The 48458-nt window shown below is 67.3% G+C and carries 46 protein-coding genes and 2 pseudogenes; 18 read left to right on the forward strand and 30 right to left on the reverse strand.

Features of this window, described 5'->3' with window-relative positions; all coding sequences use genetic code 11:
- The first annotated feature begins 402 nt into the window (after nucleotides 1–402).
- Nucleotides 403–1239 carry an SGNH/GDSL hydrolase family protein gene (locus tag ACWDUA_RS19740; RefSeq protein WP_449752706.1) on the forward strand — a complete coding sequence of 279 codons (837 nt, stop codon included), beginning with the start codon at nucleotides 403–405 and terminating at the stop codon, nucleotides 1237–1239.
- 12 nt (nucleotides 1240–1251) lie between these two features.
- On the opposite strand, the gene ACWDUA_RS19745 is transcribed toward ACWDUA_RS19740, so the two are convergent.
- From ACWDUA_RS19745 to ACWDUA_RS19785, 9 genes and pseudogenes are all read right to left on the reverse strand, one after another.
- The gene (locus ACWDUA_RS19745; RefSeq protein ID WP_449752707.1) at nucleotides 1252–1569 is read right to left on the reverse strand and encodes an EthD family reductase; all 318 of its coding nucleotides are present in this window, start codon (nucleotides 1567–1569) and stop codon (nucleotides 1252–1254) included.
- A complete protein-coding gene (paaK, locus tag ACWDUA_RS19750) occupies nucleotides 1566–2900 on the reverse strand; it encodes a phenylacetate--CoA ligase PaaK (RefSeq protein ID WP_449752708.1) in 1335 nt (444 codons plus the stop codon). The genes ACWDUA_RS19745 and paaK overlap by 4 nt, the downstream gene beginning before the upstream one ends.
- Before the next feature lie 22 nt (nucleotides 2901–2922).
- Nucleotides 2923–4092, reverse strand: coding sequence for a 1,2-phenylacetyl-CoA epoxidase subunit PaaE (gene paaE, locus ACWDUA_RS19755; protein WP_449752771.1), 1170 nt, complete (start codon nucleotides 4090–4092; stop codon nucleotides 2923–2925).
- Nucleotides 4089–4604, reverse strand: a complete 516-nt coding sequence (gene paaD / locus ACWDUA_RS19760) for a 1,2-phenylacetyl-CoA epoxidase subunit PaaD (protein WP_449752709.1) — start codon at nucleotides 4602–4604, stop codon at nucleotides 4089–4091. The genes paaE and paaD overlap by 4 nt, the downstream gene beginning before the upstream one ends.
- A 1-nt stretch (nucleotide 4605) precedes the next feature.
- Nucleotides 4606–5562: a 1,2-phenylacetyl-CoA epoxidase subunit PaaC gene (gene paaC / locus ACWDUA_RS19765; RefSeq protein WP_449752710.1), complete on the reverse strand. Its 957-nt coding sequence runs from the start codon at nucleotides 5560–5562 to the stop codon at nucleotides 4606–4608.
- Between the two features lie 10 nt (nucleotides 5563–5572).
- On the reverse strand, nucleotides 5573–5866 hold the full coding sequence (gene paaB / locus ACWDUA_RS19770) for a 1,2-phenylacetyl-CoA epoxidase subunit PaaB (RefSeq protein WP_449752711.1): 294 nt from the start codon (nucleotides 5864–5866) through the stop codon (nucleotides 5573–5575).
- Nucleotides 5863–6807, reverse strand: coding sequence for a 1,2-phenylacetyl-CoA epoxidase subunit PaaA (paaA, locus tag ACWDUA_RS19775; RefSeq protein WP_449752772.1), 945 nt, complete (start codon nucleotides 6805–6807; stop codon nucleotides 5863–5865). Before paaA ends, paaB begins: the two co-directional genes overlap by 4 nt.
- A gap of 106 nt (nucleotides 6808–6913) precedes the next feature.
- Complete coding sequence (locus ACWDUA_RS19780) at nucleotides 6914–7693, reverse strand: enoyl-CoA hydratase/isomerase family protein (RefSeq protein WP_449752712.1); 780 nt, start codon at nucleotides 7691–7693, stop codon at nucleotides 6914–6916.
- Nucleotides 7690–7912 (reverse strand): annotated as a pseudogene (locus tag ACWDUA_RS19785) (3-hydroxyacyl-CoA dehydrogenase family protein); the annotation flags it as partial. The pseudogene ACWDUA_RS19785 and the gene ACWDUA_RS19780, both read right to left, overlap by 4 nt.
- Nucleotides 7913–8296: 384 nt before the next feature.
- Between ACWDUA_RS19785 and ACWDUA_RS19790 the strand changes: the two are divergent.
- The 3 genes from ACWDUA_RS19790 to paaI all read left to right on the forward strand — a co-directional run bounded on the left by ACWDUA_RS19790 (nucleotide 8297) and on the right by paaI (nucleotide 11460).
- Nucleotides 8297–8914 carry a TetR/AcrR family transcriptional regulator gene (locus ACWDUA_RS19790; protein WP_449752713.1) on the forward strand — a complete coding sequence of 206 codons (618 nt, stop codon included), beginning with the start codon at nucleotides 8297–8299 and terminating at the stop codon, nucleotides 8912–8914.
- 74 nt (nucleotides 8915–8988) lie between these two features.
- Nucleotides 8989–11028, forward strand: a complete 2040-nt coding sequence (gene paaZ / locus ACWDUA_RS19795; protein WP_449752714.1) for a phenylacetic acid degradation bifunctional protein PaaZ — start codon at nucleotides 8989–8991, stop codon at nucleotides 11026–11028.
- 3 nt (nucleotides 11029–11031) lie between these two features.
- On the forward strand, nucleotides 11032–11460 hold the full coding sequence (paaI, locus tag ACWDUA_RS19800; RefSeq protein ID WP_449752715.1) for a hydroxyphenylacetyl-CoA thioesterase PaaI: 429 nt from the start codon (nucleotides 11032–11034) through the stop codon (nucleotides 11458–11460).
- A 417-nt stretch (nucleotides 11461–11877) separates the two neighbouring features.
- On the opposite strand, the gene ACWDUA_RS19805 is transcribed toward paaI, so the two are convergent.
- Nucleotides 11878–12801 (reverse strand): LysR family transcriptional regulator, encoded by a 924-nt coding sequence (locus ACWDUA_RS19805; protein ID WP_449752716.1) that lies wholly within the window; start codon nucleotides 12799–12801, stop codon nucleotides 11878–11880.
- A gap of 239 nt (nucleotides 12802–13040) precedes the next feature.
- On the opposite strand from ACWDUA_RS19805, the pseudogene ACWDUA_RS19810 reads away from it, so the two are divergent.
- The 3 genes and pseudogenes from ACWDUA_RS19810 to ACWDUA_RS19820 form a co-directional block, all read left to right on the forward strand.
- Nucleotides 13041–13373 (forward strand): annotated as a pseudogene (locus ACWDUA_RS19810) (SDR family NAD(P)-dependent oxidoreductase); the annotation flags it as partial.
- 109 nt (nucleotides 13374–13482) lie between these two features.
- On the forward strand, nucleotides 13483–13824 hold the full coding sequence (locus tag ACWDUA_RS19815) for an SDR family NAD(P)-dependent oxidoreductase (RefSeq protein WP_449752717.1): 342 nt from the start codon (nucleotides 13483–13485) through the stop codon (nucleotides 13822–13824).
- A 69-nt stretch (nucleotides 13825–13893) separates the two neighbouring features.
- A complete protein-coding gene (locus tag ACWDUA_RS19820) occupies nucleotides 13894–14553 on the forward strand; it encodes a hypothetical protein (RefSeq protein WP_449752718.1) in 660 nt (219 codons plus the stop codon).
- 94 nt (nucleotides 14554–14647) lie between these two features.
- Here ACWDUA_RS19820 and ACWDUA_RS19825 read toward each other — a convergent pair whose 3' ends face one another.
- Together ACWDUA_RS19825 and ACWDUA_RS19830 are read right to left on the reverse strand one after the other, a co-directional pair.
- Nucleotides 14648–15457 carry an acyl-CoA thioesterase gene (locus tag ACWDUA_RS19825; protein ID WP_449752719.1) on the reverse strand — a complete coding sequence of 270 codons (810 nt, stop codon included), beginning with the start codon at nucleotides 15455–15457 and terminating at the stop codon, nucleotides 14648–14650.
- A gap of 45 nt (nucleotides 15458–15502) precedes the next feature.
- Nucleotides 15503–15988, reverse strand: coding sequence for a winged helix-turn-helix transcriptional regulator (locus tag ACWDUA_RS19830; RefSeq protein WP_449752720.1), 486 nt, complete (start codon nucleotides 15986–15988; stop codon nucleotides 15503–15505).
- Nucleotides 15989–16033: 45 nt separating this feature from the next.
- Between ACWDUA_RS19830 and ACWDUA_RS19835 the strand changes: the two genes are divergently transcribed.
- Nucleotides 16034–17617, forward strand: a complete 1584-nt coding sequence (locus tag ACWDUA_RS19835) for an MFS transporter (protein WP_449752721.1) — start codon at nucleotides 16034–16036, stop codon at nucleotides 17615–17617.
- A gap of 120 nt (nucleotides 17618–17737) precedes the next feature.
- Nucleotides 17738–19663, forward strand: a complete 1926-nt coding sequence (locus ACWDUA_RS19840; protein WP_449752722.1) for a hypothetical protein — start codon at nucleotides 17738–17740, stop codon at nucleotides 19661–19663.
- 57 nt (nucleotides 19664–19720) lie between these two features.
- Here the strand turns inward: ACWDUA_RS19840 and ACWDUA_RS19845 are convergent, their stop codons facing one another.
- The 3 genes from ACWDUA_RS19845 to ACWDUA_RS19855 all read right to left on the reverse strand — a co-directional run bounded on the left by ACWDUA_RS19845 (nucleotide 19721) and on the right by ACWDUA_RS19855 (nucleotide 22932).
- Nucleotides 19721–20521 (reverse strand): crotonase/enoyl-CoA hydratase family protein, encoded by an 801-nt coding sequence (locus ACWDUA_RS19845; RefSeq protein WP_449752723.1) that lies wholly within the window; start codon nucleotides 20519–20521, stop codon nucleotides 19721–19723.
- Nucleotides 20522–20635: 114 nt separating this feature from the next.
- A complete protein-coding gene (locus ACWDUA_RS19850; RefSeq protein ID WP_449752724.1) occupies nucleotides 20636–21751 on the reverse strand; it encodes a CaiB/BaiF CoA transferase family protein in 1116 nt (371 codons plus the stop codon).
- Nucleotides 21748–22932: an acyl-CoA dehydrogenase family protein gene (locus ACWDUA_RS19855; protein WP_449752725.1), complete on the reverse strand. Its 1185-nt coding sequence runs from the start codon at nucleotides 22930–22932 to the stop codon at nucleotides 21748–21750. Before ACWDUA_RS19855 ends, ACWDUA_RS19850 begins: the two co-directional genes overlap by 4 nt.
- Before the next feature lie 137 nt (nucleotides 22933–23069).
- Here ACWDUA_RS19855 and ACWDUA_RS19860 point away from each other — a divergent pair, with 137 nt between their 5' ends.
- The gene (locus ACWDUA_RS19860; protein ID WP_449752726.1) at nucleotides 23070–24071 is read left to right on the forward strand and encodes a LacI family DNA-binding transcriptional regulator; all 1002 of its coding nucleotides are present in this window, start codon (nucleotides 23070–23072) and stop codon (nucleotides 24069–24071) included.
- A gap of 69 nt (nucleotides 24072–24140) precedes the next feature.
- Here the strand turns inward: ACWDUA_RS19860 and ACWDUA_RS19865 are convergent, their stop codons facing one another.
- Nucleotides 24141–24899 (reverse strand): hypothetical protein, encoded by a 759-nt coding sequence (locus ACWDUA_RS19865; protein ID WP_449752727.1) that lies wholly within the window; start codon nucleotides 24897–24899, stop codon nucleotides 24141–24143.
- A gap of 109 nt (nucleotides 24900–25008) precedes the next feature.
- A complete protein-coding gene (locus tag ACWDUA_RS19870) occupies nucleotides 25009–25695 on the reverse strand; it encodes a carbonic anhydrase (protein ID WP_449752728.1) in 687 nt (228 codons plus the stop codon).
- On the opposite strand from ACWDUA_RS19870, the gene ACWDUA_RS19875 reads away from it, so the two are divergent.
- Both ACWDUA_RS19875 and ACWDUA_RS19880 read left to right on the forward strand, forming a co-directional pair.
- Nucleotides 25694–26593, forward strand: a complete 900-nt coding sequence (locus tag ACWDUA_RS19875) for an A/G-specific adenine glycosylase (RefSeq protein WP_449752729.1) — start codon at nucleotides 25694–25696, stop codon at nucleotides 26591–26593. The two genes, ACWDUA_RS19870 and ACWDUA_RS19875, sit on opposite strands and share 2 nt — an antisense overlap.
- Before the next feature lie 96 nt (nucleotides 26594–26689).
- On the forward strand, nucleotides 26690–27814 hold the full coding sequence (locus ACWDUA_RS19880; protein ID WP_449752730.1) for a hypothetical protein: 1125 nt from the start codon (nucleotides 26690–26692) through the stop codon (nucleotides 27812–27814).
- 116 nt (nucleotides 27815–27930) lie between these two features.
- Here ACWDUA_RS19880 and ACWDUA_RS19885 read toward each other — a convergent pair whose 3' ends face one another.
- The gene (locus tag ACWDUA_RS19885; protein ID WP_449752731.1) at nucleotides 27931–28725 is read right to left on the reverse strand and encodes an alpha/beta fold hydrolase; all 795 of its coding nucleotides are present in this window, start codon (nucleotides 28723–28725) and stop codon (nucleotides 27931–27933) included.
- A 104-nt stretch (nucleotides 28726–28829) separates the two neighbouring features.
- Here ACWDUA_RS19885 and ACWDUA_RS19890 point away from each other — a divergent pair, with 104 nt between their 5' ends.
- The 3 genes from ACWDUA_RS19890 to ACWDUA_RS19900 all read left to right on the forward strand — a co-directional run bounded on the left by ACWDUA_RS19890 (nucleotide 28830) and on the right by ACWDUA_RS19900 (nucleotide 31419).
- Nucleotides 28830–29138, forward strand: coding sequence for an antibiotic biosynthesis monooxygenase family protein (locus ACWDUA_RS19890; RefSeq protein WP_053776194.1), 309 nt, complete (start codon nucleotides 28830–28832; stop codon nucleotides 29136–29138).
- Between the two features lie 44 nt (nucleotides 29139–29182).
- Nucleotides 29183–29803, forward strand: a complete 621-nt coding sequence (locus tag ACWDUA_RS19895; protein WP_449752773.1) for an LON peptidase substrate-binding domain-containing protein — start codon at nucleotides 29183–29185, stop codon at nucleotides 29801–29803.
- A 134-nt stretch (nucleotides 29804–29937) separates the two neighbouring features.
- Nucleotides 29938–31419 (forward strand): aldehyde dehydrogenase, encoded by a 1482-nt coding sequence (locus ACWDUA_RS19900; protein ID WP_449752732.1) that lies wholly within the window; start codon nucleotides 29938–29940, stop codon nucleotides 31417–31419.
- Between the two features lie 578 nt (nucleotides 31420–31997).
- Here the strand turns inward: ACWDUA_RS19900 and ACWDUA_RS19905 are convergent.
- From ACWDUA_RS19905 to ACWDUA_RS19960, 12 genes are all read right to left on the reverse strand, one after another.
- Nucleotides 31998–32627: a hypothetical protein gene (locus ACWDUA_RS19905; RefSeq protein WP_449752733.1), complete on the reverse strand. Its 630-nt coding sequence runs from the start codon at nucleotides 32625–32627 to the stop codon at nucleotides 31998–32000.
- A complete protein-coding gene (locus ACWDUA_RS19910; RefSeq protein WP_449752734.1) occupies nucleotides 32627–33505 on the reverse strand; it encodes a hypothetical protein in 879 nt (292 codons plus the stop codon). Before ACWDUA_RS19910 ends, ACWDUA_RS19905 begins: the two co-directional genes overlap by 1 nt.
- Nucleotides 33502–34926: an MCE family protein gene (locus tag ACWDUA_RS19915; protein ID WP_449752735.1), complete on the reverse strand. Its 1425-nt coding sequence runs from the start codon at nucleotides 34924–34926 to the stop codon at nucleotides 33502–33504. Before ACWDUA_RS19915 ends, ACWDUA_RS19910 begins: the two co-directional genes overlap by 4 nt.
- Complete coding sequence (locus tag ACWDUA_RS19920; RefSeq protein ID WP_449752774.1) at nucleotides 34926–36062, reverse strand: MlaD family protein; 1137 nt, start codon at nucleotides 36060–36062, stop codon at nucleotides 34926–34928. The genes ACWDUA_RS19915 and ACWDUA_RS19920 overlap by 1 nt, the downstream gene beginning before the upstream one ends.
- Nucleotides 36063–36202: 140 nt before the next feature.
- A complete protein-coding gene (locus ACWDUA_RS19925) occupies nucleotides 36203–37477 on the reverse strand; it encodes an MCE family protein (protein WP_449752736.1) in 1275 nt (424 codons plus the stop codon).
- A 1-nt stretch (nucleotide 37478) separates the two neighbouring features.
- Nucleotides 37479–38702 carry an MCE family protein gene (locus ACWDUA_RS19930; protein WP_449752737.1) on the reverse strand — a complete coding sequence of 408 codons (1224 nt, stop codon included), beginning with the start codon at nucleotides 38700–38702 and terminating at the stop codon, nucleotides 37479–37481.
- Nucleotides 38699–39760: an MCE family protein gene (locus ACWDUA_RS19935; RefSeq protein WP_449752738.1), complete on the reverse strand. Its 1062-nt coding sequence runs from the start codon at nucleotides 39758–39760 to the stop codon at nucleotides 38699–38701. Before ACWDUA_RS19935 ends, ACWDUA_RS19930 begins: the two co-directional genes overlap by 4 nt.
- The gene (locus ACWDUA_RS19940; protein ID WP_449752739.1) at nucleotides 39753–40934 is read right to left on the reverse strand and encodes an MCE family protein; all 1182 of its coding nucleotides are present in this window, start codon (nucleotides 40932–40934) and stop codon (nucleotides 39753–39755) included. Before ACWDUA_RS19940 ends, ACWDUA_RS19935 begins: the two co-directional genes overlap by 8 nt.
- Before the next feature lie 4 nt (nucleotides 40935–40938).
- Nucleotides 40939–41790, reverse strand: a complete 852-nt coding sequence (locus ACWDUA_RS19945; protein WP_449752740.1) for an MlaE family ABC transporter permease — start codon at nucleotides 41788–41790, stop codon at nucleotides 40939–40941.
- A 1-nt stretch (nucleotide 41791) separates the two neighbouring features.
- The gene (locus ACWDUA_RS19950; protein ID WP_053776188.1) at nucleotides 41792–42556 is read right to left on the reverse strand and encodes an MlaE family ABC transporter permease; all 765 of its coding nucleotides are present in this window, start codon (nucleotides 42554–42556) and stop codon (nucleotides 41792–41794) included.
- Between the two features lie 95 nt (nucleotides 42557–42651).
- Complete coding sequence (locus ACWDUA_RS19955; RefSeq protein WP_449752741.1) at nucleotides 42652–43545, reverse strand: 3-oxoacyl-ACP reductase; 894 nt, start codon at nucleotides 43543–43545, stop codon at nucleotides 42652–42654.
- Between the two features lie 99 nt (nucleotides 43546–43644).
- Nucleotides 43645–43836 carry a ferredoxin gene (locus tag ACWDUA_RS19960; RefSeq protein ID WP_449752742.1) on the reverse strand — a complete coding sequence of 64 codons (192 nt, stop codon included), beginning with the start codon at nucleotides 43834–43836 and terminating at the stop codon, nucleotides 43645–43647.
- A 163-nt stretch (nucleotides 43837–43999) separates the two neighbouring features.
- On the opposite strand from ACWDUA_RS19960, the gene ACWDUA_RS19965 reads away from it, so the two are divergent.
- From ACWDUA_RS19965 to ACWDUA_RS19975, 3 genes are read left to right on the forward strand one after another with little or no spacing between them, the layout of a single operon-like run.
- Nucleotides 44000–45232 carry an acyl-CoA dehydrogenase family protein gene (locus tag ACWDUA_RS19965; protein WP_449752743.1) on the forward strand — a complete coding sequence of 411 codons (1233 nt, stop codon included), beginning with the start codon at nucleotides 44000–44002 and terminating at the stop codon, nucleotides 45230–45232.
- A gap of 33 nt (nucleotides 45233–45265) precedes the next feature.
- Nucleotides 45266–46402, forward strand: coding sequence for an acyl-CoA dehydrogenase family protein (locus ACWDUA_RS19970; protein WP_449752744.1), 1137 nt, complete (start codon nucleotides 45266–45268; stop codon nucleotides 46400–46402).
- A gap of 9 nt (nucleotides 46403–46411) precedes the next feature.
- Nucleotides 46412–47944 (forward strand): AMP-binding protein, encoded by a 1533-nt coding sequence (locus tag ACWDUA_RS19975; protein ID WP_449752745.1) that lies wholly within the window; start codon nucleotides 46412–46414, stop codon nucleotides 47942–47944.
- The last annotated feature ends 514 nt before the right edge of the window (nucleotides 47945–48458 follow it).

The following is a 48458-nucleotide window of genomic DNA, read 5'->3' on the forward strand; positions in this document are numbered from 1 at the left end:
TTCGTTGGGGATGATCTCACCCATCAACTTCGAGATCAGCTCACACGCAAGTCAGCAATCAAGCTAACCGTGTCCACTTTTTCGGGGGAACCCCAGTCGCTACGCTCCCCACCGGCTCAACCACCAAAAGCATTCCACCCATTTATGATTGAACAACCCACACCTATCGATGGTTGAGCAGGTCGTCCTCGCGAAGCGAGGCCGCCCGGCCGTCGAAACCTCTGCCACCCACGCCGGAACCCAACCACCTCCGAGGCGGTCACCTTGCCGAGCGCAGGCAACACAGGTCTCGACCGGGTATCCCGCACCGTCGACGCCGACGAACGTCACCAGTGTCCACCGAACGGGCGAATTCGACATCTCCGTAGTGCACCCAACGCCGGCTACCGCTACTTTCGCCGGGTGAAGCCGTTCTTTGTCATCGTGACGATGATGCTCATCACGCTGTCCTCCACCGTCGCCGCAGGTCTGGCGTGTGCCGCGCCGGCAGCCCCCTACTATGTTGCGCTGGGCGACTCCCGCGCCACGGGCAGCACCGCGGTGTCCTTCATCCCCGGCGACCACTGTGCCCGCACCGCCGATGGATACCCCGTCAAACTGGCAGCTGAGCTCGGCGTCTCGTTCCGCACAGTGGCCTGCAGCGGTGCGACGTCGGAACAGGTGCTCGACGGACAGCGGGTCCTCGGACTGAATCAGGCGCCTCCGCAGGTGGATGCGCTGTCGGCGGACACGAAGCTCATCACGATATCGGTAGGCGGCAACGACATCGGCTGGACCGGTCTGATCAGCCCCTGCTTCTCCTTCGTCGGCGACGCCCGGTGTCGGACGAACACCGGGATGGCCGCGCGGATCGACACCACCCTGGCCGCGTTGCCGGCCAGGATCGATCGGTTGCTCACCGAGGTCAACCGCCGCTCCCCCGATGCGCAGGTCATCGTCGTCGGTCACGGCGGCTACTTCGGTGCCAAGGGATGCTTTCCCGACGCCCCGATGAGCAGCGCCGATGCCGTCGTCGTGGCGGACTTCTTCGACCGGTTCAACGGGGTGCTGCACGATTCCGCCCACCGGGCCGGTGCCACCTACGTCGACATCGTCGGTCCGGCCCGGGGACACGATGCGTGTGCCGGCCGGAACAAGTGGTTCAACGGGTTGTGGCCGCATGGCAACGAGTCCACCCAGCATCCGACACGGCTGGGGTCGAAGGCGATGGCCGCCGAGATCCGCAAGGCCATCCGCTGACCTGCGGCCCGGTCAGCCGGCGCGAACCGACACTTCTTCCTGGGTGAACATGGTGGCACCACCGTCGGCGAAGTTGGCCACATCGGCTGCGGCCGCGCCCATCTCGGCTGACTGCAATCCGGCCTTCAACGCGTCGGCGTCGGCGAAGAACAGGTTGGCCACCGCGTAGTACGGTGGCGTCGATCCGTCGAGGGATGCCACTGGGCCCCAGGTGAATTCCTGCAGGCCGGGGATCGCGTTGGCCAGTGGGATGTGGACGCGCGCGTAGTACTCGTCGAATGCGGCGGGATCGGCGGGCTGTCCATAACAGACCGATACTCGGATCGTCATGCGGTGAACTCCTTCTGGTCTTTCGGGCGGTTGTCGACCAATCGTTGTGCCTTACCAGTCGACCGTTGCAGGCTACCGGGTTCGGCGATCTGGACGTCGACGTTCACCCCGATCCTGTCCTTGATGAGTGCACGGAGGGTGTCGGCGGCCGCACGATCCCCGGTGCGCGGGGTCTCGGGCCGGTACTCGACGCGGACGGTCAGGGTGTCCATGCGGCCCGGTCTGTCGAGCACACACTGGAATTGGGGTGCCAGGGCGGGAACGGTCAGGATCAGCTCCTCGATCTGGGTCGGGAACAGGTTGACGCCCCGCAGGATGATCATGTCGTCGCTGCGTCCGGTGATCTTCTCGATCCGTCGCATCGATCGCGCCGTCCCCGGCAGCAGACGCGTCAGATCGCGGGTGCGGTATCGGATGATGGGCATCGCCTCCTTCGTGAGCGAGGTGAAGACCAGCTCGCCTGGCAACCCGTCCGGCAGTACCTCACCGGTCATCGGATCGATGATCTCCGGGTAGAAATGATCCTCCCAGATGTGCAGCCCGTCCTTCGTTTCGACGCATTCCTGCGCGACCCCCGGACCCATCACCTCCGACAGCCCGTAGATGTCGACGGCGTCCATGCCGAACTGCTGCTCGAGTTCGTGACGCATCTTCTCGGTCCACGGTTCGGCTCCGAAGATGCCCGTGCGCAACGATGTGGCGGCCGGGTCGAGGCCCTTGGTGAGCATGGCGTCGAGAATGGTGAGCATGTACGACGGCGTCACCATGATCGCGTCGGGACGGAAGTCCTCGATCAGCTGGATCTGGCGTTCGGTCATACCCCCGGACATCGGGATCACGGTGCACCCGAGTCGTTCTGCGCCGTAGTGGGCACCGAGTCCCCCGGTGAACAACCCGTAGCCGTAGGCGACATGCACCTTGTCGCCCGGACGCACACCGCCCGCCCGCAGACTGCGTGCCACCAGGTCCGCCCAGTTGCCGAGGTCGTTGGCGGTGTAGCCCACCACGGTGGGATGTCCGGTGGTGCCCGACGACGCGTGGATCCGTGCCACCTGGTCCTGGGGGACGGCGAACATCCCGAACGGGTAGTTGGCCCGCAGGTCTGCCTTCCCGGTGAACGGGAACAGCGACAGATCGGCGAGTTCGGTCAGGTCGGACGGGTGTACGCCCCGTTCGTCGAAGGCCCGACGGTAGTGCTCGACGTTGTCATAGGCGTGCTGCAATGACCATCGCAGCCGCTGCAGTTGCAGGTCGGCGATCTGATCTCGTGAGGCGTATTCGATGTCGGCGGTGTCGGGAGCGCCGGCCGGGGTGGACAAGGTGCTGGTCATCGCTGAGCTCCAGTTCGGGTGGTCAGGCGTCGAAGTCGACGGTCACGGTGTCTGAGACGGGGAAGGCTTGACAGGTGAGGACGAAACCGGCGTCGACCTCGGATTCCTCGAGAGCGTAGTTGCGGCGCATGTCCACCTCGCCGCACGTCACCTTGGCACGACAGGTGCCACACACTCCGCCCTTGCACGCGAACGGCATGTCGGCGCGCAGTTGTTCACCGGCGTCGAGCAGCGTTTCGTCCTGGGGCAGGTCACCGGTGACGACCCTGCCGTCGAGCACGATGGTCACCGCGCTGGTGGGTCCGGTGACGCCGGGTTCGCGGTGACGTTCGACCGCCGGCGCCGCCCCCTCGACAAAGAACAGTTCGTGATGGATCCGGTCGGCGCCGATCCCGCACTCCCGCAGGGTCTGACGTGCGCCGTCGACCATCTCGAGCGGACCGCACAGCCAGGCGTGATCGATGTCGTCCACGGCGACGACGGATGCCAGGATCTCACCGAGCCGTTCCCGGTCGAGGCGTCCGCTGAACAGTTCCACATCCCGGGGTTCGCGGGAGAGCACATGGATGATCTCGATCCGAGATCGGAACTCGTCCTTGAGATCTGCGAGTTCCTCGGCGAACATCACCGACCGGGTACGTCGGTTGACGTAGATCAGGGTGACCGCGGCCGCCGGGTTGGCGAGCACCGACGATGCGATCGACAGGATCGGGGTGATGCCCGACCCGGCGGCGATCAGCAGGTGCCGGGCGGCGGTGCCCGGATCCGCGTGGAAGGCACCCGAGGGAGGTTGTACGTCGATCCGGTCCCCCGCCCGGACCTCGCGTACCAGCCACGTGGAGAACAATCCGCCGGCGACCTCGCGGACCCCGACCCTCGGCGACTCGCCGGCGGCCGCACAGATCGAATACGTCCGCCGGTGTTCGACACCGTCGATCTCGCGACGCAGCGTCAGCGACTGGCCCGGCCGGAAGACGAACTCGGCACGCAAGTCGTCGGGGACGTCGAACCGTACGGCGACCGCGTCGTCGCAGAGGGACTCGACGTCGGCGACGGTCAGCGTGTGGAACCGACGGGTGCGGGCATTCTCACGCACCGACTCACCGATCCTGGACCGGATGTCGGGGACGGGATCGGCAGCGGTGGGATCGGCGACGGTGGGATCGGCGACGGTGGGGCTGCTCATCGTCAGATCTCCTTCACATGGTCGAAGGGTTCCCCGCAGTCGATGCAACGATAGTGTGCCTTGCACAGGGTTGCGCCGAATTCCGAGATCAGTTCGGTTCGGCCGGAATCGCATTGGGGACACCGCACCGGTCGTGACCGGACGGTCAGGGTCAGCGGGACGGGGCCCGGGGCACGACGTGGTGCGGCACCCGGGGCCGAGTATCCGGCCTGCTGCAGTTTGCGTCGTCCGGCCTCGGAGATCCAGTCGGTCGACCATGCCGGGTGCAGTGCAGTGTGGATCTCCACCTGCAGGTGGCCGTGTCGGTTCAGGGCCGCGGTGATGTCGTCCCGGATCGTGGCCATCGCCGGGCACCCCGAGTAGGTCGGCGTGATCGTCACCCGTACTCCGCCGGACCCGTCGGGGTCGACGTCGACCGCCCGGATGATCCCGAGATCGTCGAGGGTGACCATCGGCATCTCCGGGTCGAGGACCGCTCCGACGATCTCTCGGGGGGCGATGGTTGTGGCGCAGTCCATCTCACCAGACCCCTTCCGGGTGGGCGCGGGCGACGGACTGCATCTCGGCGAGGATGTAGCCCATCTGCCCGGTGTGCAGTCCGGTCCGTCCGGCCCGGCCCGCCACCCTCCCGATCCGGGGTCCGGGAACGAGTTGGGTCTCGGCGGCAGACAACACCTGCGTGATCACGGCGTCGAACTCGGCGCGCAGGGTACTCGGATCGACCCCGACACCGGACCGGGCGAGGATGCGTTCTTCGGTGGTGGGGACGAACAGTTCGTCGACGTAGGGCCACACCGATGCCAGGGCAGCCGAGAGCCTGCGCCGGGATTCCGCAGTCCCGCAACCGAAGGTGACCACCCAGCGCGCCGCATAGTCGCGGTGATAGGTCAACTCCTTGACCCCCTTGCTCGCGACGGCGGCGAGGACGGGGTCCGCCGATGTCCGGAGGCGGTCGAACAGGGCCAGTCGCCAGGTGGCGAAGACCAGCAGTCGGACGATGCTCTGCGCGAAGTCGCCGTTGACGAGTTCGACGAGATGTACGTTGCGGAAGTCCGATTCGTCCCGGAAGTAGGCCAATGCGTCGTCGGCCGGGATCGGTGAGGTCGCCGAGATCACCGGTACCGTCGAATCGTCGGCCGCGGCGGCCCGCGCGAGCAGCAGCCGCGCCTGCCCGAGGAGATCGAGGCCGATGTTGGCCAGCGCCACCTCTTCTTCGAGTTCGGGTGCGTGGGCACACCATTGGGCCAGTCGCTGGGCACTGATCAGCGCATCGTCACCCAGCATCAGGCAGTAGGCACTCAGTGCGGCCGGGTCGACGTCGTTCGGCACCGAGGTGTCGACGCCGGCGAGTGGGTCGTCGAAGCCGGTTCCGAATGCCCACTGTCCATGGGTTTCCGGATCGTCGAGTCCCCCGTACGTGTGGTCCCCGGCGGTGTGGTCGGTGTGGTCGGTGTGGAGATGGTCATGTTCGGTCATCAGGTCACGCTCACATGTGGGGGACGGAATCGGGGATGTCGTAGAAGGTGGGGTGTCGGTACACCTTGTCGCCGCTCGGGGCGAAGAACGGGTCCTTCTCGGCAGGGCTGGTGGCGACGATGTCGTCGGAGCGGACCACCCAGATACTCACCCCTTCGTTGCGCCGGGTGTAGACGTCACGCGCATGCCGCAGGGCCATCGCGTCATCGGCCGCGTGCAGCGATCCGACGTGGACGTGGTTGAGTCCCCGCTTACCACGGATGAACACCTCGTACAGTGGCCATTCGGCCTGGATCCGGCTCATCGGACGTCTTCCCGTTCCCGGGCGGCACATGCGGTGGCGGCGTCCCGAACCCAGGCACCGTCCTCGTGGGCGGCACGTCGCACCGCGATGCGCTCGATGTTCGTGGCCCCGTTGCCCTTCACGACCTCCATGAACTCGCTCCAGTCGGGTTCGCCGAAGTCGTGGTGGCCGCGGTCGGCGTTCCACACCAGGTCGGGGTCGGGAAAGGTGACGCCGAGCGCCTCGGCCTGCGGAACACTCATGTCGACGAAGCGTTGGCGCAGTTCGTCGTTGGTGTGGCGTTTGATCCCCCACGCCATCGACTGCGCGGTGTTGGGTGAGGAGTCGTCGGGTGGGCCGAACATCATCAGCGCCGGCCACCACCATCGGTTCACCGACTCCTGGACCATCCGCCGCTGCGCGGGGGTGCCCCGCATCATCGTGATGAGCAACTCGTAGCCCTGACGCTGATGGAAGGACTCCTCCTTGCAGACCCGGATCATCGCCCGGGCATACGGACCGAACGAGGTGCGGCACAGCGGAACCTGATTGCAGATCGCGGCACCGTCGACCAGCCAGCCGATGGTGCCGACGTCGGCGAAGGTCGGGGTCGGATAGTTGAAGATCGAGGAGTACTTCTGGCGTCCGTCGATGAGTTTGCCGGTGAGGTCGGCCCGGTCGGCGCCCAGGGTCTCGGCGGCCGAGTACAGGTACAGGCCGTGACCGGCCTCGTCCTGGACCTTGGCCATCAGGATCGCCTTGCGGCGCAACGACGGGGCACGGGTCAACCAGTTCCCCTCGGGCTGCATCCCGATGATCTCCGAGTGCGCATGCTGTGCGATCTGACGGATCAGTGTGCTGCGGTAGCCGTCGGGCATCCAGTCGCGGGGTTCGATTCGTGCGCCGTCGGAGACGGTCTGGTCGAACTGTGCTGCCAGATCGTCGGATACGTTGGTGTCCATGAGATTCGAGGTGGACATCGAGCCTGCTTTCAATACCGAATAATCGGTCGGTAATAGTATGCGGGAAAGTGACCCGGGACACAAGGGCGCCTGCGCCCGTCCCGGGTCAGCTCCCGACGAACCGTGGGGTGGTCTTGGCGAGAAAGGCCGTGACCGCACCCTTGTGGTCAGCGGTGGCGCCCAGCCGCGACTGCGCCCTCGCCTCTCGTTCGAGGGTCTCGGCGAGCGTGGCGTCCGACGCCCGCAGGAGATCCTTGACCTCGACGAAGGCCGCGGTGGGGCCTGCGGCCAGGGTCTCGGCGATTCCCTGGGCCACGTCCTGCACGTCGGCGTCGTCGACGAGTCGATGCACCAGGCCCCAGTCGGCCGCCTGTGTTGCGGACACCTTGTCGCCCAACAGCATCAAACCGGATGCCCGGCTGGGGCCCAGGATGGCCACCAGGCCGCGACTCAGGCCCGAGTCGCTCGCCAGGGCGATACCGGTGAAGGCGGTCGCGAACGAGGTACGGGTACCCGCCACGCGGATGTCGGCGGTCAGCGCGATACCCCATCCGGCCCCCACACAAGCGCCCTGGATCGCCGCGATCACCGGGACGCGCAGAGCTTCGAGTGCTTCGACCAGCGGATTATAGTGCTGGGCAACAGTATCCATTGCGGTGGTCGCGTCGGCCTCGAGTGCGGTGACGTGGTCACCGAGATCCTGTCCAACGCAGAAGTTCTCGCCCTCGGCACGCAGCAGTACCGCCCGGACCGAGTCGTCCTCGGAGACGGCACGTACCGCCCGCAGGAATGCGGTCTTGGTGGTCAGATCGAGCGCGTTGTGTGCGGCGGGGCGGTCGATGGTGATCGTCGCCAGGGCGCCGCTCACCTCCATGGTCACGGTCATCGTCGGTCATCCTCCCAGTCGTAGAATCCGCGTCCGGACTTGCGCGGCGAGCTCACCGCGGACGACTCTGTCGCGCAGGAGTTCCGGTGCGGCGAATCGGTCACCCAAGGTGTCGGCGAGACGGTCGGCGACGGCCGGCCGCACATCCGGACCGACCCGGTCGGTGGAGCGTATCGGACCCGTCGGATGCCGGTGGCCGAGTTCCATGGCGCGGCCGACGCCGCCACCCAGCGGCGTACGCGTTCCGGGCCCTCGGCGAGCGTCACCGATGCGCCGAGGCCCGCGAAGACCTGCGCGATCCCCCACCCATCCGTCCACCTCCGATCACGCCGACCTGGGCGGGGGTTGTCGCTCATCGTTTCCTCTCCAGACATGCGGTCATCCGTTCGTGCTCGCCCTCGGACCCGGAGCGCACCGCCTGCGCGTGTCGTCGGCCCACGCGTGCGCGTCGTGGGCGCGTCGACGTGGGGTCTTCGTCGGCCGCAGTGCCAGCCGTGATTCCTCGGGGTGTACGAACAATTAATAACCGAACCTTCGGTCGGTATCAAGACCCCGTCGACGCTGTGCCCCATTCCGCACCCCCACGAGTGGAAGGATGGCGACATGAGCACCAGACCCGTCACGCGCCGTACCGGCAAACCCGGTCGCCCGGGATACGACCTCGACTCGCTGCTCGCGGTGGCGGTGAAGGTGTTCAACGAGAAGGGCTACGACGGGACGTCGATGGACGTTCTCGCCGACCGACTCGGCCTCAGCAAGTCCTCGATCTACCACCACGTATCCGGGAAACAAGAACTGCTCGAGCTCGCACTGAACCGCGCCCTCAACGCGCTGTTCGCGGCCACCACCGAGTCCCCGAGTACCGAGGGTCCGTATATCGATCGGCTGAAGTACCTGGTCAGACGCAGTGTAGAGATCCTGATCGCCGAGCTGCCGTACGTCACCCTGCTACTTCGGGTCCGCGGCAACAGCGCCGTCGAACGCCGCGCCCTGGCCCGCCGGCGCGAATTCGACGCATTCGTCACCGACCTCGTCGAACAGGCCGCGCAGGAGGGCGACCTCGACCCCGACATCGATCCGGCCCTCGTCGCCCGCCTGCTGTTCGGCACCGTCAACTCGCTCATCGAGTGGTACCGGCCGCGTGCCGGCGCCGACGCCGACACCATCGCCGACGCGATAGTCCGGATGAGCTTCGAGGGGTTGGGCCGCACCACCCCCTGACGAACGCCCTTGACATCCACCGCCGTCCGGCCCATCGTAATTACCGACCGAATGGACGGTGGATGGAGTCGGATGTGAGCACTCTGCTCGAGAGTTACACGCAAGGCCGCTGGTGTGGCGCAACCGATCGGGGTGTGCCCGTGCACAGCGCGGTCGACGGCTCGGAGGTGGCCCGGATCTCGGCCACCGGACTCGACCGGGCGGCGATGGTGACCTACGCACGCGAAGTCGGTGGACCGGCACTGGCCGCGCTGACCTTCCACGAGCGCGCCGCCCTGCTCAAGCAGCTCGCGCTCACCCTCATGGCCGGCAAGGACGAGTTCCATGCACTGTCCCGGCACACCGGTGCCACCACACGCGACTCGGCCATCGACATCGACGGCGGCTTCGGCACCCTGCTGAGCTATGCGAGCAAGGCTCGCCGGGAACTGCCGAACGACACCGTCCACCTCGATGGTGCTGTCGAAGTACTGGGTAGGCACGGCACATTCGTCGCACGGCACATCCACACCTCGCGACGTGGGGTCGCGGTGCAGATCAACGCCTTCAACTTCCCCGTGTGGGGATTTCTCGAGAAGCTCGCCCCGGCCTTCATCGCAGGCGTGCCGTCGATCGTCAAACCCGCGAGCACCACCGCCTACCTCACCGAACTCGTCTTCCGTCGGATCATCGAATCCGGTGTGCTGCCAGAAGGTTCGGTGCAACTGTTGTGCGGGAGCGCAGGCGATCTCCTCGATCATCTCGACGGCCAGGACTCGGTGGCGTTCACCGGGTCGGCGGGTACCGCGGCGATCCTGCGCGCCCACCCACAGGTGGTCTCCGCCGCGGTGCACTTCACCGCCGAGGCGGACTCGCTCAACGCTTCGATCCTCGGTCCCGACGTCGCTCCCGCCGATCCCGAATTCGACTTGTACGTCGAGCAACTCGTGACGGAGATGACCACCAAGGCCGGACAGAAGTGCACTGCCATCCGACGCGCACTGGTGCCTGCCTCCCTCGTCGATGCGGTCGTGGCGTCCGCATCCGAACGACTGGCGGAGGTGGTGGTGGGCGACCCGGCGGATCCCCACGTCCGGATGGGTGCGCTCGCGGGACTCGAGCAGCGCGACGAGGTCCTGACCTCGCTTCGTGGACTGACCAAGTCGGCCGAGATCGTCTTCGGCGATCCCGAGCACGTCGACGTCGTCGGCGCCGATCCCGCACGCGGCGCGTTCCTCTCACCGATCCTGTTGCGTGCCACCGACAAGAACGCACCCGAGCCCCACGACATCGAGGCATTCGGCCCGGTGGCAACGGTCATCGGCTACACCGGCGCCGACGACGCGGTCGACCTCGCCGCACGCGGCAAGGGCAGCCTGGTGGCGTCCCTGGTGACCAGGGACTCGGTTCTCGCCGGACAGATCGTCCGCGGACTGGCCGCCTACCACGGTCGTGTGCTGGTGCTGAACGCCGAGAATGCCCGGGAATCCACCGGTCACGGCTCTCCGCTACCGGTCCTGGTGCACGGCGGTCCCGGTCGTGCCGGCGGCGGTGAGGAGCTCGGTGGCATCCGCGGCATCCTGCATCATATGCAGCGCACCGCGGTCCAGGGCACCCCGAATGTGCTCACCGCGGTCGGCCGCCAGTGGGTGACCGGTGCCGACCGCGCCGAATCCGAGATCCACCCGTTCCGAAAGGATCTGGGAGCGTTGCGCCTCGGCGACACCATCGTCGGCGGGCACCGGCACGTCACCCGCGCCGACATCGACCACTTCGCGGAGTTCACCGGCGACACCTTCTACGCGCACACCGATCCCGAGGCCGCCGCGGCCAATCCACTGTTCGGCGGGATCGTCGCGCACGGATACCTGGTGGTGTCGTTGGCGGCCGGACTGTTCGTCGATCCCGCGCCGGGGCCAGTGCTCGCCAACTTCGGTGTCGACGGCCTCCGCTTCCTGACCCCGGTGAAGGCCGACGACACTCTCACCGTCACCCTGACCGCAAAGCAGATCACCCCGAGGCAGAGTGCCGACTATGGCGAGGTGAGGTGGGATGCCGTGGTGTCCAACCAGAACGGTGACCCGGTCGCCACCTACGACGTCCTGACCCTGGTGGCCAAGCCGGAACTGGACTGACCCATGTCAGCCTCCGATTCCCCGGTTGTCACCGACCATCCGATCGCCCGCCGTATGTTCGACGCCGACGTCGCATCACACTCGTCGGGGATCGTGCTCGAAGAGCTCGGTCCGGGCAGTTCGCGAATGTCCATGCAGATCAACGCAACCATGGTCAACGGTCATGGGATGACACACGGTGGCTTCGTGTTCCTCCTCGCCGACACCGCATTCGCGATGGCCTGCAACAGCGGTTCGGATGCCGCGGTCGCCGCACGGGCCGACATCCGCTTCCTTCGTCCGACCCGCCTCGGCGACACGCTCGTCGCCGAGGCCATCGAGCGGGAACGATTCGGCCGCAACGGTATCTACGACGTCACGGTGCGGTGTGGCGACCATGTGGTGGCCGAGTTCCGCGGCGACAGTCGCACCATCGCGCCTGCCGCCGGTTGATTCCACCCCTCCGCCGGATCGAGCCCGACACAATCGGACCATCACACCCCAGTCGATGGTCCGGCCGACGCGGACACAATCCATCGCCGGCCACAGAGGTTTCGACGACCGGGCGACCTCGCTACGCGAGGACGACCTGCTCAACCACCCAAGAACTCCGCGCCCTCCGCCGGATCGAGCCCGACAGCCGGACGACCTGTCAACCACCAGTACGTTCCGCTCCCTCCGCCGGATCGAGCCCGACACAGTCGGACCATCACACCGCAGTCGATGGTTGAGCCGACGCGGAGCGCAGCGACAAGTCGAGTCGAAACCCCCGCCGGCCGAACCCGGAACGCAACCACCACCCGATGCGGGCACGTACCATCGCAAGATGCCGAGGGTCTCGACAGCACAGTTGACCTCGCCATGGCGAGGTCACGTCCAGGCGTGATCCTTCGTCGCACCGCCGAAGGCCCGGACCACCTCTCTGGCGGCCCGAACCATCGGCGAGGAGTCATTCGACCGCGAGCACAGGCACAGTGACGAGGGCTCGACGTCGGACACCTGGACGAAGACCACCTCGGGGTGGACGTGGGCGGACGGAACGAACTCGCCGGTGATCGAGATCCCGTTCCCGTCGGCGACCACCTCCAGCAACTCGCTCATGGTGTGAACCGACGGGCCGTAGACCACCGGCCGCCCGCTCGGCCGGGGATCGCACGCCCACCATCGGACCCACACCGCGTCGGCCGCGTCGTCGGTGACGTGCACCTCTCCGTCCAGATCCGCCAGCATCACCGAGTCCCGTTGGGCCAACGGGTGTTCCACCGGCAAAGCAACCACTCGACCCTCGCGACACAGCAGATCGAACCGGAGACCTTCCGGATCGGCGACCGGCGGCCGCATCAACGAAACGTCGACCACACCCTTCTGAACCGCGAATGCCTGTTTGTCCCAGGCGAGTTCGACAAGGTCGATCTCGCATTCGGGATGCCGGTCACGCAACTGGGCGAGGAGACGGCGTGCTTGCGGGGTCATGGACGCGGTCATGAATCCGATCCGCAATCGCGCAGATTCGTCTCGCACCGCCTCCACCGCACGCGTCGCCGACTGCAACAACACGCGCGCCTCGGCGAGTAGCCGATCTCCGGCCCGTGTCGGGCGCAACGGATGCGCCGAGCGATCCAGAAGCTCGGTACCCAGCCGCCTCTCGAGTTTGCGGATCTGCTGCGACAGCGCCGGCGCGCTGATGTACAGCGCGTCTGCCGCGCGACCCAGGTGCCCCTCGTCGACGACGGCGACGAAGTAGTGGACTTGTCGCAGATTCAGATCGATGGCCGATGCCATTTCGGATGCCACGGGTGGTGCACTCCTTCTACCTGGCAGGTTAAGCATCAGGCTAACAGATCGACTTCGGGAATGTAATGGACATCACAGTCGGTGTGCGAGAAGGTTGTGATGCGCGACCGGCAGCCCCGGCGCCGATCCGAAAACCGATGCAGTGCAAAGCATCAACTCAATCGACACGGTCCGGCACGCCTCTCACGACGGCGGCCGGCCTGGTCGTCGAGATCCACCGTCTTCTGGGAGAACAATCAATGACGAACGTATCGACCCCTCCGCAGCGCGCCCTGGTCACCGGTGCGGCCTCCGGGATCGGCAAGGCCATCGCGACCGAGGTCATCGCGCAGGGCGGTCGGGTCCTGGCCCTCGATCTCGATGCCGAGGGAATGGCGCTCGGCGCCAAGGAATTCGGTGACGCCTACGTGCCCTTCGCCGGCAGCGTGACCGATCCGGGAGAGGTCGAGGAGGCGGTGGCCCACGCGGAGGTCCAGCTCGAGGGGCCGCTGGACAGCCTGTTCAACGTCGCGGGCGCCCTGCGACCGGCACCGATCGTCGACCTCGCGGTCGAGGACTGGGACTTCACCATCGACGTCGTGTTGCGTGGGGTCTTCCTGTGCACCAAGTACGCCGCCAGGTCGATGATCGCAGGCGGCAAGGGGCGGGGCGATCGTCAACATCGCGTCGGTCAACGCCCACATGCCGCTGTACGCCGGCAGTGCCTATGCGGCAGGCAAAGCCGGTGTCGAGATGTTCAGCAAGAACGCCGCGCTCGAACTCGCCCGCCACGACATCCGGGTGAACACCGTGCTTCCCGGCCTCGTCGACACCCCGATGGCCGGCTTCATCATCCAGAACGACGGCATCATGGGCGAGTTCAACGAGAACGCCGTGATCAAGCGTCCGGCGAATCCCTCGGAGCTCGCCAAACCCTCGGTGTTCCTTGCCAGTTCGGCCGCGAGCTACATCACCGGAACCAGCCTCGTCGTGGACGGTGGCTACGAGATCGGCGGATACCCCGACCTCAGTCGCTACCTCTGAACCACCTTTCCCGTCAGCCCATCCGGCGCCGGACAGCGATCCGCCGCCACCGCACCACCAGGAGAATCCATGACCACCATCGCTTCCACCGAACAGTCCGCCGCGCCGCAGACCCCCTACGAGCATGAGCTGGTGCACATGTTCGACGACATCGACACCTTGATCGAGCAGGAGAAGAATCCCACCCATCGGCGCATCCTGGTCAATTACCGCCGCCACGGGCTCCTCGAGGTGTCCGGCCGGTATGACGAGCTGCTCGCCGAGAACATGACCGTCCGACACCCGCACTACCGCCTGTTCGAGGGAGGCCAGGGGGTGATCCTCGACGGGATGGAGCAGGTCCACGAGTTCTACCGGACCCTCGCCGACATCGACATGCTCGTCATGTGGACCGGACGCCAGAAGATGGCCGTCGCCGACTGGGGGTTTGCCGGGGAGGCCGAGTTCAACCAGTTCGTCCCCGGAAAGATGCTTGGCGACAATGTGTTCGCCTCGATCGGGGACGATGCCGCCGAGAGTGCTTACGACCCGGATGCCTACTACCTCGTCCGGCGGACGCTGGCATTCGTCTGGCCCTACGACGAGGACGTGCGGATGATCGGTGAGCACGTCTACGAGGACAGCTCCTCCAAGCAGATCACCAAGGTGGACAAGGCCGATGTGATCACGGGCACCCGCGCCGCCGAGCTCCTGGCGCCGCTGATCGACAAGTACTCCCTGGAAGGCTGAGTCCCCGAACGGAATCGGCGCCTCGGAGCGGGTGGAAGCGGATGCCCCATCCGATCCGCGCTCCGAGGTGCCGTTCCGGTTCCGCCGCAGTCCATCACGCCCTCGGACGGACCACCCGCCGGCTCTGTCGGGCGGTCGCGAGCAGTAGCCCGTGCCGATCTCGGACCTCGGTGTCGTCGACGGCCCAGCCGCCGATCGACGACGTGTTGGCGGTGTGCACGAGGACGCGGGTGGTGTCGACATCACGCAGGTCGGCGGTGATGGTCATCGACAGGGTGACGGTCGGAATGGCCACGGGCGCGGTCAGTGTGGGGAACAGCCCGGGTGGCGGGGCGTCCACGAAGATCGCGAGACTCGCCGCGTCCACGGGCAGTTCGGGAATGGTGGACAACCACATCCGCATCCACGCCTCGTCCGATCCGGTGATCGGGAGCGGGCCGTCGGTGGGACGCACATCGAGATGCTGCCCCATCGGGAGCAGATCCGGTGGGACCAGGAATCGGTCACAGTCCTCTGCGTTGCGAACTGTCAACGGTGTCGACGGAATCCGGTCGTCGGGATGGGGGTCACCCAGGTGGCCGAGGGTCACCGACGCTCGTGCGACCAGATGGTCACCCTGGGTGACGTCGACGTCGGCGATCGTGGTGCGGCGTCCGAGCGGGTGGATCCGCGGTCGCAGCACCAGGTCGCCGTCGTCGGGTCGGCCGAGAAACCTGATCTCGACGGTACGCACGGCCACCTCGGGCAGTTCGCGCTGCGCGACCTCGGTGGCCAACGCCGTGATCACTCCTCCGTGCGGACCCGTCCAGCTGCGCCAGGTCGGGTCGACGTGGGCATGCCAGGTGCCGTCACCGTTCGGTATGAGCGCGAACACATCGGAGAGCGAACGGGTGAGTTGCTTCATAGAACCCAACCTAGATCAGGCGGGTTTCTTCATGCAACCCTCGAACTACCGTGCAGAGCGTGACACGGGCCTCGGATCGAACCCGTGCGCGCCGGGCCCCATGTGCGGCAACAGTGCCGACCGTTCCAGCGGTTCACCACAGGACGAACACGTCGGGGCCACCTCCACCTCCTGACCGCAGCCACCGTGGATGAGCACCACCGGCGCGCCGTCGGGCGCGGCCCACCGATCACCCCACTGTCGCAGTGCCGCGATGACGAGCCAGAGATCCTTGCCCTTGTCGGTCAGCCGGTAGTCGTAGCGAACCGGCTTGTCCTGATAGGGCACTTTGTCCATCACGCCGTGTTCGACGAGAGTGTCGAGACGCTGGGTCAACACATTTCGGGCGATACCGAGACGATCCTGGAACTCGTCGAACCGGGTCACCCCGAACAGGGCGTCGCGGACGATGAGCAATGTCCACCACTCGCCCACCACCTCCAGCGTCTGGGCGACCGAGCAGTGCATATCGGTGAAGCTGGCTCTGCGCACGCGTCCAGAGTACCCGGGTTGCTTGAAGCAACTCAACGTGGTGTCATGAGTTTTATGACGCAACTCAGCAGGTCTCTCGCCGGCCCCGACCACCAATCCGTCACGTCGCCGTCGGCGGATGCCCCACACGGGCGATGGTGGGCCCTCGCCGTGGTGTGCATCGGCACGATGATGGCGTTCGTCAACGTGTCGTCCACCGTCGGCGCACTGGCCACCATCCAGGCCGATCTGCACGCCACCGCGACCGCAGCGGTGTGGATCACCAGCGCCTACAGCCTCGTGGTCGCGAGCCTGGTGCTCTGTGCCGGCACCCTGGGCGACCTCATCGGACGCCGACGCGTCTTCATCACCGGTGCAGCGACTTTCGCGGCCGGAAGTGCTCTGGCCTGCCTCTCCGCAGGCACCGGCCTGTTGATCACCGCACAGGCCGTGATGGGTGTCGGCGGCGCGATGCTCCTACCGACCGGTCTGGCGATCGTCAGCCACACCTTCGCCGATCCGCGGCAGCGCACCGAGGCGATCAGCATCTGGGCCGGCAGTTCCGGCCTCGGACTCGCCGTGGGCCCGCTGGGCGCCGGACTCCTCCTCGCCCACTTCTCCTGGCATTCGGTCTATCTCATCAACGTCGTCCTGGGAGCGTTCGCCCTCGTCGGTGCACTGGCCTTGGTCGGCGAGAGCAAGCACCCCACACGCACGCTCGACCCGATCGGCGTCATCCTGGGCACTCTGACCGTCGCCGCGGTGACCTTTGCCGTGATCGAAGGCGGTCACCGCGGTTACACGGACGGTCTCATCGTCGGCGCCTACCTCGTCTTTGCCGGCGCGTTGGCCCTTTTCGTCATCCACGAGTGGCGCCACCACGATCCGATGCTCGACGTTCGGCTGTTCCGGTCGGCGTCGTTCAGCGCCGTGCAGGTCACCGCCGCGATCGCATTCCTCGGCTTCACCGGCACCGCACTGGTGATGGTCCTGTATCTGCAGCATGTGCAGGGGCTCACCGCACTGGGGGCGAGCATCCGTCTGCTCACCATGTTCGGACCATTCATCGTGGTCAGCGCGATCGCCGGGAAGCTGGTGCAGCGCACCGGATTCAAGGTGATGCTCACCGCAGGTCTGGTGGTCATGGGCACCGGCGTCCTCGCGCTCACGGCGTCACCGGCCGGCACGGGGTTCTCGGCGATCTGGCCGGGGTTGCTGCTCGCCGGGATCGGCGCGGGCCTGCTCGTCGCACCGACCACGGCCGCCGCGGTGATCAGCGTGCCGCCGGCCGAGGCAGGGATGGCCAGCGCCGCGGTCAACATGTTCCGGCAGGTGGGCAACGTCCTGGGGGCGAGCATTCTCGGGACCATCGTCACCAGTGCCTTCGCCTCCAATCTCGTCGACGACCTCACCGCAGCACACCTCCCCGGCCCGGTCGTCGACGCCGTGTCGACGGGTGCGGAGCGCGGCGAGACCTCCGCGGACGCACTGCCGAGCGGGATCGTCGGGCTGGTACACGACGCGGTGCAGCAGGCGTTCACGGATGCCTCCCACACCGCGCTCACCGTCGGGGCGATCATCCTGTTGGTGACCGCGCTCCCGGTGGCGGTCTTCGTCCGGCAGCGTCCGGTGTCGCCCACGGCCGCCTGATCTGCGCCGACAGCGCAACCCGGATCGTCGATAGCCGCCCCCGTGCCCGGGATGCCCGGTACGCTGCCCCTCGACACCGCGGGGCAGGCCGGACCGCGCCACCGGAACATCGGAGGATCAGTGCGTATCCGACGGATCTCCCCGGTCACCGCGGTGACCGCCCTGCTGTTGGGTTCGGCGGTGGTCGCCACCGCACCACCGGCACCTGCCGATCCGCCCGGGTCGACGGTGACCGGCACGGTGGCCACGGTGGGTACACCGCGGGTCTGGGATGTGCGGGCCTGGATCACCGGCGCGGCCAGGGGCACCGCACGGCCTGCCGGTACTGCGCTCACCTCGTCGGACGGCCGGTTCACCCTGCGGCCCACGGCGCGCCCCGGCTCCGGTGAGGCGTTCTACGTGACCGCCACTCCCGCTGGACAACCCGGATCGTTCCTCTCGCTCGCCTCGATCAGCCCGGAAGTACCGGGGCAGATCACCGTCAACGAGCGGACCACCGTGGCAGCCGGATACGGCATGGCGCAGTTCATCGGCGACGGCGATACCGGAGGGCGGGGTATCGGTGGGCCCGCTCCGGGTGTGCGCAACGCCGCGACGATGGCAGGCGATCTCGCCGATCCGGTCACCGGCCGGATCGGCAAGGTGCTGCGCAGTTCGCCCAACGGCACGCAGACCTCGACGATGGCCGCGTTCACCTCGCTGTCCGATGCGGTCGCGGCCTGTACCACGGCCACCGCCGGATGCGTGGCACTGCGTCGGGCCACCACCACGGCCACACACGGCCGGCCCGGCACCATCACGGCCGGGCTGGCGAACCTCGCGAAGAGCCCCTCGTCGAAGGTCGCCGAGGTGTTCGCGGTGTCGCTGCGCTCAGCACGCAGTCCCGGCGCACTCGTGGTCCCACCGGTGGCCTGGACGCTGGCGTTGAGATTCGACGGTGGTGGCGGATTGCTCTCCGGGCCCGGCAATTTCACCATCGACAAGCGGGGCGACATCTGGGTGAATGCGAACTACGAGTATGCGAGCGATCCGCGGACCCCGGTATGCGGCAGCAGATATCTCTTCCGGTTCTCCCCGAACGGCACGCTGGTGGGTGGCCGGCCGTTCACCGGTGGCGGACTCAGCGGGGCCGGCTACGGCATCACCCGGGACCACTCCGACAACATCTGGGTGAGCAACTTCGGGTTCGCCGCCCCCGAACCCGGGTGTCCGGCGGCAGATCAGCCGCCACACAACTCGATGTCGGAGTTCTCGCCCGACGGTGTGGCACTCTCCCCCACGACCGGTTTCACGCAGGGGCAGATCGACTGGCCCCAGGGCATGACCACCGACCGCACCGGTGCGGTCTGGACCACCAACTGCGGCAACAATTCCCTCACCGTCTACCCCGACGGCGACCCGAGTCGCGCCCGCAACGTCCCCGCCGGGGTGAAGCAGCCGTTCCACATCGTCGACAACGGACGCGCCCTGTTCGTCAGCGGTCTCGCCGACAGCAAGATCGCGATACTCGACCGGCAGGGACACCCGTTGCGCAGCCCGATCTCCGGGCCACAGGTGGACAATCCGCTCGGCCTGGCGACCGACCGGCACGGCAACGTGTGGATCGCCAACTCCGGGATCATCACGCTGCCGTGCCCCGACCGGCCCACCGGAACCGCATCGCTCGGTTCGGTCGCGGCACTGACCCCCACCGGACAGACCCTGGCCGGTCCACTACGCGGCGGCGGCATCACCGTCCCGTGGGGCATCACCACCGACGGCGACGGCAACGTGTGGGTGGGCAACTTCGTCGGTCAGCGCATGTCGAAGTTCTGTGGCGCCGACCCGTCCACCTGCCCGCCGGGGAGCCGGACCGGTGATGCGATCTCGCCGGACGGACTCGGCTATTTCTTCGACGGGCTGACCCGCAGCACCGGGATCATCGTCGATCCCTCCGGCAATGTATGGGTCACCAACAACTGGAAAGAGGTCCCGCTGCAGACCAATCCGGGCGGCCTGCAGATCGTCGCCTTTGTCGGGGCCGCGGCACCGGTCGCGGTCGGCTGAGCCATCGCCCGTCTGCCGGCGGGTCGGGTCATCGTCACGGGACCGGCGCCGGATCGGTCACCGCCCGGACTCCGGCGGATCGTCACCGAACCGTCCGTGTCGCCCGGCACCGCCGACGAAGCGGGCCGCGCCCGCGGCACCTTCCCGGGCGACGACCGGCACGCCGGCCACCCCCTCGGCGCGAAGGGCGTCGGCGACGGGCATGTCGAGACCGGCATGGGCCGATGCCCTGTCGGTGAGTAGACAGTCGAAGGGAAAGGCCACCAGTTGCTCGGCGAGTTCGGTTGCCGCCGAGAGTGATTCACCGGATTCGACGACCCGGTTGGCGAGTCCGAAGGCCAGTGCCTCGTCGGCGTCGACGGGACGGCCGGTCAGGATAAGGTCCAACGCTCGCCCCAGCCCGATGATCCGCGGCAGGCGGACCGTCCCGCCGTCGATGAGGGGCACGCCCCATCGTCGACAGAACACCCCGAGCACCGCATCGCGTTCCAGGATCCGCAGATCGGCGAGGAGGGCCAGTTCGAGTCCACCCGCCACGGCGTGACCGGCGATGGCGGCGATCAGCGGTTTGGACAGCGCCATGCGGGTGGGACCCATCGGGCCGGCACCCCCGCCCTCCGGGTCGAGATCGTTGCGCCGTTCAGGATCGCCCACCGAGGTGAGATCGGCTCCGGCACAGAAGGTTCCGTCGGCTCCAGTGAGGATGGCGACCTTGGCGCCGGCATCGTCCTCGAATCGTCGGAAGGCGTTGCGCAGCGCATGGGCGGTGGGACCGTCGACGCTGTTGCGGACGTGCGGGCGGTTGATCGTGATGGTCACGATCGGACCGGAGCTCTCGTACAGTACGGATTCGCCCATGCCCCGTTGTAGCACTCGTTCGACGCCGATGATCGCCACTCGATGGACCCCGAGAAGGCGCACCGCACCGCGTGCCGAGTGGACTCCGTTCGGCCCCGCGGTGCACCGTCCTCCTCAGGCGTGTTCGTTCAATCGCGGCGGCGCCGAACGATAGGTGACCGGGGTCGCCGAGAGCCGAATCGGATTGGCCACCTGCCGAAGTGGCTCGTCCCGGTTCGGGTCGTCGATCTCCACCACCGGGGACAGACCGAGCCGTTCGGCGAGGGCGATCGCATCGGCGATGTCGTTCAGCGGCCCGCACGGGACCCGCCGCTCGGTGAGCCGGGTGAACCAGCCGTCGGCGGAATCGGCGGCGAGGAGCTCGTTGATGGTCGCCACCAGCACTTCCCGGTGTGCGACACGGTCGGTGTTCGTCGCGAACCGCGGGTCGGTGGCCAGCTCCGGCCGGCCGAGGACATCGACGAGCGCGGCGAACTGCCGGTCGTTGCCGACCGCGAGGACCAGCGGCCGATCCGACGCCGCGAACACCTCATAGGGTGCGATACTCGGATGCCGGTTGCCCATCGCGTGCGGGACCACACCGGCCGCGACGTATCCCGACGACTGGTTGACCAACGCCGACAGCAGCGACGACAGCAGGTTGACCTCGACCCGTTGCCCCTCACCGGTGCGGTCCCGATGCCGCAGCGCCGACAGGATACCCACGGCCGCATGCAATCCCGTGATCACATCGACCATGGCGACACCGACCTTGGTGGGTGTGTCGCGATCCGGACCGGTGATGCTCATCAGGCCGCCGACGGCCTGGATGAGCAGGTCGTAGCCGGGCAGCAGGTTGTTGCCGCCGAATCCGGTGACCGAGCAGTACACGATGCCCGGGTTGAGCTGGGTCACGGCGTCGTGGCCGAGACCGAGGCGATCGAGGGTTCCGGGCAGGAAGTTCTCCACCATCACGTCGGCCCGGGCCGCGAGTTCCCTTGCGGCGGCGAGCCCGTCGGGATCGGCGAGGTCGAGTGCCACCGACGACTTGTTGCGGTTGACGCCCAGGAAGTACGACGACTGGTCACCCACCCACGGCGGCCCCCAGGTGCGGGTGTCGTCGCCGGTCCCTGGACGTTCCACCTTGATCACCTCGGCGCCGAGGTCGGCGAGCAGCATCGTGGCATATGGACCCGCGAGCACACGACCGAAGTCGGCGATCACCAGTCCATCGAGAGCGCCGTCGGTCACCGGAATGCGCCCGACCCGGTCAGCGCCTTGCCGATGGTCAGCTGGTGCACCTCGGAGGTGCCCTCGTAGGTGAGTACGCTCTCCAGGTTGTTGGCGTGCCGGATCACCGGGTACTCCAAGGTGATCCCGTTGGCGCCCAAAATGGTTCGGCATTCACGTGCTATCGCGATGGCCTCGCGCACGTTGTTCAGCTTGCCGGTGCTGACCTGTTCGGGACGGATCGTCCCGAGGTCCTTGAGCCGGCCCAGGTGGTAGGCGAGCAGATGACCCTTGCCCACCTCGAGTGCCATGTCGGCGATCTTGGTCTGGGTGATCTGGTAGGCCGCCAGCGGCTTGTCGAAGACCTCACGCGACTGTGCGTACTCGATGGCGGTCTCGAGGCAGTCACGGGCGGCACCCATGGCACCGAAGATGATGCCGAAACGGGCCTCGCCGAGGCTGGTCAGCGGTCCGCGCAGGCCGGCGGCGTCGGGCAGCATCGCCGATGCGGGCAGGCGTACGTCCTCCAGGACGAGCTCGGAGGTCACCGAGGCGCGCAGGGACAGCTTCTTGGTGATCTTCGGGGCGGAGAATCCGGCGGTGTCGGTGGGGACGACGAAGCCGCGGATTCCGCGCGGGCTGTCCTCGAGGTCGGTCTGCGCCCAGACCACGGCGACGTCGGCGATGGAGCCGTTGGTGATCCACATCTTGGTGCCGTTGAGAATCCAGTCGTCACCGTCGCGCTTGGCGTTGGTGCGCATCCCGGCGGGGTTGGAGCCGAAGTCGGGTTCGGTCAGGCCGAAGCAGCCGATCGCGTCGCCGGCGGCCATGCGCGGCAGCCACTCGTTCTTCTGTTCCTCGCTGCCCCAGTGATGGATGGAGAACATCGCGAGGGAACCCTGCACCGAGACCAGACTGCGGATTCCGGAGTCGACGGCCTCGAGTTCCAGGCAGGCCAGGCCGTAGGCGGTGGCGCTGGTGCCGGGGCAGCCATAGCCCTCGAGGTGCATGCCGAGGGCGCCGAGCTGCCCGAGTTCCTTGGCGATCTCCCGGGCCGGGATGTCACCGGCCTCGAACCACTCGGCGATGTGCGGACGCAGCCGCTCCGCCCCGAATCTGCGGACCGTGTCGCGGATGGCGATCTCGTCCTCGTCGAGCAGGGAATCGAGGGCGAAGAGTTCACCGAGACTCTGGGTGGGCATGGGCTCCTCCTAGGTGGCGAGAACGTTTGCACGAACGTTTGCATCACGTAGGCTAGAGCCATCAGCGGGGTCCGGTCAACCTTCCCCGACGCCCAGGTCGGCCGACACGCCCGGCTCAGAGGGAGGATACGACTCACATGGGAACCGATCGGGCGCCGACGCTCAAGGAGATCGCCGAACGCGCCGGGGTCCACGTGTCCACCGCGTCGCGCGTCCTGCGGCAGCCCGAGCCCGCCGACGGCTGGTCGGAATCGGCACTGCGCGTTCGTCAGGCCGCCGCGGAACTCGGCTATCGACGCAACGTCTGGGCCGCCAGCCTGCGCACCCGCAAGACCACCACGCTCGGCGTCGTCATGCCGCGGCTGACCGACGGTGTCGTCGCGACCACGTATCAGGGCATCGAGGAGGCCGCGGCGCACGCCGGCTACTCGGTGCTGCTGTCGAGTCCGCCCGACGACGAGGACGCCCAGCGTGACGCCATCGACCTGCTGGCCGGCCGTCGGGTGGACGGACTGCTGCTGAGCGGATTGCATGCGCCGGCAAAGAGTTTCGTCGAGTCACTGACCGTGTCGGTGCCGATGGTCACCGTGACCCGGCACGCCGATGCCGGACTGCCGTTCGTCGGCGGCGATGACCACCACGGCGGCTATCTCGCGGCCCGGCATCTGCTCGACCGCGGCCATACCGATCTCGCGGTGATCTGCGGCCCCGCTCATGCGACGACGTCGACCGACCGGCTCGCCGGTTTCCGCTCCGCGCTCGACGCCGCCGGGGTGCCGCTGCGACCGGATCGGGTGGTGTCGTCGGCGTTCGAGGTGGACGGTGGGATCGAGGCCGGGCGCCGACTGCTCGATCGCCCGGACCGGCCGGATGCGGTCTTCACCGTCTCCGACACCATCGCGATCGGTGTCCTCGGCGTCGCGCGTGATCTCGGTCTGCGGATTCCCGACGACGTGGCCCTGATCGGCTACAACGACATCCCGATCGTCGCGCAGCTCCCGGTGCCGATGACCACCGTCCGTTCCCCTGCACGTCGGATCGGCGCGACCGCGGCACGGCGACTGCTCGATGTGGTGGCCGGACGCGACGCGGAGAGCACACGCCTGCCGGTCGAGTTGATGGTGCGCGCCACCACCTGAACCCCGATCACGGCAGATCTTCGCAATTCGGGGTCGGGAGGTGACCGAAGCCCGTCGATGACGGGGATGTCAGGGCTGGGCCGGGGCGACGACGTTGAACGTCACCGGTGCCGACTCCTTCTCGCCCATCTTGCCGATCGCCTGGTACGAGCCCGCGGGCACCGGCTGGCGCGGCGTCTTGCAGCCGGCGGTGCTGGTGGTACCCGACCAGGTGATCTCGTCCTTGACCTGCTGCTGCGGCTGCAGCACCTGGTTGTCGACGGTGTTGATCGGCGAACAGTCCCGCGCCGACCACAGGGTCCTCGTGCCGTCGAGGGTGCGGACGATGACGTTCTGGGCGGCCTTGCCCACATCCCGCGTGCATGCGGAGAGTCCGGCGTTGGTGGTCACGATGGTGAACACCGGCTGGCTGCCCGTGGTGTAGGTCGGCTTGTCGGTGTAGAGCACCACCGCGATGGACTGGTCGGTGCACAGCGGGACCGCGCCCTCGGCCGGGGTGGCCCCGGGGGCCGCGACCGGGGTCGACGACCCGGTCGGGGTGCTGGACTCGGGTCCGGCGGTGCCGGCGTCTCCACCGCCACCGCCGAGGCCGCCGCCGGACGGGGCCTGCGACGGATCCACCGAGGCATTCGGGGTGGCCGTCGACGGCGTCGCGGTGGGACTCGACGACGCCGTGCTGGCCGCGTTCTGGGTGCTGTCGCCACCGCCGGTCTGGGTCCACACGATCAGACCGATCACCAGGGCCACGACGGCGACCACCACTCCACCGGCGACGATGCGTCGTCGCCAGTAGATCTCTGATGGGAGCGGGCCCTGCGGTTCGATCACGGCCCCCACGCTATCGGCCGCATCGGCAGGGTCGGGCGACCGTCATCGGCGTGTCGCCACTTCGGTACGGCGATCGTGCGCTATCGGCCTCCGGGTACGCGCGGTGCGATCAGGCCGACTCGGCGTCGGACGCCGCCCCCGGCCGCGCCTCGGTGGTGGATGCCAGTGCCGGCAGCGCGGTACTGCCGATGTCGCCGTAGACGCCCTGCAGCTGCACCGCACCCTCGCTGAGCCGATAGGTGAGGCCGACGATCGCGAGCTTCCCGTCGAGCACACGGTCGGCGATGATCCGGCTGCGCTGCATGATCAGCTGACCGGTCTCGACGACGTGCCTGGCCTCGAACTCGTCGACCCGGGTGAGCCCCTCACTGCGGCCGGCGAGGATGCTCGGGGTGACACGTTCCACGACGTCACGGATGTATCCACCGGGGATCTGCAGGTCGTCGAGGGCCTCGAGGGTGGCCTTGACCGCGCCACAGCTGTCGTGTCCGAGGATCGCGATCAGCGGCACCTCGAGGACCTCGGCGGCGTACTCGAGCGAGCCGAGCACCGCGGAATCGAGGACATGGCCGGCGGTCCGGACGACGAACATGTCGCCGAGACCCTGGTCGAAGATGATCTCCGCGGCCAGGCGGGAATCGCCGCATCCGAACAGCACGACGTGGGGATTCTGCCCCCCGACGAGCCTGTTCCGGTCCTCGATACCCTGGCTGGGATGCTTCGCTTCACCGGCGACGAATCGCTTGTTGCCTTCCACGAGAACCTGCCACGCACGCTTCGGGGTCATATTCGCCATGCCATCCATTTTGCCATTCTCCGCAATCGTCGGTTGGTTCGACGTCCACGAACGCGATCTGCCCTGGCGAGAACCAGGGCTGAGTGGTTGGCACATCCTGATCAGCGAGATCATGCTGCAGCAGACCCCGGTGGCCCGGGTCGTCGGCCCCTGGCAGGAGTGGACACAGCGCTGGCCCGCACCGTCGGCGATGGCCGCGTCGAGCCAGGCCGACGTACTGCGGGCCTGGGGAAAGCTGGGCTATCCGCGCCGTGCGCTGCGACTGCACGAGTGCGCCCGTGTCCTGGCGACCGAGCACGACGACCGGGTCCCCGAGGACGTCGCGACCATGCTGACACTGCCCGGAGTGGGCGATTACACCGCACGCGCCGTCGCATGTTTCGCCTACGGGCAGGCGGTCCCCGTGGTCGACACCAATGTGCGCCGGGTGATCGCCCGTGCGGTGCACGGTCGGGCCGAGCCCGGCAACCCCAGCAAGCGTGATCTGGCCGAGACCGACGCGATCCTGCCGCGGACACGCCGGGGTGCGTACGCCCGCGACACGCCGCGATTCTCCGCGGCGCTGATGGAACTCGGCGCGCTCGTCTGTACTGCGCGCAACCCCGACTGCGATCGATGCCCGGTCCCCGAGTGCGCCTGGGTGGCACGCGGCCGACCGGCACACACCGGGCCGCGCCGGGCCGCGCAGAAGTTCGCGGGGACCGACCGCCAGGTTCGGGGGCTGCTCCTGGATGTGTTGCGCGGCAGCAAGATCCCCGTCGAGAAGGCTCGGCTCGAGGAGGCCTGGACCACCGATCCACCGCAGCGCTCGCGGGCGCTCGACTCGCTGCTGACCGACGGCCTGGTGGAGATCACCGCCGACGGCAGGTTCTGTCTCGCCGGGGAATCGGGGGCCTGACCGCCTACTCGATCGGCGGGCCGTTCGCGCGCCACGTACGGCGGACGCTCTACACGGTCTTCTCCGGAGTATGTTCGGCTTGCTACCTTGACCGCCATGAGCGAGCCCCCTAATCAGAATCCCAACTTCTCTAAGGGACCCGACGATCCGTCCCAGCAGCCGGGTGCCGGCGGTGCCGATCCGTACGGCCAGACCCAGTATGGGCAACCGCAATACGGGCAACCCCCCGCCGGCGGCCAGTACCAGCCGCCGCAGACCCCACCGCCTTACGGCACCCCCACAGGTGGCGAACAGCCCCCGTCCTACGGCACTCCGCCCACGTACGGCACCCCCGGCGGCCAGCAGCCCCCGTCCTACGGCACTCCTCCGCCCGGAGCCACCCCGCCGCCCTACGGCAGCACTCCCGGCTACGGCAGCAACCCGGGTTACGGCAGCACTCCCGGTTACGGGGCCACCCCCGGATACGGTGCGCCTGCGGCCGGCGCCCCCTATGGTGGGGCTCCCGGTGCACCGCAGAACGTCAACATCGGTGAGGCGCTGAGCTGGGCGTGGGCCCAGTTCAAGGCCAACCCGGGACCGATGATCGTGCCCGGACTCCTGGTGCTGGTCGTTGCGGCCATCGCCACGGCGCTCTACTTCGTCGTCGCCGCGCTGTCGAGCACGACCACCACGCAGACCGCCGACTACGGCAACGGATACAGCTACAGCTACGAGGTCTCCTCGTTCAGCGTCGGCGGCTTCATCATCGGCATCCTGATCTACATCGTCATGGCGATCGTGCTGATCTACCTGCAGGTGTCGATGACCACCGGCGCCCTGCGCGTCGCCAACGGCGAACCGGTCACCGTGGCCACCTTCCTCAAGCCGCAGCGCATCGGTCAGGTGTTCCTCGCCGGCCTGCTGGTCGGCCTGATCGTCGGCATCGGCCTGATCCTGTGCATCATCCCCGGCCTCGTCGCGCTGTTCTTCCTGCAGTTCGCGGTGTTCTTCGTGATCGACAAGAGCAGTTCGCCGACTGCCGCGCTCGGCGAATCGGCCAATCTGGCGAAGACGTCGGTGTCGAATTCGCTGCTGACCCTCGTCGTCGCCAACGCCCTGTCCTACGTCGGCACCCTCCTGTGCTACGTCGGGCTCATCGTCACCTGGCCGATCGGGCAGCTGTTCTACGCACACTGCTACCGGCGCATGTCCGGCGGCTACGTCGCCCCGGCCCCCCAGTAACCCCCACCTGAGACAAACCCTCCACACCTCGACAGACGCATCACCCCCAAAGGCGGTGCATCCGAAGAAGTGTGGAGGGTTTGTCGTCGGGTACGGGGGTTTGTCGTCGTGGCGCGTCAGTGAAGGCTCGGCGGCAGCCCGGACAGGAATGCCTCCACCGCACCGCGATACAGATCCGGGGCGTCGTCGTGAACCAGATGCCCCGCACCGGGCACTCGCAGGTGGATCGCAGTGTCGTTGATCGAGGCCATCTTTCGCATCTGCCCGGGCGGGGTGACCCCGTGCTCGGCCTCCACCAGGAGCGTCGGGACCGCAACCTGCCGCCACTGTGTCCAGAAGTCGCGGCGACCCCACTCCTCGGCGACCTCCGCCCACGTCGACAGTTCGCCGTGCAGCCGGCCGTCGTCGAAGGCCTCGTAGAAATAGCGTCCGGCGACCGAACCGAACATCGAGGCGGCATCGGCCTCGGTGGCGAAACGTTCCGGCCACGACTCGAACCACGGCGTCCAGGTGGCGGTGGTGCGGCCACGGAAGTCGGGGGCCATGTCCTCGACGACGATCGCCGACACCATCTCCGGGTACTGCGCCGCGGTGCACCAGGCGTGCAGCCCACCCATCGAGTGCCCGATCAGTACCGCGGGGCCGAGATCGATCCACGTGAGGATCTCGGCGAGGTCGGCGACGAATCGTTCGGTGGCGAGGTCGTCGGGGCCGTCCGGTGCCTCCGCTCCGGCGCCGGTGTGGAAAGCGGCGTCGAAGGTGAACACACGGCCGTATCGCCGCAGCCACGGCACCTGCCGCCGCCACGTTCGGCCACGTCCCATCAACCCGTGCACCAGCACGATCGGCCCGAGGCTCCCCGCATCGTCGGGCCCGAGTCCGCCATGGTCGAGCAGCCCCCGATCGGCCACCGGTCTCGTCACAGGATTCCCCACAGGCGACGACGTTACCTGCGCACACGCCGGGCCGGGCAGATCGGACTCGGCTGCCGACGACCCGGACTAGGGTGGGACGCATGGCAGTTGTGAAGATCAATGCAATCCACGTGCCCGAGGGTGCCGGCGCGGAACTCGAGAAGCGTTTCGCCCACCGCGCGGGGTCGGTCGACGGTTCCAAGGGATTCCTCGGATTCCAGTTGCTGCGCCCGGTCAAGGGAGACGACCGCTACTTCGTCGTCACCCAGTGGGAGACCGAGGAGGACTTCCAGGCATGGGCATCGGGCCCGGCCCGCGAAGCGCACGCCGGTGAACGGCAGAAGCCGGTCGCCAGCGGAGCCGATCTGCTCGAGTTCGAGGTCGTTCTCGACGCCAAGCCGAAGCCCTGACCGAACCGGGGCACGACGCCGACGCACCGTCGGTGTCGATCGCGATGTTCCCCCTGGGCAGCGCACTGCTGCCCGGGGAACAGCTCCCCCTGCGCATCTTCGAACCACGCTACCGCCAGATGCTGGCCGATGTCACCGACAGCGCTGGTGAGGACCAGCAGTCCGGGTTCGGGGTGGTGCTGATCGCCCGCGGTCACGAGGTCGGCGGCGGCGAGGAACGCTACGACATCGGCACCTTCGCGACGATCGATCAGCTCGTCACCGATCCCGGCACGGGACAGTCGATGCTCACCTGCGTCGGGCGGTGGCGCTTCGTCGTCGAGGCGTGGCTGCCCGACGATCCGTACCCGAGGGCACGTATCCGCCGTCTACCCGAGCCCGCCGACGACCCCACGGTGGTCCCCGGCCTGCTCGATGTCGGCACACGAATTCGCGAACTCGTCGAGGAGACGTTCACCGCACGCGGGGTTCCCATCGACGACGACGTCCCCCGCTTCGACGCCGACGACCTCGCCGCGGTCGGGGTGTACGGCTGGGCGGCGCGGCTGCCGATCGGATCGGCGGATCGACAGACGCTGCTCGAGGCCGACGATCCGGCCACCCGCGCCCGGGTGCTCGACGACGCGGTGGAGACCCTGATCGCGCGCATCCGTTTCGGCGCCTGACACCGGGTCATGTGACCCACAGGTATCGCCGCCGAGCCATCGCCACCGAGTTAGAACGTGTTCTAATATCGATTGTGGAGTAGTTCACATTTCCCGCTCAGCGCGGGGGGATCACACAATCGAGGAGCGCATTCATGACCGAGATCGTCGAGCGCGGGGTCGGGGCCGGCGTCGATCACACCCAGCTGTACATCGGTGGAACGTGGGTTGACCCGCATTCTGGCGACACCCTCGAGGTGTACTCCCCCGCCACCGGTGAGCGCGTCGGCTCGGTCCCGAGCGCCGACGCCACCGACGTGGACACCGCGGTCCGCACCGCTCGTGCGTCCTTCGAGTCGGGGGTGTGGGCCGACACCTCGCCCGCCGATCGCGCCGATGTCCTCGACCGCGTGGCCGACCTGATCGATGCTCGCGCCGAGGAGATCAGCGCGCTGGTGTCGTCGGAGATGGGCGCCCCGCCGTCGGCGGTGGACATGCTGCAGAAGCTGCCGGGCACCGGTGTGCTGCGCGGCTATGCCGCCGCCGCCCGCGCCTACCCGTGGGAGGAATTCCGGACCGGCCTGTTCGGCACCACCAAGGTCACCCGCGATCCGGTCGGTGTGGTCGGTGCGATCACCGCCTGGAACGTGCCGCTGTTCCTGGTGTGCAACAAGCTCGGCGGCGCGCTCGCGGCCGGCTGTTCGGTGGTGCTCAAGCCCGCACCCGAGACCCCGTTGACCGCAAACCTGATCGCCCAGATCTTCACCGAGGCAGGCGTTCCCGAGGGCGTGATCTCGGTGGTGCCGGGCGGCACCGCGACCGGCGAGGCCCTCGTCGCCCATCCCGACGTGGACAAGATCACCTTCACCGGCTCCACCGCGGCAGGCAAGGCGATCGGCGCGGTGTGCGCGCAGTCGCTCAAGCGGTGTTCACTGGAGCTCGGCGGCAAGTCGGCGGCCATCGTGCTCGACGACGTCGACCTCGCCGCCACTGTCGGGATGCTGGTGTTCCTGGGCCTGTTCAACACCGGTCAGGCATGTGTCGCACAGACGCGGGTCCTGGTGCCGCGCAGCCGACATGACGAGATCGTCGCGGCGATGGTCGAGGCCGCCAAGGCCATGAAGGTGGGCCTACCCACCGATCCCGAGGTGCAACTCGGCCCGGTGATCAGCGAGCGGCAGCTCCAGCGTATCGAGGGCTATCTGGAGGCCGGCGTGGACGCGGGCGCCACCATGGCGCTCGCCGGTGGGCGCCCCGAAGGCCTTGAGGGAGGCCACTTTCTGACCCCGACCATCTTCACCGGCGTCACCAACGACATGACCATCGCCCAGGAGGAGATCTTCGGTCCGGTGCTGTCGGTGATCGCCTACGACGACGTCGACGAGGCCATCGCGATCGCCAACGACTCCGACTACGGCCTCGCCGGGTCGGTGTGGACCTCCGATGTGGAGCGCGGAATCGAGATCTCCGGGAAGATCCGTACGGGTACTTTCGGCATCAACTTCTACGCCATCGACCCGGGTTCCCCGTTCGGCGGCTACAAGAACTCCGGCATCGGACGCGAATGCGGCCCCGAGGGATTGGAGGCATTCGTCGAGCACAAGTCGACGATGCTGCCGCTCGGCTACCAGCCGTGATCAGCCGAGAGACGCAGTAGGAGAAGGGCTCCCGCCGGTCGGCGGGAGCCCTTCTGCGGACACCTCGATCTCACCGACCACAAGGATCGCCGGCAGCGCCGGGACCGAGCACCGCGAGGACCCACCGTTCCGACCACGGCCGTCAGAGGTTTCGACACGCCTCGTCGCTCCGCTCCTCACCGGCTCAACCACCAACTCGGCGTTGCTGATCGAGCCGGGACCCCTCTTGCTGATTGAGCCGGGACCGAGCGAAGCGAGGACCCGAGTCGAAACCTCCGCAGCCTGCATCGGATGCGTAACCACCTCCGACGTGGTCACGTTGGCAAGCTCGGCCACCAGAGGTTTCGACACGCCTCGTCGCTCCGCTCCTCACCGGCTCAACCCCCAACTCGGCGTTGCTGATCGAGCCGGGACCGAGCGAAGCGAGGACCCGAATCGACATCTCCGCAGCCTGCGTTGGGTGGCAACCACCTCAGAGGTGACTCAACCACCACACGATGGTAGAGCCGGGACCGAGCATCGCGAGGACCCGAGTCGAAACCTCCGCCGGCCGAGCTCGAGAGCTGCTGCGGTGGCACCTACCCGGCCGGCTGTTGCGACGGAACCGCGGACGCCGGCGTCGAACTCGGACCGGGGAGGGGCACGGCGTCCGACGGCGGGGTGGACACCTGGGAGATGCGGCTACGGAACGAGTCGTCGGTGATGATGTCGATGTTCTCGATCATCCATCGGCCGTCCTGCTTGGTCATGGTGAAGGTCAGCCGGCTCGGGTCGACGCGCACGAGATCCTTGCCGTTGCGGCTCACCGACTGGTTCATGAACAGCAGGACGGTGGAGGTGTCGCGGGTGTTGGTCACCACCCCGGCATCCTGGATCACCGCCTGTGAGACCACCTGCTGCTGTTTGACACCCTCTACGAACGTGATCTGCTGACCCTGGATCGGGGTCTGGATCAGCTTGTCGTACTGGGATTTCGCCAACCCGGTGACCACCGCCTGAGAGCGGGACACATGCTCGGCGACATTGCTGGGGTCATAGCCGAACATCGTCGTCGCGTAGGACTTCGCGGCGACCAGGGAGTCGTCACGCGAGTTCTCGACGGCGCGGGCGTCGAAGTACTGGTAGCCCAGGAACCCGGCGACCGCGGCCGATGCGACGAGCAGCAGGGCGAGGATCGCACCGACGATGCGCGAGGTGGTGATCCGCACTATGTCACCCACTCGAAGTTGGTCATCTTGAGCTCTCCGTTGATCCGGGTGATGTCGATCCGCCAGCGGAAGGTCTGCACGATGGTTTCCTCTTTCGGGTTCTCCGGCTTCATCTGCCAGCCGTAGACCACGATCACCGACCCGTCCGAATCGGTTGCCTTGGTGACCGCGTCGCTGAGGACCGACGAGGCCACCTCGAGATTCTGTTCCCGCACCAGCGAGACCACCTGCGACATCGACTGCGACAGCCGTTGCTGCGCGGTGCCGCTGGTCTTGTCCTGCATGGTCTTGAGCGCGGCGTCGACGTTCTTCGGATTGAGACTCGTCATCGACACCGTCATCTGCTGGGCGAATTGCGAGTACTCCGCACGCAGATCGTTGCGATGATCGAGCCGGTTCACTCCGATGGCGAACACGGCCGCGGTGACGAGCAGTGCGATGATCACCACCACCGACAGCAGTCCCGCGACCAGCCACCCGATCGGCCGGTCTGAACGTCGTTTCAGCGCAGACGATCTGGTGACTCCGCCTGGAGCGGGCCGGGCGGCCGAGGCCTGTCGGCGCTGCCGTCGCTGCCGATACGACAGGTTGGCCTCGACGGTGTCGGCGTCACCGTCGGACTCGGCACCGTCGGACTCGGTGAGTACGACCGGGGTTCGTTCATCCGGCGTCTGTTCGATGTCGGCCAGGTCGGCGGCCGCGGTCTCGGCCGCTCCCGCATCGGTGACCTTCTCGTCGGCTCCTGTGTCCTCGGTGACCTGGCCTACGGTGACCTTGTCGTCGGTCACCGTGCCTGCGGTGACCTCGTCGTCGGCCGCCGAGCGGTTCGTGTCCTTGCGCCGACGCCGCAGCGGTGCCGACCGTACCGGTACCGTCACTGGGCGCTCACCGCCTGTGTGATCAGGTTCTGCCATGAAGAGTCTCGTCCTTGGTCCTGCTCGCCGGTCCCGGCGTTGTACGTCTTGCCATCGGGACCGATGAAGTCCCCCGACACCGGATCGTACGTGGTGGCGTACACGGCGGGCCCGGACTCGTGGTTCGACGGCGTTCCCGGCGTCACATATCCGGCAGGTGCCGGGAGCACTCCGGGGATGCCCTCCGGGAACGGCACGACGCGGTTGCTGATCGGCTTGTAGCCCTCCGCGCATTCCACCGGGGTGGGGGCACGTCGGCCGGGGTACTCCACGCAGGGGAAGTTGCGGGCGCCACGCACCGCGATCTGCGAGTTCTGCGGCACCCGGCACAACATCCCGGGCGGGAGTTCCCGCGCGGTCTGCGCCGACGGGAATCGCCACTCCGACTTCGGCAGATAGCCGACCGTGCACGGCGGGGGGTCCTGCAGACCGAGCGAGAACATCACGCTCGGGCCGTACTCGGGGCTGCCGGCGTTGAGCGAGGTGAGCAGCGCATCGATCAGCCGCGGATAGATCACCAACACCTGCTGCAGGTTCGGCAGATACACCGCGGTGGTCTTGGACACCACGTTGAGATTGCTCATCAGCAGCGGGAAGGACTGGTCCATCTGCTCGAACAGATGCTGCGCCGACGCCGCGGTCGACGGCCCCTTCTGCAGCAGGTCGGTGATCTCCGGGTTGTCGGCCCGCAACTGATCGGTCACCTTGACCGCGTCGGCGGTCCACGCGCGGATCTGGCCGGCCGTGGTGGACTGCGTCGCCATCAGCGGTCCGGCCTGCTCGACCAGTTCGATGGTGACATCGGCGTTCTTGTTGGCGTCACCGACGAACAGGATCATCGAGTCGACGAGTCGTCGCAGATCCTCGGCGGTGCCGTTGAACGCGGTGAACGCCTCGTCGATCAGCGACCGCAACTGGGTGTCGCCGACCTCGTCGAGCAGGGCCGTCGCCTGGTCGAGAACCGCCGAGATCTCCACCGGCACATCGGTGGTGGGCACCACCGAGCCGTCGGCGAGCATCTCGGTGCTGGTGTCACCGGGCGGCGGGGTGAACTCGACGTACTGCTCGCCGACCGCCGACACGCTGCGGATCGCCGCCTGCGAGTTCGCCGGGATCCGCGCGCTGCTTCGGATCGACAGGTCGGCCTGCACGCCGGTGTCGGTGAGATGCACCGACTGCACTTTGCCGACGTTGACGCCGCGGAAGCTGACGTTGGCGTTCTCGTAGATGCCGCCGGTGCTGGGCAGGTCGAGGGTCACCTGATAGCGACCGATCCCGAACATCGCCGGGACCCGCACGTAGTAGACGGCCATCGCGATCATGGCGATGACGGTGATGATCGCGAAGATCGTCAGCTGTATCCGGACGAACCGGGTGATCTTCATCAGTTCCCCCCTTCGCCGTTCGGTACCAGTGGCGAGGTGAACGGATTGAGTCCTCGCCCGGCCGAGCCCGCCGGCGTGCCGGTGACGCCCTCGGGTCCGACCACGCCGACCGACCGCAGGATGGTCTTCTGCAGGGTCGGCACCGTGAGGTCGAGCACCAGGTCGGAGTTGACGTAGTCCCCGCGGACGATCGTGGGGATCATCTCCTCCAGGAACGGGAAGGTCAGCAGGATGCGCAGCGAGCCCGGTAGTGCCGGTCCGGCGTCGGCGAGGCCCTTGAACGCCAGGGACATGTTGTCGACGATCGTCCGGATGTCCTGTCCGTTCTGCTGGAGGATGTCGTTGGTGTTCGCCGACAACGTGCCCACCGAGTCCAGGGCGGTGACGAACTGCTGACGTTGCTCGTTGAGCAGCTTCAGGATCTCCGGCCCGTCCTGCAGCGCCTTCTCCACCGTGGGGGTCTGCGCGTTGATCCCGGCGGTCAGCCGGTCGAGACCTTCCATGGCGCGAATGATGTTGTTGCGCTGGCTGTTCAGATCTGTGACGAGCACGTTGAGCTGCGGGATCAGGGCTTTGATGGCCTTGTCCCGACCATCGAAGATCGCGTTGACCTCGTGCACGATGTCACCGAACTGCGACAGGCCGCCTCCGTTGAGCACCACCGACAACGAGCTCAGTACCTGCTCGGTGGTCGGATAACTGCACCCGGGCACCTGCTGTGCGGCGGTGACGTCGGGGACCTTCTGTCCACTCGGCTCCGGAAGATTGGGGCTCTCCGGACATTTCGGCAACGGGATCTGATCGCCGGGCTGTAGGTACACGCCGGTCGGATGCTCCGGCGGCACGATCTCGAGGTGCGTCGATCCGAGCACACTGGTCATGCCGACCATCACATGCGAACCGGCAGGCACCTGGACACCGGAGTTGAGTCGCAGGTCGAGTTTCGCGTTCCAGTTGTCGACGCCGATCGACCCGACGCTGCCGACGGTCGCGTCGTCGATCATCACCGGCGCATTGTTCACCAGGCCTGCGGCATTCGGGATGACCGCGCTGATCTTGTACGCCCCTGACCCGGTGCCCTCGGCGCCCGGCACCGGCAGGCTGTTGATTCCGTCGAAGCCGCAACCGGTCGCCATCACCGCTACGGTGACGGTCGCCACGGCCACCGCCAGACGGGTGTGTCCCAGACGGGTGTGTCCCAGACGGGTGTGTCCCAGGCGGGAGTGTGCCAGCCGGGGGTGTGCCAGCCGGGTATGGCCCGGACGTCGACGCCGCATCAGCCCTCACCGCCCCATGGGACCAGCAGGTCGGCGAGCGGCCCACCACCATTGGCCTTGCGGGTGGCGGCATCCTGCGCCCGGACCCCCGCCTGGGCGCGGGCCTCGACACTCGCGTTCTGATAGGTGATCTGGTCAGGGGTGGCGTTGGCGCCGGTGACCGGGTTGATCATGAACGGCGGGTAGGCCACCGACATCTGGGACAGCAGGGGTGCGAGGGTGTCGACGCAGAAGTTGATGTCGGCCTCGCTCTGGCCGGGACGGTTGTTGGCCTCCATCGTGCCGCACAGCAGGGTGATCAGGTTGGTACCCATGCCGAGACCGAACACACCCGACAGCGATCCGGTCAGCGGGTTGTAGATGTTGTAGAAATTGGCGAGCTGGTTGGGTGCCGAGTGCAGCAGGCCACGCATCTGCTCGTTCTTCTGGGCCAGGATGCCCGTGGTCTGTGCCAGTTTCGACACCGACGCGGTGAGTGCGGCCTGGTTCTTGTCGATGAAGTCCTGTACGTCGCCCATCGCCGTGTCCAGGTTGTGCAGGGCGCCGTCGAGCGCCTCGGTGTTGTCGGCGAGTACGTCCGACACCGAGGCGATGCGGCCGTTGAACTGCACCAGTTGCTCGTGACTGGTCGACAAGGCGTCGGTCAGCTTCTGCAGGTTGCGGATGGTGGCGAACAGATCGTCGCGGCCCGATGACAGGGTGGCCAGCACGTCGGACATCTCGGTGATCGACTGGTGGATCGCCTCACCGTTGCCGTCCAGATTGCGGGCACCGACGTCGATGGCCTCGGCGGCGGTGCCCTTGTCGGTACCGTTCGGGCCGACCGCCTCGGTGATCCGCTCGAGCTGCGCCTTGACCTGGTCCCACTCCATCGGCACCGCCGTGTGTTCCATCGGGATGTCGGCGCCGTCGGCGAGTTCGGGGCCGGCCGAGTACACCGGGGTGAGCTGGATGAACCGACCCGACACCAGCGACTGGGCGACGACGACGGCCTTGGCGTCGGCAGGGATCTGCAGGTCGCGCTGCACCTCGAGGGTGACCTTCACGTCGCCTTCGCGTGGCGTCACCGAGGTGACGTGTCCGACGTCGACGCCCAGCACCTTGACCGGGTCGCCGTTGTAGAGCCCCGTGGTGGTCGGGAAGTAGGCGGTGATGTGTTTGGTGGTCGCTCGGTTGTAGCCGACGTAGGCGGCGACGGCGACCAGTGCGAGCAGCACCAACACCGCGGCCACCAGCCAGGTGCGTTTGCCGATTCCCAGGGTACGAGAACTCATCTCAGCCTCCCGACCTGGTCGACGGCGCCGGCTCGGGCGTCGGGACGGTCGGCGACGGCACGGCCGGGCGCGTGGTGCGCGGCGTCGGTTCGGGCCCCCATGCTTGCGGCAGCAGCGGGAATCCGCTGTATCCCCATGCCTTTGCGACTTCCGGATACTTCTGCTGCAGGATCTTCATGAACGTGGCGGTGTAGTCACCGAAGGTGCTGACCCCGACCAGGGAGTCGAAGTTCGGGCCGTTGGCGACCGCCTCACCGAGCGCATTCGCGTACGGCCCCAACCGGTCGACGGTCTTCTTCAGGTTCTCCTCGTTGTCGTTGAGGATGTCGAGCACCTGGTTGAACTCGGTGAGGACCGGCGTCAGCTGGGCGTTGTTGTCGTCGATGAAGGCGCTGATCTGGGCGGCCACGTCGCGGGTGCCCTGGATCAGCTGCGCGATCGCGGCACGCCGGAACTGCAGCTCCCCCAGCAGCGAATTCGCATCGATGAGAAGGCGGTTGATCTGTTCGTTGCGCTCACCGATGATCGAGCTCACCGAGTTGGCCTTGGCCAGCAGTTCGCGTAGCGCGTTGTCGCGGTCGGCGATCGACTTGGACAGCCGCGCCACACCGTCGACCGCTCCCTGCACCTGATCCGGGGTCTGGGAGAAGGTCTCCGACATCACGCCCAGGGCCCGGTTGAGTTGGGTCGTATCGGTTTTCGCCAACGTGCCGGTGGCATCGTCGAGGGCGTCGGTCAGCGAGTACGGCGCAACCGTGTTGCGGTTGGGGATCTCCCCGCCCGGCTCGATCCGGCCGGCGCCGTGCGGGATGATCGTGACGTTGCGGCGGCCCAGCACGGTCTCGGTCTTGATCGCCGCCTGCGTCTCGGTGCCCATGACGACGCTGTCGTCGAGCCGGAATGCCACCGCGGCCTTGGTGCCGTCGTCGGTCTTGGCCAGCGAGATCTTCTCCACCGTACCGACATTGATGCCGGCAACGGTGACGATGTCACCGGTGACGAGACCTCCGGCGTCGTCGAAGTAGGCGGTGTAGGTGCTGATCGGCGACAGGTAGGGAAGCTTGTCCATCTGCAATGCCACCAGTACCACCATCGACGTCACCACGATGCCGATCACACCGATCTGGGTGCGGGTGCGGCCGCCCCGCTTGTTCTCGCGCTCGACATCGGCCGAATCCGATTCGGATCGATGACTGCGGAACAGGTTTCCGAAAGGTCCGCTCATGACGGGTAACTGCACCTCCCCCCGGCCTTGGTGTTGTCACCCATCACATCGTTGGATGTGAAGAAGTACTGCTTGCCGTCGGGTCCGGTGAGCAACAACCGGATTCGACAGAAGTAGATCTGCAGCCACGCCCCGTAGCTACCCAGGTTCGACAGCATCTTGTAGTCGTTGGGTAGTCGCGGCAACAGCGACCGCAGGAAGGGTTCGGCCTGCACCACGTTGTCCGAGGCCACCCCGATGCTGGTCAGCGTCGACTGCAGCGCCGGGCGGGTGTCGGCCAGCAGATCGGCCAGACCCTGTGTGGTCTCGGCGGTCTCACTGATCGCAGTGCCGATGGTGCCCCGCTGCGCCGACAACCCGCTGATCAGCAGCTGCATCTGGTCGAGGCCGGTGTCGAGGCCCTTGCGGTCACCGTCGAGGGTGCCGAGCAGGTCGTTGAGGTTGTCGATCACCGAACCGATCAGCTGGTCGCGGTCGGCGAGCGCGTCGGTGAACGACGACGTGTCGGCCAGCAACGTGTTGAGCGCACCACCCTGCCCCTGGAACACCTCCACCAGCGACGCCGACAACTCGTTGACCTCGTTCGGATCCAGGGTCCGGAACAGTGGTTTGAACCCGCCGAGCAGCTTGTCGAGGTCGAGCGCGGGCTCGGTCTGTGTCTCCGGGATGGTGTCGCCGGCCGACAGGGTGTCACCGGGATCGGCTGCGCCCTGGGTCAATTCGAGGTAGCGGTCGCCGGTGAGGTTCTGGTAGCGGATCAGTGCACGCACCGAGCTCGGCAGCGTGTACTTGTCGTCGACGCTGAAGCCGACCAGCGCCTGGTTGTCGCGCGTGAGCGAGACGTTCTCGACGGTGCCCACCTCGACGCCGGCGATCTTGACCTTGCTGCCCGCCTTGATCTGGGAGGCACTGGTGAAGATGGCCTTGTAGCCGTCGGAGCCCCCGCCGCGATAGTTGCTGAACACGACCACCAGGCCGATGAACACCAGGACCATCACGACGGCGAAGGCACCGAGTTTGATCAGTGTCGCACGGAAGGCGCGGGCGCGGTTATCCACGTTTCGGCTCCCCGAACAGGAGTTGGAACAGCTTCGTCCGGTCGAACTTCGGCGTCGTGCGCGGCTGATACGGCGTCGGCGCGTTGTCGGTGACGTAGAAACCCGAGTGCACGGTGGTCGAGGGGTCGCTCAGGCCACCCGCACACGTCGGCGGACCGTCTGCGTCGACCCGCGGCAGGCTCTGCGGATAGGTGTAGGGCTCCTTGCCGGGCAGCAGACCCGCGTACAGCAGCAGGGTCCCGTTGCGCCCGCCCATGTAGGGCTTGGCGATGTCGGAGGCCACCGCGGACGTGCGCAGGAAGCATGCGATACCCGGGGCCTGGTAGCCGAGCAGCTGCGACACCGGATCGAACTGGGTGAGCGTGGCCATCAGATCCTTCTTCGACGGCGCGACCACGTCGTCGTTGATGGTGTCGGCCATCGAGGTCACATTCAGCAGCAGGGACGCGAAGTTCGAGGCGTTGGCCCGCAGCGTGTTGCCGGTGTGGACGGCGTTGTCGACGGTCCGCATCAGATCGTCCACCACGTCCCCGTACACGGTGGTGGTGGCCGCGGTCTGCCGGATCAGTTCGTTGAGTTCGGGCAGATGCGGGTTGGTCTTGCCCAGGAGATCGTGCAGTTCCTCGAGCGCCTGGCCGAGCTGGTCGCCGCGGCCGTCGAGGGCGGTGGTGAGCGCGCCGACGGTGGCGTTGAGTTTCTCCGGCTGCAGCGTCGCGAGCACCGACACGAGTTGCTGGTAGACGGTGTTGAGTTCGACGACGACGTGGTCGGCGCCGATCACCTGTCCCGGCTGCAGGGTGCCGGACGGCTTGTCGTCGGGGACCTCGAAGTACACCGACTTCGCTCCGAACACGGTGTTGGACTTGATCTGCGCGGTCACGTTGCCGGGAATCTGCGACATCTGCGATGAGTCGATGTCGAGTTCGAGGACGGCCTGCTCGCCGTTCTCGGTGATCGAGGCCACCGTGCCCACCTGGACGCCCCGGAGGCGCACCTTGGCGTCGGGACTCATCACCAGACCGGCGCGCGGCGCCTGCAGGGTGACCCGCTCGGTGGAGGAGAACCACCCGAGGAACTGTGCGGATGCGCCCACGACCAGGGCCACGAGCACACCCACCATGATGACCGCGGCGAGCCGTCGGACCCCGACACTGCGTTCTTGTCGTCTGCTCATCGACTCAGCCCGCCAGGTTGAATTTGCCGTCGGCGCCGTAGATGGCGAGCGAGGTGAGCAGGGTGATCACCACGACCACGACCAGCGAGGCACGCACCGCGTTGCCGACCGCGACGCCCACACCGACCGGGCCGCCGGTGGCGTTGTAGCCGTAGTAGGTGTGGATCAGCATCACCGCGATGGCCATGCAGATGGCCTGGACGAACGACCACAGGATGTCCGACGGGATGAGGAAGGTGTCGAAGTAGTGGTCGTAGACGCCCGGTGACTGGCCGTAGAGCACGACCGTCGCGAACCGGCTCGCCAGGAAGGATGCAAGCGAGGCCAGCGAGTACAGCGGGACGATCGCGATCATGCCGGCCACGATCCGGGTGCTGACCAGGTACGGGATGGACGAGATCGCCATGGTCTCGAGGGCGTCGATCTCCTCGCTGACCCGCATGGCACCCAGCTGTGCCGTCGCACCGGCGCCGATGGTGGCGGCCAGGGCGATTCCGGAGATCACCGGCACGGCGATGCGCACGTTGATGAAGGCGGAGAAGAAGCCGGTCAGGGCCTCGACGCCGATGTTGGCGAGGGAGCTGTAGCCCTGCACGGCGATGGTGCCACCGGTGAACAGGGTCAGGAAGCCGACCACGACGACGGTGCCGCCGATCATGGCGAGTGCGCCGGTGCCCATCGAGATCTCCGCGATCAGCCGCAGCGTCTCCTTCTTGTAGAGGCGCAGCGCGCGGGGGATGGCGACGATGCTGTCCCAGTAGAACAGCGCCTGGTCGCCGATCTGATTCCAGTCCTCGCCGGCGCGTTTGACCGCGACCCGCGCGGTCCGTAGGCGGGTGGTGAACGGAAGTACCATGTCAGCCCGCCGTCGCCTTCAGACCGACCGCGGTCACCACGACGTTGACCACGAACAGGGCCATGAAGGAGTAGACCACCGTCTCGTTGACCGCGTCGCCGACGCCCTTGGCGCCGCCTTTGACGTTGAGACCCTGGTAGCAGCCGACCATCCCGGCGAACAAACCGAACAGGGCGGCCTTGACCATCGAGATCATCAGCTCACCGAATCCGGTGAGCAGGGTCAGATTGGCGATGAAGGCGCCCGGATTGACGTCCTGCAGGTAGACGGAGAAGACGAAGCCGCCGCCGATACCGATGGTGCAGACCAGACTGTTGAGCAGCAGGGCCACTCCGGTGGAGGCGATGATGCGCGGGACCACGAGCCGGTGGATCGGATTGATACCGAGCACCTTCATCGCGTCGATCTCCTCGCGGATGGTCCGCGCGCCGAGATCGGCGCAGATCGCGGTGGCGCCCGCACCGGCCACGATGAGCACGGTGACGATGGGGCCGATCTGGGTGATCGTGCCCAGTGCGGCACCGGCCCCGGACAGATCCTGTGCGCCGATCTCGCGTAGCAGGATGTTCAACGTGAAACTCACCAGCACCGTGAACGGAATGGCGACCAGCAATGTCGGCACCATCGACACCCGGGCGATCGCCCAGGACTGCTCGACGGTCTCACGCCACTGAAAAGGTCGCCGGAAGAGCTCTCGAGCCGAATCGACGCCGAGCGCGACGAAATCTCCCACCCCGTCGAGGGGCCCCGCCAGCCTGTTCAGCACAGCACTCCTCATCCCTCGGATGTCATGCGCAACGTAAACACTCGACCGCACCATAGTAGGTCAGTTGACCCACTCCCCCCGGTTCGGTCTGCGACTCAACCGATCAGGTCGGCGGCGGAGAAGGTCCGCCGCGGATCGCGGTCGGCGAAGTGACTGCTCAGAACCTTCGCGAGATCCCCGGAGTCCCACGCGTCGCCGTCTGCGGTGAAGACCTCGTCGACCGTCGGCGCACGCATCACCATGACTCGGGGACCGTACACGACGAACACCTGCCCGGTGACCGAATCAGAATCCGGACCGGCCAGATAGGTCACGAGCCGCACGACATGCTCCGGCGAGAGCGGGTCGACCCCGTCGGCCGGGGCCTCGCCGAACACGCCCGCCGTCATCCCGGTGCGCGCCCGAGGGCAGATTGCGTTGGCGCGCACGCCATATCGGCCGAGCACCCGCGACGCCGACAGCGTCAGGGCGGTGATGCCGGCCTTGGCAGCACCGTAGTTCGCCTGCCCTTCCGGGCCGAGTAGGCCCGCCTCCGACGAGGTGTTGATGATCCGGCCGTAGACCGGCGCACCCCCTGCGGCCTTGGATTCTGAGCGCCAATGCGCGGCGGCATTTCGGGTGAGCAGGAAGTGTCCCCGCAGGTGCACCCGGATGACCAGATCCCAGTCGTCGTCGGTCAGGTTGAACAACATCTTGTCGCGGGTGATCCCGGCATTGTTCATCAGGATGTGCAGGCCACCGAGATCACCGGTCGCGGTGCGCATGATCTCGGTGGCGGTGGCGGCGTCGGAGATGTCGCCGGCCACCGGTACGGCGGTGCCTCCGGCCGCCCTGATGGTGTCGACGACGTCGCTGCGCTCGAGTGCGGACGCGAGGTCGTTCACGATGACCGTCGCCCCGTCGGCGGCCAGACCGAGCGCTTCGGCTCGGCCGAGTCCCGCGCCCGCCCCGGTGACCACCGCGACGCGCCCCTCCAACGATCCAGCCACTGCAAACCCCTATCCGAGAACCGGCGTGAACGAAAAACTAGAACTTGTTCTAACACGTTAGCCGGTTGCGGCGTCGAACCGTGACCGTTTCGGCGAAACTCACTCCTCGAGCGACAACGCCGACTTCGGGCAACTGGCGACCACCTGGTGCAGTTCCTCGATCCGGTCGGCGGGAACCTCTTCCTGAAGAATCACCAGGTAGTCGTCGTCGTCGAGATCGAAGATGTCCGGCGCCATCCCGACGCAGATCGCGTTGGACTCGCACAGGTCGAAATCGGCCCTGATTCGCATGGCAGCCACTCCCTCTCATTCCCCCCGCTGGTTGACGGGCTACACCAAACAGGTTAGAACGTGTTTCAGATATTGGCGAGTATCGACGCAGATCCAGCACCGCCCGATGCGCATCGACCCGCCGGCCCGACACACTTCTCGGCGACGATCACGGAGCCCCACGATGCGAATCGCATACACCGATCGACAATCCGCCCTGCAGACCGAACTGCGCAGCTATTTCGCGGGCCTGATGACCGAGGAACGGCGCGCCGCACTCGCCGGCGGCGACGGCGAACTCGGCGAGGGCGACGCCTATCGCGACGTCGTCCGCCAGATGGGCGCCGACGGCTGGCTGGCATTGGGCTGGCCGGAGGAGTTCGGCGGCCAGAATCGCTCGATGATGGATCAGCTGATCTTCACCGACGAGGCCGCGATCGCCGGGGCGCCGGTGCCGTTCCTCACCATCAACTCGGTGGCGCCGACCATCATGGCCTACGGTACCGACGAGCAGAAGGCGTTCTTCCTGCCGAGGATCGCCGCCGGTGAGCTGCATTTCTCGATCGGGTACTCCGAGCCGGAGGCGGGCACCGACCTCGCCGCGCTACGCACCACCGCGATCCGCGACGGCGACGACTACGTGGTCAACGGGCAGAAGATGTGGACCAGCCTGGTGCCCTACGCCGACTACATCTGGCTGGCATGCCGCACCGACCCGGCCGCGCTCACCCCCGAGGGCAAGGTCACCGAGGACAAGAGCGCCGGGGTCAAGAAGCATCACGGGATCTCGGTGCTGATCGTCCCCACCGCCAGTGCCGGCTTCGCCTACACCCCGGTGCACACGATGGCCGGCGTCGACACCAGCGCCACCTACTACACCGATGTCCGGGTGCCCACCACCGCGCTCGTCGGGCCGGAGGGCCGGGGTTGGGCGCTGGTCACCAATCAGCTCAACAACGAGCGGGTGGCGCTGTGTAGCGCCGCACCGATCCAGACCGCGCTGCGGGAGACCGTGGCCTTCGCCCAGCAGACCAAGACCGGTGACGGCAGCGCGCTGATCGACACCGACTGGGTCCGCCAGAACCTGGCGCGCGTACACGCCAAGGTGGAGTTCCTCAAGCTGATCAACTGGAAGATCGCCTCGGCTGCGGCGTCCGGCGGGGCGCCGAGCCCCGCCGACGCGTCGGCGACCAAGGTGTTCGGTACCGAGTTCGCCACGGAGGCATACCGTCTGCTTATGGAGGCGGTCGGCCCTGCCGCCACCATCCGCGCCGGCAGCGATCGTGCGCACCTGCGCGGCCGTCTCGAGCGGTATCAGCGGACATCGCTGATCCTGACCTTCGGCGGCGGCACCAACGAAGTGCAGCGCGACATCATCGCGATGCTGGCCCTCGGCCAGCCGCACCAGCGACGCTGACCCCGATAGTCTCTCAGATCTGAAAGAGCCATCATGGATTTCACCCTTGACGACGAGGCCGTCGCGCTGCGCGACCTGACCCGTGACATCGCCGGGAAGCTCTGTACCGACGAGCACATCGATCAACTCGAGGCCGCCGACGCCCCCTTCGACGACGTCCTGTGGCGTGAACTGGCCGCTGCCGGACTGCTGGGCGTGGAGGCCCCGGAGTCCTGCGACGGGCTGGGGCTGGGTATGGTCGAATCGGTCACCATCGCAGAGCAATTGGGCCGCCGGCTGTCCCGGGTACCGTTCGGCGCCCACGCCGTTGCCGCCACTCCGGTCATCGCCGCACACGGTACGCAGGCGTTGCGCGCCTCGGTGCTCGCTGCCGCGACCTCGGGTGCGGTGGTGATGGCGGTGGCACTCGAGGAGGACCTGGGCACCGACCCCCTGACCCCACACGCGCGGCTCCTCCACACCGACGACGGAGTGCGGCTGTCGGCGACCAAGGTGAACGTCGGATATGCCGACATCGCCGGCGCATTCCTGGTGAATGCGGTCGACGACGGCGGGGTTCATGCCGTGCTCGTGCCCGCCGACACCCCCGGCGTCACGGTGGTCCCCACCGCGGCCACCGGCAGCACCCCGGTCGCGATCGTCGAGTTCGACGACGTGGCCGTCCGCGCCGACGACATCCTCTCCGGCGGGGCCGCCACCGTGGCCGAACTGACCGACCGGATGACGCTCGCCGTATGCGCCGACCAGAGCGGCACCGTCGCACGAGCACTGGAGCTGACCGCGGCCTATGCCGCCGAACGTGAACAGTTCGGCCGGGCCATCGGATCGTTTCAGGCTGTGGCACAACGGCTCGCCGACGGCTACATCGACGCCCAGGGGTTGTCGCTGACCACCACCCAGGCCGCGTGGCGGTTCGCGCTCGACACCGAAGACGAGCACGGCCACGCTCCGAGCGTCCGCGTCGCGGTGCAGACCGCCAAGTTCTGGGCATGCGAGGCCGGCCATCGTGTGGCGCACACGGCTGTTCACGTGCACGGCGGCGTAGGACTGGACACCAGCCATCCGGTGCACCGATACTTCCTGCGCGCCAAGCAGAACGAGTTCACGCTGGGTTCGGCGCCGGTGACGTTGGCCCACATCGGTTCCGCGCTGGCCACCACACCCGCCTGAGCCGGCCCGATGACCATCCCGTTCACCTCCGCTGCGACGATCGGTTCCCTCCTCGACGTCCTCACCGACGTCGATGACCGCGGGGTGATGGGCGAGCACGGATTCTTGTCGTGGGCCGACCATCTCCGGTTGTCGCGGGTGCGCGGTGCGACCCTACGTGAACGCCTGGATTCCGCCCGCCCACCGCATGTCGGGGTGCTGCTCGACAATGTGGTGGAGTTCAGTGTCCTGGTCGCGGCGGCGTCGATGAGCGGTCTGGTGGTGGTCGGACTCAACACCACCCGGCGGGGAGCGGCACTCGCTGCCGACATCGTGCGGGCCGAATGCCAACTGGTGTTGACCGATTCCGACACCGCGGACCTTCTCGACGGGGTCGATGCGGGGGTACCGGTGCTCGACATCGCCGAGGCGGCACAGTGGACCACCCGTTCGGAGGTACTTCTCGACCACTGCCCCGAACCCGACGATCTCCTGATGTTGATCTTCACGTCCGGGACCACCGGCGACCCGAAGGCGGTGCGCTGTACCCAACGCACCTTCGCTTCGGCGGGAACCATGCTGGCCGAGCGATTCTCGATCAGCCCCGACGACGTCGTCTACCTGTCGATGCCGATGTTCCACTCCAACGCGATGATCGCCGGGTGGTCGGTAGCACTGGCCGGCGGGGCGTCGATCGCCTTGCGACGTACGTTCTCCGCCCGCGGCTTCGTCGCCGATGTCAAACGGTACGGAGTCACGTATGCCAACTACGTCGGCAAGCCCCTCAACTACGTCCTGGCCACCGACGCCCAGCCCGACGACGCCGGCACCCGGCTGCGGCTCGTCTACGGCAACGAGGCCCCGGCCGCCGATCGGGAACGATTCGCCCGTCGCTTCGGCTGCCGAGTGATCGACGGATTCGGTTCCACCGAGGGCGGTGTCGCGATCACCCGCACCCCGGAGACCCCGGAGGACGCTTTGGGCCCGCTACGCGCACCCACCGCGATCGTCTCCCCGGAGACCGGAGTTCCGGTGCCCACGGGTGAGATCGGTGAGATCGTCAATTCCGCCGGTTCCGGACTGTTCAGCGGTTACCACAACGACCCCGCGGCCACCGCCGAGCGGATGCGGGGCGGGATCTATCACACCGGTGACCTCGGCTGGGTCGACGACGCCGGCTACATCCATTTCGCCGGCCGTCTCGGCGACTGGCTGCGCGTCGACGGCGAGAACCTCGGCACCGGTCCGATAGAACGAATCCTGCTGCGTCATACACAGATCCGTCAGGCAGCGGTCTTCGGGGTGCCGGTGGAGATCGGCGACGAGATCGAGGCCGTGGTGGTGGTCGACGGAAGTCTCGATCCGTCGTCGCTGACCCGGTTCCTCGAGTCGCAACCGGACCTGGGCCCCAAGCAGTGGCCGCATCGGGTGCGCATCGTCGGTGCACTGCCGGAGACCGCCACATTCAAGACGGTGAAACGGCATCTCCGCGAAGCCGATCAGCCGCCGACGTGGGTGCGGGCGGGGCACACGTTCGCTCCGCCTGCGCCCCAAGGTGGTTGAACCCGGACTCCCCGGCGGTGCCGGCATCAGCCACCTCCGAGATGCTCGCGTTCCGACCTCGGCCGACAGAGGTTTCGACACGCCTCGTCGCTCCGCTCCTCACCGGCTCAACCACCAACTGCCACTCGATGATTGAGCCGGGGACCCCCACCGCTGATTGAGCCGGGACCGAGCTAAGCGAGGACCCGAGTCGAAATCCCCACACCATGCGCTGGGAGATGGTCACCACTTCTGAGGTGGTCACCTCCCGACGTCGGCCGACAGAGGTTTCGACACGCCTCGTCGCTCCGCTCCTCACCGGCTCAACCACCAACTGCCACTCGATGATTGAGCCGGGACCGAGCGAAGCGAGGACCCGAGTCGAAATCCCCACACCGTGCGCTGGGAGATGGTCACCACTTCTGAGGTGGTCACCTCCCCGACGTCGGCCGACAGAGGTTTCGACACGCCTCGTCGCTCCGCTCCTCACCGGCTCAACCACCAACTGCCACTCGATGATTGAGCCGGGACCGAC

It is taken from the genome of Gordonia sp. NPDC003376 (assembly GCF_053589235.1).

Bases quoted from the DNA above. Each gene is read 5' to 3' on its own strand.
- ACWDUA_RS19745 (WP_449752707.1), bottom strand. From the start codon at position 1,569: ATGACGATCCGAGTATCGGTCTGTTATGGACAGCCCGCCGATCCCGCC.
- paaK (WP_449752708.1), bottom strand. From the start codon at position 2,900: ATGACCAGCACCTTGTCCACCCCGGCCGGCGCTCCCGACACCGCCGAC.
- paaD (WP_449752709.1), bottom strand. From the start codon at position 4,604: ATGGACTGCGCCACAACCATCGCCCCCCGAGAGATCGTCGGAGCGGTC.
- paaC (WP_449752710.1), bottom strand. From the start codon at position 5,562: ATGACCGAACATGACCATCTCCACACCGACCACACCGACCACACCGCC.
- paaB (WP_449752711.1), bottom strand. From the start codon at position 5,866: ATGAGCCGGATCCAGGCCGAATGGCCACTGTACGAGGTGTTCATCCGT.
- paaA (WP_449752772.1), bottom strand. From the start codon at position 6,807: ATGGACACCAACGTATCCGACGATCTGGCAGCACAGTTCGACCAGACC.
- ACWDUA_RS19780 (WP_449752712.1), bottom strand. From the start codon at position 7,693: ATGACCGTGACCATGGAGGTGAGCGGCGCCCTGGCGACGATCACCATC.
- ACWDUA_RS19790 (WP_449752713.1), top strand. From the start codon at position 8,297: ATGAGCACCAGACCCGTCACGCGCCGTACCGGCAAACCCGGTCGCCCG.
- paaI (WP_449752715.1), top strand. From the start codon at position 11,032: ATGTCAGCCTCCGATTCCCCGGTTGTCACCGACCATCCGATCGCCCGC.
- ACWDUA_RS19815 (WP_449752717.1), top strand. From the start codon at position 13,483: ATGCCGCTGTACGCCGGCAGTGCCTATGCGGCAGGCAAAGCCGGTGTC.
- ACWDUA_RS19820 (WP_449752718.1), top strand. From the start codon at position 13,894: ATGACCACCATCGCTTCCACCGAACAGTCCGCCGCGCCGCAGACCCCC.
- ACWDUA_RS19825 (WP_449752719.1), bottom strand. From the start codon at position 15,457: ATGAAGCAACTCACCCGTTCGCTCTCCGATGTGTTCGCGCTCATACCG.
- ACWDUA_RS19835 (WP_449752721.1), top strand. From the start codon at position 16,034: ATGAGTTTTATGACGCAACTCAGCAGGTCTCTCGCCGGCCCCGACCAC.
- ACWDUA_RS19845 (WP_449752723.1), bottom strand. From the start codon at position 20,521: ATGGGCGAATCCGTACTGTACGAGAGCTCCGGTCCGATCGTGACCATC.
- ACWDUA_RS19855 (WP_449752725.1), bottom strand. From the start codon at position 22,932: ATGCCCACCCAGAGTCTCGGTGAACTCTTCGCCCTCGATTCCCTGCTC.
- ACWDUA_RS19860 (WP_449752726.1), top strand. From the start codon at position 23,070: ATGGGAACCGATCGGGCGCCGACGCTCAAGGAGATCGCCGAACGCGCC.
- ACWDUA_RS19875 (WP_449752729.1), top strand. From the start codon at position 25,694: ATGCCATCCATTTTGCCATTCTCCGCAATCGTCGGTTGGTTCGACGTC.
- ACWDUA_RS19870 (WP_449752728.1), bottom strand. From the start codon at position 25,695: ATGGCGAATATGACCCCGAAGCGTGCGTGGCAGGTTCTCGTGGAAGGC.
- ACWDUA_RS19880 (WP_449752730.1), top strand. From the start codon at position 26,690: ATGAGCGAGCCCCCTAATCAGAATCCCAACTTCTCTAAGGGACCCGAC.
- ACWDUA_RS19890 (WP_053776194.1), top strand. From the start codon at position 28,830: ATGGCAGTTGTGAAGATCAATGCAATCCACGTGCCCGAGGGTGCCGGC.
- ACWDUA_RS19895 (WP_449752773.1), top strand. From the start codon at position 29,183: ATGTTCCCCCTGGGCAGCGCACTGCTGCCCGGGGAACAGCTCCCCCTG.
- ACWDUA_RS19900 (WP_449752732.1), top strand. From the start codon at position 29,938: ATGACCGAGATCGTCGAGCGCGGGGTCGGGGCCGGCGTCGATCACACC.
- ACWDUA_RS19915 (WP_449752735.1), bottom strand. From the start codon at position 34,926: ATGAAGATCACCCGGTTCGTCCGGATACAGCTGACGATCTTCGCGATC.
- ACWDUA_RS19920 (WP_449752774.1), bottom strand. From the start codon at position 36,062: ATGGCGACCGGTTGCGGCTTCGACGGAATCAACAGCCTGCCGGTGCCG.
- ACWDUA_RS19925 (WP_449752736.1), bottom strand. From the start codon at position 37,477: ATGAGTTCTCGTACCCTGGGAATCGGCAAACGCACCTGGCTGGTGGCC.
- ACWDUA_RS19930 (WP_449752737.1), bottom strand. From the start codon at position 38,702: ATGAGCGGACCTTTCGGAAACCTGTTCCGCAGTCATCGATCCGAATCG.
- ACWDUA_RS19940 (WP_449752739.1), bottom strand. From the start codon at position 40,934: ATGAGCAGACGACAAGAACGCAGTGTCGGGGTCCGACGGCTCGCCGCG.
- ACWDUA_RS19945 (WP_449752740.1), bottom strand. From the start codon at position 41,790: ATGGTACTTCCGTTCACCACCCGCCTACGGACCGCGCGGGTCGCGGTC.
- ACWDUA_RS19960 (WP_449752742.1), bottom strand. From the start codon at position 43,836: ATGCGAATCAGGGCCGATTTCGACCTGTGCGAGTCCAACGCGATCTGC.
- ACWDUA_RS19965 (WP_449752743.1), top strand. From the start codon at position 44,000: ATGCGAATCGCATACACCGATCGACAATCCGCCCTGCAGACCGAACTG.
- ACWDUA_RS19970 (WP_449752744.1), top strand. From the start codon at position 45,266: ATGGATTTCACCCTTGACGACGAGGCCGTCGCGCTGCGCGACCTGACC.
- ACWDUA_RS19975 (WP_449752745.1), top strand. From the start codon at position 46,412: ATGACCATCCCGTTCACCTCCGCTGCGACGATCGGTTCCCTCCTCGAC.